The sequence below is a fragment of the Arthrobacter sp. CAU 1506 genome (genome assembly GCF_005047635.1).
Taxonomy (GTDB): Bacteria; Actinomycetota; Actinomycetes; order Actinomycetales; family Micrococcaceae; genus Crystallibacter.
In genome coordinates this window covers 1-51,151 of record NZ_SUKC01000024.1, presented here as the reverse complement: position 1 = coordinate 51,151, position 51,151 = coordinate 1, and the positions used below count along the sequence as shown (strand labels likewise).

Genomic DNA, 51,151 nt, shown 5'->3' with positions numbered 1-51,151 from the left:
CCCGCGCTCGTGCCCGGAATAGCCCACCGGCACCTGGTAGCGCTCCTGCAGCGTGCTGATCATCCGCAGGTTCGCCTCTTCCGGCGGCAGCGGGTAGGTCGAGGTCGCGTGCATCAGGATCAGTTTGTCCGTGCCCAGGGTCTCCACGGCCTTGTCGATCTGCTCGATCGTGGACATCCCGGTGGACAGGATGACCGGCTTGCCGGTCTCGCGCAGCGCGGTGAGCAGGTCCAGGTCGGTCACCGAGGCGGAGGCCACCTTGTGGGTCAGCGCGCCGGCCTCTTCCATGAACGCGACCGAGGGAACATCCCACGGCGAAGCGAAGCAGTGCAGCCCGCGGTCGGCGGCGTGCGAGATCAGCTTCTGGTAGATCGGCATGTCGAACTCCACCCGGTACCGGTAGTCCAGGTAGGTCATCTCGCCCCACGGGGTGGAACGCATCTTGTCGCGCATGTCCGCCGGGGTGGAGATCTCCGGGGTGCGCTTCTGGAACTTCACCGCGTTCGCGCCGGCCTCCGCGGCCACGTCGATCAGCTGCTTGGCGATCTCGATGTCGCCGTTGTGGTTGATCCCGATCTCGCCGATCACGTAGACCGGCTGCCCGGCACCGACCTGCACGTCACCGATCGCGACGGGAGCCGGCGCACCGGCGGGGACAGGGTTCGAAACGGTAGCTTCGGTAGTCATGGGCTGCACTCTTTCTGTTGTTGCTGTGGCTTGTTCGGGGCGGCCGCCTTCGTCGGCGGCACCGCTGCGTGCGGCGAGGATGAGTTCGCAGACCTCGCGGACCGCGCCTTCGCCGCCTTGGCGCTGCAGCACAGTCCGTGCCGCAGCTTTGACCTCGGCGCGGGCATCGCCCACAGCCACCGGCCAACCAACGACGCCCATGGCGGGCAGGTCGTTGACGTCGTTGCCCACGTAGGCAACCCGATCGGGATCCAGCCGGTGGGCGGCCATCCAGGTTTGGACAGCCCCGGCCTTGTCTGCGACGTCCTGGAGGACGTCGACGCCGAGCTTCCGCGCCCGGGCACTGACCACCGCGTTGCGTTCGGTGGACAGAATCAGTTGGGGAATTCCGGTGCGGCGCAGCCGGGAGATTCCCATGCCGTCTTCGCGGCTTACCCGGACGAATTCCTCGCCCTCGGCATTCACGAAGGCGTGGTCGTCGGTGTGGACGCCGTCGAAGTCCATCACCAGGGCATCCACGTCGAGGCTGCCGGTCCGGGGCGCGGTGGCCTGGTCGGCCAGCGCGCGGACCACGGCGAGGTCCTCCAGCGAGTCGATTTCGACGGCGTGCTCGGCGGGCACTTCCTGCAGCTTCAGCCGGCCGAAGAAGCGGTGTTTGCGGGCCAGGAAACCCTCGGTGCTCATTGCGTAGAACGCGCCGGTTTCGCGGTACTGGGGTGTGCGGTCCTGCCGGCGGGGACGCACTTCGGCGCTGTGCCCGACGGCGGTGACGGCACCGCCGTCGTCGTGCATCCAGTGGAACGCGTGGCTCTCGGTGACGGAGAAGGCGACGTCGGCGCGGCCCTCCAGCACATCCAGCACGGCTTCGTTCAGGTGCGCCGGTTCGATGAAAGGAGAGGTGCACTGCAGCAGAACCGTGACCGCGGGCTGCCGGGGCAGCGACGCGAGGACGTGGAGCACGGCAGATTCGCTGCTGGCGGTGTCACCGGAGAGGTCCGACGGGCGCATCACCACGCGGGCGCCGCAGCGTTCGGCTTCGGCGGCGATGTCCGGATGATCGGTGCTGACGACGACGTCGGTCACCGCCGGCGCGGCCAGCGCGCTGTCGACGGCGCGGGCTACCAGGCTGCGCCCCGCCACGGGCTTCAGGTTCTTGAACGGGATCCCTTTGGAGCCGCCGCGGGCCGGGATGACGACCAGGACTTCCTGCGGGTCGGTGTAACTCATTGAAGCCACGGTAGGAAGGGTCGGTAACGGCCGGGGGTGGCCAAGGTTACGGGAAGGCGAGCAGCAGCGGACGTTTAGCCCAACCCGCCCCACGGTTGCCTATCTGTGGCCGATAGTGCCGCCGACAGTACGCTTGGAGCATGCCCGGGCCCCGCTCTTCGCGCCGCAGACCACTGCGGATTGTGGTGCCCAGCCGCAACGACCCGTTCCTCAAGCAGTTCACTGAGCTGGTGGGCGGACCGCTGGGCCGGCACAGCGCGCCGGGCCTGGTCTCGCCCGGTTTCTTCACCGTGGAGCGCGTGCTGATCATCTTGACCACGTTCGCCGCGCTGCTCTCGGTCCTGGTCAAAACGCCGTGCCGGCTGGACGGTTGGGCGCTGCCGGACTACTTCTACATGGGCTGCTATTCGGACTGGCCGGTGTTGTTCGAAACCCGCGGGCTGGCCGACGGCGTCATGCCGTTCGTCAGCGCGGGCAGTTCATTTGAGTACCCGGTGCTGCTGGGGCTGCTGGCCGGGGCGACAGCGTGGCTGGTTCCGGGCGAAGGTGTCTCGCCCGAACGGGCACTGGCCTATTTCGACATCAACGCCACCCTGGCGGCCGTGGCCTGGCTGGTCACGGTGCTTGCCACCGCGCGAATGAGCCACCGGCGGCCCTGGGATGCAGCCATGGTGGCGCTGGCGCCGGCCATCGTGCTGGCCGGGACGATCAACTGGGACCTGTGGGCTGCGATGCTGGCGGCACTGGCGATGCTTGCCTTCGCCAGGCGCCGCCCTGTCCTGGCCGGTGTGTTCATTGGCCTCGGCGCGGCGCTCAAGTTGTACCCCGTGCTGATCCTTGGAGCCATCCTGCTGCTGGCAATCCGGACCGGCCGGTACCGACCGTTGGCCGCGTCCGCTGCTGCCGCGGCTGCGGTGTGGCTGGCCACCAACCTGCCGTTCATGTTGCGCGACTTCGGCGGTTGGTTCCACTTCTTGGACTACAGCCGTCAGCGCGAGGCTGGCTACTCGTCCATTTGGTACGCCTACAACCTGACCGCGCAGCGGCAGCAGTTGCCGGTCCTCAGCCCGGAGTTCATCAACACCGCATCCTTCCTGCTGTTCGCGGCAGCCTGCGCCGGGATCGCCGTGCTGGCCCTGACGGCGCCGCGCCGTCCGCGGATGGCATCGCTGGTTTTCCTGGTGGTGGCCGCGTTTGTGCTCACCAACAAGGTGTACTCACCGCAGTTCGTGGTCTGGCTGGTACCGCTGGTGGCCCTGGCCCATCCACGCTGGCGCGACTTCCTGATCTGGCAGTTCTTCGAAGTCATGCATTGGTGGGCAATCTGGATGCACTTGGGCCAGGTCACCAGCGCCGGCGAGGCGGCGCGCAACCTGGACGCCCCGTACTACGTGCTGGCGGTCTTGGCGCATATAGCTGCAACGGTATACATCATGTGGAAGGTAGTCCGGGCGATCTGGCTGCCTGAGCACGATCCGGTCCGGCGCGTGGATACCGATGATCCCCAAGGAGGCGAGTTCGACGGCGCCGCCGACAGGTTCGTGCTCCCAGTGCCTGGCCGCGTCCCTGCGGGGCCCGGGAGCCTCTCCGCGGGGTCCGGCCGGTTACCCGCTTCGGCGGGCCACTTTGCCACGGGGCGGCACCTTGCCTCGGGGGACGGCCGCTTCCCCGCTTCGGCGGGCCACCTTGCCACGGATCGGGCGGAATCCGGGACCGAAACGGGCGCGACCGCATCTGAATATTCCCTAACCGACATAGACCCACCGCGGCCGTCATCGCGGTGGCCGGGCATTGCCAGCGGGGACACGCAGGGCACAAGGTTGAACGGACAGCCGGAAGGGGAAGATGAGTCGTGACGGACGTAGCGGTAGTCGGCGCCGGGCCGAATGGTTTGGCGGCGGCCGTGATCATGGCGCGGGCCGGCTTGGATGTCACGGTCTTCGAGGCGGCGGCCACACCCGGTGGCGGCGCGCGAACCCTGGAACTGATCAAGCCCGGGTACTGGCACGACGTGTGCTCGGCAGTGCACCCGATGGCAGCAGCCTCGCCCTTCTTCAGGGACTTCGGGCTGGACCAGCGGCTCGAGCTGCTGGTGCCCGAGGTCTCGTACGGTCAGGTGATCGACGGAGCCGCCGCGGCTATCGCCTACCGCGACCTGGACCGGACCGTCGACGGATTGGGCGCCGACGGCGCCGCCTACCGGCAGCTGATGCGGCCGCTGGTCCACCGGGCGGACGCCCTGTTGGAATTCACGATGGATCAGCTGTTGCAGATACCGGCCAACCCGGTCACGGCCTTCCGGTATGGGATCAGGAACTTGGAGCAGGGCTCTCCGGCGTGGAACCTGCGCTTCAAGGAACAGTTCGCCCCGGCTCTCCTCACCGGTGTTGCCGCGCACACGCCCGGCGGGGTCCGGCGCCTCTCCGCGGCGGGAGCGGGGCTGATGCTCGGAGCGCTGGCGCATGCCGTGGGATTTCCCCTGCCCGTCGGAGGGTCTCAGGCCATCATCGACGCCATGGTTCAGGACCTGAGGGCACACGGCGGCCGCCTTGAGACCGATCATCGGGTGACCTCGCTGGCCCAGCTGACCGATGCCAAAGCGGTCATGCTGGATATCGCGCCGACCGATCTGCTGCGGCTGGCTGGCGGCCGACTCCCCGCTGCTTATGCGCACGCTCTGAGGCGGTACCGCTACGGTCCCGGCGCCGCCAAAGTCGATTACATCCTCTCCGGGCCGGTGCCATGGGCGCATCCGGAGCTGCGCCGGGCCGGCACCGTGCACCTGGGCGGCACACGCGATCAGATTGCGGCGTCCGAACGGGCCATCGCCCGCGGCCGGCACTCGGAGGATCCGGTGATCTTGGCGGCTCAGCCAGCTGAGTTTGATCCCTCGCGTGCGCCTGCCGGAGGCCACATCCTCTGGGCCTACTGTCATGTCCCGCGCGGATCCACGCGCGACATGGAGCGCGTTATCACCGCAGCACTGGAACGGGCCGCCCCGGGCTTCACCGACCTGGTGGTGGACTCCAGGAGCATGTCCGCGGCCGACTTCGAGGTGTACAACCCCAACTACGTCGGCGGCGACTTCGGCACCGGCGCGGTCACCATGGCGCAACTCGCCGCGCGCCCGATCCTGAGCCCCAAGCCATGGCAGACCCCGCTGCACGGCGTCTATCTCTGCTCCGCAGGAACACCTCCCGGCCCCGGCGTGCACGGGATGGCCGGCTACCGGGCCGCAGAACTGGTGTTGAAAGAGCAATTCGGATTGGCTGTACCCTCCCTGAGTCCTTAAGGCTGTAAGTCCGAAAGCGTCGAAGCGCTGAAGCCTTGAAGCCCTGGCCATGGACCGCAAGCCCTGAGGCCGTGGACCCAGCAGCCCGTGAGCCGAGAGTCCGCTAACCCATGAACCTGTGAGCCGTGGCCCGCAGGGCAGATCGAAGGCAAGATGGGTCCCATGGATCCAGTAGCGGCCCTGAACGAAATCGCCTTTTGGCTGGAGCGCGAACTGGCGCCCACTTTCAAAGTGCAGGCGTTCCGGAGGGCGGCCGCCGTGGCAGCCGAACTGGAACCTGACGAACTGGCCGAACGGGCCCGCAGCGGGCGACTGAAGAATATGAAGGGGATCGGGGCCAGCACCTTCGAGGTTATTCGGCAGGCGGTCGACGGTGAAGTGCCCGCTTATCTGGTGAAGGTCCGGGAACGCTCGGCGGCACCGCTGGCCGAGGGTGGCCACGAGCTTCATCAGGCGCTTCGCGGCGATCTCCATTGCCACAGCGACTGGTCCGATGGCGGGTCGCCGCCCCAGGCTATGTTCGACGCCGCTCACTGGCTGGGCCGCGACTACCTGGCCCTGACGGATCATTCCCCCAACCTCACGATCGCCAACGGCCTGAGCGAGGAGAGGCTGGCACGGCAGCTTGAGCTGGTGGCAGAGGCCAATGCCGCGTCCGGTGGCTTGCGGGTGTTGACTGGAATCGAAACGGACATCTTGGAGAGCGGCGAGCTGGATCAGACCCCTGAGATGCTTGAACAGCTGGACGTGGTTGTCGCTAGCGTGCATTCCAAGCTCAGGTCCGACCGTGCAACTATGACCCGGAGGATGCTCGGAGCCATCAACAACCCGCGCACCAATGTGCTGGGCCACTGCACAGGACGGCTGGTCACCGGGGGACGGGGAACCCGACCGCAATCGGAGTTCGACGCCGAGCGCGTGTTTGCCGCCTGTGCCGAGAACGCCGTCGCCGTCGAAATCAACTCCCGGCCGGAGCGGCAGGACCCACCGGATGAACTGATCCAGCTGGCGCTCGACGCCGGCTGCCTGTTCAGCATCGACAGCGACGCCCACGCGCCCGGTCAGCTGGATTTCCTCCATTACGGTGCCGAACGTGCTGCCAAAAACGGCGTCCCCGCCGAAAGGATCATCACCACATGGCCGGTCGAGCGCCTCCTGGAGTGGTGCAGCCAAGGGAGGTAAAGCCGTCCTCCGCGGTTCCAGGAGCCGTTCCAAGTAGGACAGGTTCCGCCCATGGTTCCGCTGCCCTCTTGCGGTGATACGCATCGACTCTTGCGGTGATTCGCATCGATTCGGCAGTGTCGTTCGAGGTTGGCAAGAGGGGCGAATTGTCACGCTGCCCAGAGCGCAGGCGAATCCACGTCTCATTGTCGGACTGCGGTTTTGCGGCATTGCAGGGGGCACCATCGGAGGCCGGCTCTATTGGGGTGTGCGGAGTGGTTGGGGTGGGATGTGGGTTTGCCAGTAGGTGTTGCGCAGGGGGTGGCGGTCGGGGTCGATGTAGTCGGGCGGGGTGAACCAGGGGATGCCGTCGCGGACGGTGATGTTCCAGTTGCCTTGCTCGATCAGGTCGTGGTGGAGTCCGCAGAGGCAGACGCCGTTGTTGACCTCGGTGCGGCCGCCGGCCCACCAGGGCACGATGTGGTGCGCTTCGGTCCAGAACACTGGCATGGTGCAGCCCGGGAACGCGCAGCCTTTGTCCCGGATGAGCAGTGCCCGGCGGATCGCCCGGTTGAAGAACCGTTGCGACCGGCCCAGGTCCAGGACTTCGCCTTGGGAGCCGAGGATCGCGGGGATGATCTCGGCGTCGCAGGCCATCCGGCGCACCGTTTTGGCCGAGACCGGGCCGTTGAATACCGCGGTGCCGCCGCCGGTGAGCAACCCGGCGAGTTGTTCGTAGCCGGCGGTGACCATGACCTGGGTGCGGTGCCCGCCGGAGTCGGGGAGCCTGCCGGTGTTCAGCGCGATCCGGCAGGCGCCGACCAGCCCGGCCAGCAGCTTCTGCGCCCTCGTGAAATCGTCCAGTCCTTCCAAGACGGCCGGATCCACCACGCCGCTAGCTGACTCTGCCTCCGCAGGATCGCCATCTTCCTCGCGCAGAGGTGTGGGCGATGCGGAGCCCTTCTCGGTGCGGCGGGCGTCTTCGCTTCCAGCTACCGCAATACCGGTCTCGGTCTCCGTGGGTCCAGCGTGCCCGGCGTTGCCGATAGTGCCGGGGGCCGGGGCGCCGTCCCCGTGCAGGCCTGCGTCGGTGGCCCCGCTCTCGCGCGGGTTGGTGCCGGCCGGGGTGGCGGCGGTTTCGATGGCGTCGGATTGGATGCGGGGGTTCGCGGCGCTGTTCATCACGGTAGCGAGGGCTTCGTATTGGTCGTCGGTGGTGTTGATGACGAACTGGTGCAGTCCGCGCCGGCGTCCGCGGTAGAACATGCCCTGCCGGGACCGCAGTTCCTCCTCCGAGGGCTCGCCACCGTCCTGGTCGACCGCTGTCTCCCAGGTCTTCGCGACCATCGCCAGCGTGTCCGTGTCGGTCTCGGCGGCCTGCCGGACCAGTGACGCTTCCATCGCCTCCAACGTCCCGGCGTCGGGCGCGGCGTGGCGGGCACGGCCGATGGAATCGGTGACCAGGGCCGCGACGCCGCCGCTGATGTCCCCGGCGGCCATCGCCTCGGCCAGCACCGGCAGGGCCGGGGTGCCAGGTTCGCCGTCGAACCGCACCGGCGCGGTCACCGCCTTGCCGACCCGCAGCCTGCGCCGCGCTTCGATGATGCTGATCCCCAGCCTTGAGCGCAGGTACTCGGCGTTGTTCCGGAACTCGGTCTTCCGCCGCCGCCGCTGTTTCCGACCCGCACCGCCCGGCCCCGCGATGCCTGGCCCCGCGGGGTCAAGACCACCCGGCCCGCCACCGGGACCGGGACCACCGCCGGGGTCGTTTCCGGAGCCGGCACTGATCGCCGCGGCCGGGTCCGTCCACCCCGCCTCGCCGGCATCAGGTGTGCCAGCAAGGGTGCTGGTGGTGGTGGCTGCGGTTTCCCCGTTCGCGGCGATGTCCGCCCGCTCCACCGCATAGGCGCCGACGGCCTGCAGGAACTCCACGACCTTAGCAACGTCCTCGACCGCTGCTACCGTGTTAGCCAACTCACGGGTGCTCAGCGCCCCGGACCCGGCGGTGAAACAGTCGGCGATATCCTGCAGCTGAACGCGCACCTCGGAGAGGGATTCTTCCATCTCCCCGGTCCGGTCCAACGGTGCGAGCGCCATACCACAATTTTATTCGTACACACATTCGACCCGCCATCGAAACAGCCCAATGTGTAGGAATAGTGGGCGGTTGGGCATGGTCACTCGAAACGTCGCGCTGAACCTAAAAACCTGTGCCCGGCGGTGACTCAGGGGATGCCGCAGCCAGGGCGCAGCGTTGGCCCAGGGCGCGACGCCAACGCAGGGACGCTGCGCCTAGGCCCAGGCGCGCAGCGCCGAAGAACCACCATTCCGAAGCCTGCGGGAGCCAGGCAACACACCGACCGGCATGACGTCGCTTCGTGAGCACCAACCCGTCCGGCCACAACAATGGAGGCCGACCAACGAACCCACGGACTTACCGGGTCACCCCCGGCACATGCGCGGCTGCCGCCTCGGTGATGCTTCGCGGTGCCGAGAGCCGGCCGTCGCGCATGGTGGCCACAGCATCGGTAAGCGGAATGAATTCGGTGTCGTGGGTAACCATGACCGTCGCGAAGTCGAATTCCCGCGTCACCTGAACGAGCAACCGCACAACCGCCTCGGAGCGCTCATGGTCCAGCGCCGCCGTCGGCTCATCGACCAGCAATACCCGTGGATTGCCCATCAGCGCCCGCGCGATGTTGACCCGCTGACGCTGCCCTCCGGAAAGCTGGTGCGGACGGCGGTGGGCGGCGTCCGCAAGTCCCACGATGTCCAGTAGCTCCAAGCCGCGGGACCGGGAGTCCCGTGGTTTCTCTGCGCGCAGGTGCGCGCCGATCTGGAGTTGTTCCAGTGCCGTGAGCGAGGCCAGCAGGTTGGGCTGCTGGAAGACAATCCCCACCTTCTGCCGGCGCAGTTCGGCAGACTCTTTCCGGCTCAGGGCTGTGGCATCCACGCCGTCCACCAGTACGACGCCGGACGTAGGCCGGATGAGCGTGGCGGCGACCGCCAAGAGGGACGACTTGCCGGAACCGGACGGTCCCGCCAAGGACGTCAGGGTGCCGGCCGGAACCTGCAGGTTGACCTGATCCAGTGCCTTGGTGGTGCCGTCGCCGTCAGGGTAATCAAGGGTGACGTTGAGAAGACTGAGTGCGTGTGCCATGGAAATGTTCCTTCGGGAATCGTTGCGAGGAGGTCAGGAGACTGAAGTGGTCAGCAGACGGGGGTATCGGGGCCGGACCGGAAGCGTCAGCTGCCGCCGAGCGCCGTCAACGGGTCCACCCGCGTCACCCGTCGAACCGCGAGCACGGCACCGGCCATGCCGAGGACCACGATTCCGGCAATGGGCAGCAGGGTGCTGGCCGGGGTCAGCAGAAAGGGTGCGGCCTGGGAAGCGAAGACGCCGCCCAAGATTCCGATGCCTCCGCCGGCCGCCGCGCCGCAGGCCAACACCACCATGGCCTGTGTCAACGCGTCGCGGAGCAGGTAGGCGTCCGAGCTGCCCATGGCTTTGAGCACGGCGATGTCGCGAGTGCGCTGGATGGTCCACACGGTCAGGAAGGCCACGATGACCAGCGCGGAAATGCCGTACAGGAAGCCCTGCATCAGCATCAGCGACCCGTTCTCGCTCTTGTAGGAGCCCAGCGCTTGGAAGGCCCCGCTGACCGAGGTGGCGGTGGTGCCGGCAGCCTCATTGGCGGCAGCCGCTGCCGGTCCGGACAGATCGCCGTCGGACAGTTGAGCGGCAATAGCGGTGGCGATCGGACCATCGGCGGCACCGCCGTCGTTAATGTGGCTGACCTGCTGCCACTTGTCCAGCGACGTCCATACCACCGGCGTGTGGGAGTACCACTGGTCGTCGACGACGTCGGAGACCTCCAGATCCCGACCGGCCAGTTGCACGGTATCGCCCACTTCAGCGCCCAGATCGTCGGCCGCCGTCCGGCTTAGTACCAGGGAAGTGTCGGTCACGGGGGAAGGGGCCAGCGCGCCGCCGGGCTCGACGCCGAACACCGCCACATTCGTGCTGCCGGCCCCACTCAACCGGGTCTGGCCGACCCCGAAGGCTTCCGCACTTTCCACGCCGGAGGCCCGCTGCCAGATGCGCACCTGCTCCCGGCTGATCTGCGACTCGGTGAACGAGGCGGTGGGGCTATTGCCGGTGGCCGAGCCGAACACGACGGCGTTGGTGCCGGCGGAGCCGAGCTGCCGGATGGCGGACACGGATTGGTTTCCCAACCCGGCGGTGAGCCCGGACAGCATCACCAGCAGCAAAGTAATCAGGGCCACCACGGTGCCCATAAGGAGGAATCGGCCCTTTGCGAACCGGATATCCCGAAGTGCCAGGAACACGATGAACCCTACTTTCATTGCTTGGCTGCCCCGATGTGCGGGCTGGTTCCAGCGTCCCGCGGCGGGCATGCGCGCACATCAGGTGGCTGGTTGATCCGCGGCCCGCGATCAGTTGATCTGCCGGTCAACCGATCGGTTGATGCCCGCGCAATTGAACCTCGGTACGCTGAGGACCATGCCTGCCCAGTCCCGTCCGCACGACCGAACCGGAGCAGCGCGGAACGGGAACGCCACGGCCACATCGATGGCGCCGAAGCCGGCGGAGAGTCCCGAGGCAGCGGCACCGGCCGGCCAACTGGTACTCCGCATCCTGCGCGTGGGCCTGCATGTGGGCTTTGCCGGCCTGCTCGCCCTGGCCATCGCGGCGACGTTGGCCGCGGATCCGGCCAGTCCAACCGCTTACCTCGCCGTCGCCCTGGCCGTCCTGCTCGCGGCCGCATACGTGGCCGGGACGGTCTGGGAAAAACGCCGCAGCTCCTCAGGAGCCGACCGGGACCTCAATTCTTCAGGAACCGGCCGGGACCTCAATCGCTATGCACCGTGGTGGCTGGCACTGGTCACCCTGCTGTGGACCTGTCTGGTGTTGTTGAGCGGAAACTTCGTCTGGCTGGCCTTCCCGCTCTTCTTCCTCCATCTGCACATCCTGCGCACGTGGCATGCGGTGATCGCCGTCGCGGTTCTCACCGGCCTGGTGATCGCCTCCCAGTGGTGGCACTCCGGCAAGCTGGAGGCTGCGATGCTGATCGGCCCGATGGTCGGGGCGGTGTTCGCCGTGTTCATGGGCATGGCCTACCGGGCGCTTTATCTGGACGCCCAGAACCAGCGCTTGGCCTTGGCGGAACTGCGCCGGACCCGGGCGGAACTGGCCAGCTCCCAGCATGAAGCCGGTGTGCTGGCAGAGCGCGGCCGGCTGGCCAGCGAAATCCACGACACGTTGGCCCAGGGACTCTCCAGCATTGTGTTGCTGTCCCGTGGCGCCGCAGCCGCGCTCGACGCCGGACAGCCGGACACTGCGGCGGAGCGGATCCGGCTGATGGAGTCCACCGCGTCGGACAATCTGGCAGAGGCCCGGCGGTTTGTCCGCGGCCTGTCCTCGCCGCAGCTCGACCCTCAGCCGGGCCAGCAGCCTGATCCGCACCTCCCGGAGCACGACGCCCAGTCCGACGGCGCGCCCACCACCCAGCCCACCCGCGCGCCTACTGCCCTTGTGCCCAGCCTGCAGCGGCTGTGCGCAGCGACGGAGAGCCAGGCCGCCGGGTCCGGCCGCCCGCTGCGCTGCCGCTTCGTGCTGGACGGCCCACCGGTGCAACTGCCGCCGGCCGTGGAGGTGCTGCTGCTCCGGGCCAGCCAGGCGAGCCTGGCCAACGTGCTGGAGCACGCGCAGGCGAGCACCGCCGTCGTCACGTTGGGTTTTTTGCCGGACGAGGTCACCGTGGACATTTACGACGACGGTGCTGGCTTCGATCCCTCGGCCGCCGGTCCCCGGGAGGACGGCAGGGGGTTCGGGCTGCGGTCGCTCGCGGAGCGGGCCGCTGCGCTGGGCGGCACCATGACGGTTGAATCCGCTCCCGGCGAGGGCACAGTGGTGGCGGTCCGCCTGCCTTTACCCGCCGCCGGAGAGGAACGGCCGTGAACGCGATCAGGGTCCTGCTGGTGGACGACCACCCGGTGGTCCGCGCCGGGCTGCGCGCCATGCTGGCGGACTTCGAGGGCATCGAGGTGGCCGCCGAGGCGTCGGACGGGGCGGCCGCGCTGCGCGAACTGGACCGGCTGGACGCCCTGGACGAACCAGTCGATCTGGTGCTGATGGATCTGCAGATGGGCACGGGGATGGACGGCGTGACCGCCACGGCCAAGATCGCCGGGCGCGCCGCCGAGGGAAAATCGGCGCCGCCGGTGCTGATCCTGACCACCTACGACACCGACGCGGACATCCTGGCGGCGGTGGAGGCCGGCGCCAGCGGCTACATGCTCAAGGATGCCCCGCCGGAGCAGATCCGCGAGGCAGTATTGGCCGCTGCGGCGGGCCGCACCGCGCTGGCGCCGGAGGTCGCCGCCCGGCTGATGGGCCGGATGCGCAGCCCGCAGCCTGCCCTCAGTGCGCGCGAGGTGGAACTGCTGGAGCTGCTGGCCACCGGGATGGGCAACCGTGCCATTGCCCGGCAGCTGTACATCTCCGAGGCCACGGTCAAGACCCATTTGGTGCACATCTACGCGAAGCTGGGCGTGGAGAACCGCACGGCCGCGATTGCGGAGGCGGTCAAACGGCGGATCATCCGAACCCAGTGAGGGCGGCGGCCGCCGGAGACTGAAACGGCAGCCGCCAGGAAGTAAAGCGGGCGGTGCGTCGAAGCGCCAGTCGGAGCGAAACCTTTGACCCAGCGGTGCGGCAGCTCCGGCGCCACCGTATATCGTGCAAAGAGGCGGCTTCCCTTGCTGCCAAGAGCTAACGACGGCGGTGCACGGCTGCCGCGAGGAGGTACAGATGCGTCTGGGAACAGTACGGCGGAACGGCACCACACAGGCGTTCCGGCAGGACGGCGACACCACTGAATACCTGCCGGCCAGGGACGTGGGCGACCTGCTCCAGCGCGATGACTGGCGCACGCTCGCCGGCGAACCAGGACCGGCGCCGGAGCACTCCGAGCTGGAGATGCCGATCCTGCGCCCGGGAAAGATCCTGTGTGCCGGCCTGAACTACTACGCGCACGCCGAAGAAGTGGGCCAGGACGTCCCGAAGTACCCCACCATCTTCACCAAGTACGCCAACGCGCTGGTCGGCCCGACGGACGACGTGGTGCTGCCCGCGGCCAGCAGCAAGATCGATTGGGAAGCCGAACTGACCGTGGTGATCGGCTCCCGGGTGAGGCAGGCCGACGAGGCCGGCGCCCGCGCCGCGATCGCCGGCTACACGGTGATGAACGACGTCTCGGTCCGCGACTGGCAGGGCCGGACCTCGGAGTGGTTCCAAGGCAAGAACTGGGACCGGACCACTCCGGTGGGCCCCGTCGTCGTCACCGCGGATGAGCTGGACCCGGAAGCCGGGCTGGCGGTGGAATGCGAGCTGGACGGCGCCACCAAGCAGTCGGGCAACACCTCAGACCTGATTTTCTCCTGCGCCAAGCTGGTGTCCTACGTCAGCGAATTCATGACCCTGGAGCCCGGCGACCTGTTGGCCACCGGAACGCCCGCCGGCGTGGGATTGGCCCGGAAACCGCGCGAATGGATCCCCGCCGGGGCACAGATGGTCACCCGGATCGAGGGGATCGGGGAACTGCGCAACCACTGCGTGCCAGAAGAACAAAGCTGAAACGTCGCATTTACCGGACCCGCGGCTTAGGATCAATCCGTGGCACAAACCCGGCTGTACGGGCGAGAGGAAGAGGTGGCGCAGTGGCGCGACCTCGCCTCAGCCGTGGAAGCCGGCCACAGCATCGAATTGACAGTCAGCGGCCCCTCCGGGATCGGCAAGACCACGGTGCTGGAAACGCTGTTCGCGGATGCCTCCTCGCGCGGCTGGAAGCTGCTGCGCGCCGCCGGCGCCGCCCGCCGTTCGCTGCCCGGTTCCATGTTCTGGCAGTGGTTCGCGCCGCTGGCGCAACAAATGCCGGACCACGGTCCGCCCTTCGACGGGCAGGGCCGGGTGCTGCATTCGTTCCTGACCTCCGCCGGCGGTCCGCTGCACAAGGACGCACTGACCTATTCCGCGTCCTGGGTGCTGCGCTCGCTGGCCCAGGAGGCCCCGGTCATCGCCATGGTGGACGATGCCCAGTGGCTGGATGAACTCTCGCTGCAGTCGCTCTCGGACATGGGGGTCCTGCTGATCGGGGCCCCGCTGCTAATTGTGCGCGGGGTGCGCACCGGCCAAGGCGCCGAACGCGGTGACGGGATCCGGACGGACGCCCTCCTGTTGGACGGGCACGACGGCGGTGCCCGCACCGGTGCGTCCCGAGACGGCGCCTCCCGAAGGGGCTCCACCCGGAACGGCGGCTCCCGGCACAGCGCCGGCCGGCCGGGAGGGCGGGTGCATTGGCCGCTGGAACCGCTGGACCACCGGGCAGTGGCGGAGTGGGCAGCGCACCGGATACCCACCGTGGATGCCGCGGAGGCAGCGCGCATCCACGCGGCGGCCGGCGGCATGCCGTTCTACGTCGAGGAAATCCTGGAACGCGGCGTCGAGGTCGGGACCGACCGGACCAGCGCCGAAGCCGCAGTGCTGGAAGACCGCCTCGCCGCGCTCTCGGCCCAGGAGCGGACGGTACTGGACGCCGCCGTCGTGCTGGGGGAGGACACCAGCCAGCAGCTGCTGGCACGGATGACCGGGCTGCCGACGGACGCTGTGGCCCCGATGCTCAAACGGCTGGCCGCGGACCGTTTTCTGAGCGCGCTGCGCCCCCGGCCACGGGTCCAGCATGCGCTGGTGGCCGAGGCGGTGCTCGCCACGCTGGCACCGGAACGCCGGACCGAGCTGCACGGCCTTGCTGCCGCCGCCTTGCGGGCACAGGGGAGCGAACCGGCCGTCATCGCGGGCCATCTGCTGGCAACCGAACCCGGCAATGATCCCGCTGCAGCCGAAATCCTGCTTGTCGCAGCCAGCGCTGCGCGCCGCACCGGATCGGGCGAGCTTGCCGTCCGAATGATCGGACGGGCGATGGCCGAAGAACGGTTGCCGGCCGAGCTGCAGCGCCGGATCCTGATTGAAGCCTCGCAGGCATATCAGGTGGCCGGCCGCATTCAGGAGGCGGCGGACCTCGGACGCCGGGCTCTGGAGATGACCGAGGAAACGCGGGCCCGGGTAGAGCTGTTGATGGAATTTGCCGAGGCGCAGTACGCCATCAACCGGGTGGAGGAAGCCTCGCGCTGCTTTAGCCAGGCGCTGAAGGAACTGGAGAACGACGAGCATCCGGACACCGAGCTCAGGCGCCGCGTGATTGCGCAGGCCACCGGGGCGGGCTTCCAGCAGCTGCAGTTTGCATCGCAGTACGGCGAGGAGCTGGCGGACATCCTGGCCCAGGATCCGGCCGAGGACGGTCCCAGCGACCGCATGCTGCTCATTCAGGAGGCCCTGCGGCTGAGCGTGACCGGCACGGATGCCAAGCGCTGCGGTGAATTAGCCCTGCGCGGCTATGCCGGCGGCAAGCTGCTGGCGGAGGTCGGCGCGGAATCCAACATCATCAACTATGCAACGGGCGCGCTCAACGGCTCGGAACAGGATGCCGCCGCCTTGGAGCTGCTGGATGCGGCAATCGCCGAGGCACGGGCCAACTCGTCGCCGATGGCCAACGCCACGCTGAGCTACTGCCGCGGCGCCATCCACCTCAACCGCGGACGGCTGCGGCTGGCGCAGATGGACCTGGAAACCGCCATGCAGGCGGCGGACAGCGGCTGGCGGACCTATCTCGAAGTGGCCTGTGTGGTGCTGGCCGAAATCTACCTTGCCCGGGACGACCTTGCGGCGGCCGACGACCTGTTGAAGCGGGTGCCGCTGGAGGAAGAACGCGTGCCGCTGGTCCAGGCCATGGCCCTGCAGCTGCACGGAGTGGTCGCCGCCGGACACGGTGATCACCGGCAGGCCCTGGAGTACTTTTCCGCGGCCATGGACCTGGACGCCGGCCTGGGCCCCACGTTGAGCCTGTGGAAGCGGAGCACGATCGAATCCGCCGCGCGCGCCGGACAGACGGAATACGCCGCCGCCGTCGCCGCCGAGCTGCTGCAGGAGGTCCGGGCCTTCGGCGCTCCCCGACTGACCGGCACGGTGCTGCGGCTGGCCGCGCTGGCCCAGCCCGGGCCGTCCGCCGTGGTCATGCTGCGAGAAGCGATCGCGCTGCTGGAGGCGCACGAGGGCCGGTACCAGCTGGCGCTGGCCTTGGCGGACCTGGCGGAGACCTGCCTTTCGTCCGCACACTCCGGCGACTTGCAGGTGTTCCGCACCGAGTCGCTGGCGGCCGCGCGGAAGTCCTTGGTGCTGGCCAACCGGATCGGGGCCGCGGCAGTGGCACGCCGGATGACCCGGCTGCTGGCGCAGCAGGACTCCCAGCTGCCGTTGATCGCGGAGAACAAGGCCGACCGGCTGACGCCCGCGGAGTACCGGGTCTGCTCATTGGCGGCCAAAGGACTCACCAACCGCAAGATCGCCGCCGAACTGTTCATCACCATCAAGGCGGTGGAATGGCACCTGTCCCGCTCCTTCGCGAAACTGGAAATCAGCTCGCGCAAGGCCCTTCCCACCGTGATGGACCCGCAGGATTGACGGCAGGAGTGACGACAGTCCGCGCGGGTGCCTCGCCGGACCTCCGCTTACCCGACAACGCCACCCGATAGCCACAGTTAGCCACTAGTTAGCCACCGATCAAGGAGGGCACATGCGAGTTTCCGTCCTGCAGGAGGCGGGCCTGCCCCGTCCGTACAACGAATCCAAGCCGCTGATCATCGAAAATCTCGACACGCCGGAGCCCAGGCGGGGCGAGCTCGGCGTCGACATCAGCTATTCCAGCCTCTGCCATTCCGACCTCTCCGTCGTCGACGGCAGCCGGGTGCGTCCCCTGCCGATGGCCCTGGGCCATGAAGCCGTGGGCCGCATCGCCAGCGTTGGTGACGGCGTGGACGACGTGCGGGTCGGTGATCACGTGGTGTTGGTGTTTGTTCCCAGTTGCGGGCAGTGCCGCACCTGCCTGGCCGGCCGCCCGGCCCTCTGTGATCGGGCGGCCGAGGCGAACGGCAGCGGCGACCTGCTGCACGGCCCGGCGCTGCTGCGTTCTCCCGACGGCGCAAGGATCAACCACCATCTGGGCGTCTCCGGGTTCGCCGACCATGCGGTGGTCGCCCGGGAGTCGGTGGTGGTGATCGACGAGGACGTGCCGGACGAGGTGGCCGCGATGTTCGGCTGTGCCGTCCTGACCGGCATGGGAGCGGTGATCAACACCGCGCAGGTTCAAGCCGGGCAATCGGTGGCTGTCTTCGGCCTGGGCGCCGTCGGCCTGGCGTCGGTGATGGCTGCCCGGATTGCGGGAGCAGCGGACGTGGTCGCGATCGATCCGAATACTGCCAAGCATCCCCTGGCACTGAAAGCCGGTGCAACCGCGGTGGGGACACCGGAAGAAGCCGCTGCACTGGCGGCGAAGACGGCCGACGGCGGGGTCGACGTGGCGATCGAGGCCGCCGGTTCCGCGCGCGTGCTGGCCGGCTGCCTGGAGGTCACCAACCGGGGCGGCGCTGTGGTGGCCGTTGGCCTCCCGCACCCGTCCCAGGAACTCAGCGTGCCGGCCCTGCAATTCGCCGGCATGGGCAAGCGCCTGCTCGGCTCGTACATGGGCGATGCCGTTCCGAAGCGGGACATTCCCCGCTACCTCGAGTACTGGCGGCAGGGCAGGCTTCCCGTCGAACTGCTGCACACGGACACTTACCCGCTGGAGCAGATCAACGAGGGCCTTGAAGCCCTGGCCCAAGGGCAGGTGGTCCGCAGGCTCTTTAAAGCCTGAGAGCGGATCGGAACTGAACGCGTGGCCCCAGCGGGTGCCGCAGTTGCCGGCAGGTAGCCGTCACCGCTCAAGACTGATTATGCGGATGCCTCAGGCGTCTGCGTGCTCCGCTCCAAGGCGCGGTGGTGGGTACGCATTTGGAGCAGCGTAGCGTCCAGCAAAGGTGTTGCGACGTGGAGCTTCCTAGCGCGGGCGGCGAGGCCTCCAAGAATGTGCTCGGCCTCAACCGGATCACCGTGCTGGAGGTCCCGGTAGAGCGAGGAGGTGAAAGACGAGCCCGGTTCGGTGAGCAAACCAACACTTTGGGCGTGGCTCGCGGTGCTGACGGCGTGGCCGGCGCTCCGGGCGACCTCTTCCGTCTCGGCGATGGCCCGGAGGATGTGCTCCTCGCCGCCGGCGGCGAGGATATCCCCGATATTGCCGCGAAAGAGGCAGGTGATGACGCCGGCGGAAGCAATGAATGCCCACTTTTCCCACAGCCGCGTCAGCACATCATTTACAACGGTGAGCTCGATGCCGGGCACGTTGAGCGCGCTTGGAATTTCTGCCTTCAACGTCGAACCGTCAAGGGTGCCGACCGTCATCGTACTTAGCGGAGTCATCTGCAGGACTCCGCCCGCCTCGTCGAGGGTTGCGACGATCTTAACGAGGCCGCCCAGGACCTGGCCGGGGTATGCCGCCTGCAGGGCATCGAGGTGGTCCATGCCGTTGAGCAGCGGCAGGATCATCGTCTCCTGCCCGACCGCGGGAGCCGCATCGTGAATCACCTCGGCGAGGGCGGGGGCCTTCACGGCAACGATGAGTAGGTCGTAGTGGTCACCGGGTTCGATCGCCGTGACGATATTCGCCTGCAGGGTGCGGCGGCCGTCCGGCGCGTCCAAGGTCAGGCCATCGCGTGCGAGCACCTCCGCGCGGCGCGGGCGGACGAGGAAGGTGACGTCGCGCCCCGCCTCGATGAGGCGGGCGCCGAAGCTGCCGCCGGTCGCTCCGGCTCCGGCAATCAAGATTCTCATGGGGCTCCTTGTGCGGTGCGCGCTGACGATGCCGATCAGGGTGTGTGACCATTGTTGCGCACACGCTGCCCGTCCCGCTTCAGCAAAAATCCCCACCCAAGACATCACCTGCTGCCGTCGCGCTCCTGTAAGGACCACAGCACCCTAGGGTTTTCTAACTAGGGTGGATTGATCTGGAATACGCGCAGGTCCTCGACCATGATTGAAGGTGTCAGCAACCGGAACGGGAGACCTACCGGAGGCGGCGGTAATCGGATCCGAGTTGGGGGGCCTGCCTTCGGGCGGGTGGATCCAGATGCCGCACACGAAATGGCTCGAAGTGAGTTGGCTAATGGGGAGGCCTGACTTTGAGCCATTTCGTATGCCCGGGCCATGACAGACTGGTTCCGTGGCCCATCTAGACGTCTCCAACATCGACTATTTCCTCTCCGACGGCCGCCAGTTGCTCAACGGCGTCGGCTTCAAGGTCGGCGACGGCGCCAAAACGGCGTTGATCGGTCCCAACGGCACCGGCAAGACGACCCTGCTGCGGATCATCGCCGGGGATGCGACCCCGGACGAGGGCGCGGTGGCGCGCTCGGGCAGCATGGGCATCATGCGCCAGTTCGTCGGCCAGGTTCGCGACCAGACCACCGTCCGGGACCTGCTGGTCAGTGCCGCGCCGCCGGCCCTGGCCGCCGCCGCCCGCGCCGTGGATCAGGCGGAGCTGGCCATGATGGAGCACGACGACGAGCCCACCCAGATGCGCTATGCCCAGGCGCTCGCGGACTGGGGCGACGCCGGCGGCTACGAGCAGGAGACGGTCTGGGATGAGGTCACCATGGCGTCGTTGGGCGTGCCGTTCGACCGGGCGCAATACCGCAACGCGTCCACGCTGTCCGGCGGCGAGCAGAAGCGCCTGGTGCTGGAAGCGCTGTTCTCCGGGCCGGACGAACTGCTGCTGCTGGACGAACCGGACAACTACCTGGACGTCCCGGGCAAGCGGTGGCTGGAGGAGAAGCTGCGCGAGTCGCGGAAGTCGGTGCTGTTCGTCAGCCACGACCGTGAGCTGCTGGCCAACGCGGCCACTCGGATTGTCACGCTGGAGCCGGGTGCCCTCGGTGCCACCGCCTGGGTCCACGGCGGCGGCTTCGAAAGCTACCTGCAGGCCCGCGATGACCGGAACGCGCGGTTCGAGGAGCTGCGCAAACGTTGGGACGAGGAGCACGCCAAGCTCAAAGAGCTGGTGAACATGTACAAGAACAAGGCCGCCTTCCGCTCGGACATGGCTAACCGCTACCACGCCGCCACCACGCGGCTGCAAAAGTTCCTCGAGGCGGGTCCGCCCGAGGCGGTGCCGATCGAACAGAACGTGCAGATGCGGCTCAAGGGCGGGCGCACCGCCAAGCGCGCGGTGGTGGCCGGCAAGCTGGAGCTCACCGGGCTGATGAAGCCGTTCAGTACCGAGATCTGGTTCGGCGACCGCGTCGGCGTGCTCGGCTCCAACGGCTCCGGCAAGTCCCACTTCCTGCGTTTGCTGGCCAGCGGCGGCACCGATCCGGAGAAGGAACACCTGCCGGTCTCCGAGGTGCAGATCGCCGAGGTGCCGCACACCGGAACGGTCAAGCTCGGCGCCCGGATCCGGCCCGGCTTCTTCGCGCAGACCCATGTGCGGCCGGACCTGCTGGGCAAGTCGCTGGTGGACATCCTGCACCGCGGCGACGACCACCGCTCCGGCCTGGGCCGCGAGGCCGCTGCCGCCGTGCTGGACCGCTACGGCCTGGCCCGGCAGGCGGAGCAACTGTACGACTCGCTCTCCGGCGGCCAGCAGGCGAGGCTGCAGATCCTGCTGCTGGAACTGTCCGGCGCCACGCTGCTGCTGCTCGACGAGCCCACCGACAACCTGGACCTGCACTCCGCCGAGGCACTGGAACGGGCCATCGACGCGTTCGAAGGCACGGTCCTCGCCGTCACGCACGACCGCTGGTTCGCGCGCAGCTTCGACCGGTTCCTGGTCTTCGGGTCCGACGGCAAGGTCTACGAGAGCGACACCCCGGTCTGGGACGAGGAACGTGTTGTCCGGGAACGTTGAGCCTGGAAACGCTGTGTCCCGGAACGCTGTGCCGGGGAACGCTGAGCCGGAAGGCCGCACGGGCAGGACAGCCGCCGGCCGCCCGTCCGGCGGTCCGTCCCGGCAAGCGACGATGGCGAAGTATGCCACCTTCGCCATCTTTGCGCTGAACGGACTGGTCTTTGCCAGCTGGGCAGCCAGGATCCCCGCGGCCGCGGCAGCGTTGGAGATCAGCGCCGGCCAAATCGGGGCCCTGTTGCTGGCTCTCGGGTTGGGCTCGGTCATTTCGCTGCCGCTGGCCGGACCCATCGCGGCCCGAATCGGCACGGCCAACACCGTCCGCGCCGGCGGCCTGATCGCCGCCGTCAGCGCTGCGGGCCTCGCCGCGGCGCTCGCTGCCGGAACCGTCCCCGGGGCTGCCGTCGCACTGTTCTGCTACGGCATCGGCGTGGCGTGGTGGGACGTGGCGCAAAACATTGAAGGCGCCGACGTGGAGCGCAAACTGCTGCGCACCATCATGCCGCAGTTCCATGCCGCCTTCAGCCTCGGCGCGTTCGCCGGCGCCATGCTCGGCGCGTGGCTCTCCGTCCTCGGCGTCTCGCTCTCCGTCCATCTGGCGGTACTGGCCGGGGTCGTCGCGGTCGCCACCTGGCTGGTGCCGCGCGCCTTCCTGCCGCATCTGCCGCGTCATGAGGACGACGACGGCGGTGCTCGCCGTGGGCGGTTTGCCGCCTGGCGCGAGCCGCGGACGGTGCTGATCGGCGTCGTCGTCCTCGGCGCCGCCCTGACCGAAGGAGCCGCCAACGACTGGATCGCGCAGGCCACCGTCGTCGGGCTCGATGCCACCGAAGCCTTGGGCGCGGTGATGTTCGGTGTCTTCGTGGCCGCCATGACGCTGCTGCGCTTTGCCGGCGGCCGGTTCATCGACCGCTGGGGGAGGGTGGCGGTGCTGCGGATCAGCCTGGGCACCGCGCTGGCCGGCCTGTTGGTCTTTGTCTTCGCGCCGAACCTGCCGCTGGCCTTCGCGGGTGCGGTGCTCTGGGGCGCCGGCGCCGCACTGGGCTTCCCGATGGGCATGTCCGCAGCCGCGGATGATCCCGTCCGCGCCGCCGAGCGCGTCTCGGTGGTTTCCACCCTGGGCTACGTGGCGTTCCTGGCCGGGCCGCCGTTCCTCGGCTTCCTCGGCGAACACGTCGGCATCCGCAACGCCCTGCTCGCCGTCGCCGTCCTGATGCTGGCCTCGCTGCTGACCGCCCCGGCCGCCCGCGAGCAGCGGCGCCCCCGAAGTTAACGCGGCGGCCACCGAGATGCCGCTCGCGCAGACGCCCAAGCCGGCTGACACTGGAAATTAATCAGGCTCGCCCCGATCCTTGTAGAACCATCAACGAGGGCCTTCAACAGCAGGAGGCAGGGCCATGAACAAGCCATCGGTAAATTCGGAGATCAAAGCAAAACACCGGGCCATGTGGGCACTCGGTGACTATCCCGCCGTCGCCACGGAGGTGGTCTCCGCGCTGGGGCCCGCCCTGGTCCAGGCAAGCGGCATCAAGCAGGGCGACCGCGTTCTGGATATTGCGGCGGGGTCCGGCAATGCGGCCATTCCGGCAGCGCAGGCTGGGGCGCGGGTCACCGCCGCGGATCTCACGCCAGAACTGTTCGAGCAGGGGCGCAGGTTGGCCGAACGGGCCGGTGTTTCCGTGGACTGGCAGGAGGCCGACGCCGAGGACCTTCCGTTCAGCGACGGTTCCTTCGACGCCGCGATCTCCTGCGTGGGGATCATGTTCGCTCCCAATCACCAGGCCAGTGCCGACGAACTGGTCCGGGTGCTGCGGGCCGGAGGGACGATCGCCCTTTCCAACTGGACCCCGGAGGGCTTTATCGGCCAGATGTTTTCGACCATGAAGCCTTACGCACCCCCGCCGCCCCCGGGTGCGCAGCCGCCACCCCTCTGGGGCAGCCAGCAGCATGTGGAGAGCTTGCTGGGCGAGCGGGCCACCGACGTCGTCGCCCGCCGCGAAAAGCTGACGGTGGACAGGTTCGGCACCGCGGAGGAATTCCGCGATTTCTTCAAGGCCTGCTATGGCCCCACGATCAACACCTACCGGAACATCGCGGAGGATCCGGACCGGGTGCAGGCCCTCGATCAGGACCTTGTTGAACTGGCTCGTCGACACGATCTCGGTGGCGGCACCATGGAATGGGAGTACCTGCTGTTCACAGCCCGCAAGGGATAATCACGCGGGACCAACGGTCGGGAGGCAGGGTCTGCATCGGTTGCCCGACCGTGTCAGTTTCCTATCCGCCGTCATGGGCGTCCTGGTGTCCGGCGGGGCGCGGCTGGGACGAAGTCGCGGTTGCGAAGCAGCGAGCTGACCGGGGCAACCGTGTGGCCGCGGAGGTGGATGCCCGCCGCTACGGCCACCGCTATCGCCCCGAGAAGTCCCCAGATGATGTCCGTCATGGTGTCCGGCAGGCTGGCGTTTTGTGAGTGGGTGCCCAGCAGGAGATCGCTGCTGAACTCGGCGATTTCCCAGGCGGCAGCGACGAAGCCGCCAGCAGTCACCACTCCGGCGACCACTAGAAAAGGCGGAAGATCAAGGCGTTTCCTGCGGCTGACGATGCCGAGGGCGAACACGACGGCGCACCCCACGAGGACACCGGACAACAAGTGGACGGCCTTGTCCCAGTTGGGCCAGAACGCATAGAGCCGCAGCCGGGCCCCGGCAAAGGGTCCCGCCAGCAGGAAACCCAGATAACAGGCGTGCACCCACGCGGGGAACCGGGCCTCGACGGCCAGCTCCAGCCTGGAGGGAACCAGGGCCGCCCCGATCAACAGGGCCGGAATGACTGCCTCGTTCCACGAATTCGTCATGGCTGCCGCTCCCAGGAAAACAAGAAACAGTCCCTCCACCGGGATCAGCATCACCGTTCCGGGGACGGCTAGGAGCGACCGGAGACCCGAGCGGAACGGTCCGGCCACAGTGCCGGTAGCGCCTTCCCTGCCGGCGGGCTGGCCGATCAGGGGCGCGTGGCCCTCCGGACGCGTGAGGTTCCGCTCCGGCAGGTCGGCGGCGCCGGAGGAGTCGGGGGCGGGCGGCAGATTCATGGTGTGGGCACGCTACCGGCCTGAGCTCAGGCGCGCAAGGACTGCGATCCGGGAGGGTGGGACAGGTGGGCTTCACCTGGTTCTTCCACGCCTCGCGTGCCATCAACTACAGTGACCCCATCACCTTCGAATGCTCATCCGCCGCCGCCGCACGCGGACCGTTTAACCTTCTTGCCGTCTGGCGGAATGTGAGGACCGACGGCGAGGACATGGTCATCCGGACCTACGAGGTCATCGCCCACCACCTGCACGCCGCACGGGCGGAGCAATGAAGGTGGATGAACTCGTCGCCCGCGTCAGGCAGTGGAAAGCGACCAAAGAGGCGCCGGTTGTTATCGGCGTGGTCGGCCCGCCCGGCGTCGGCAAGACCACCTTGGTGGACAGGCTCATCAAGGAACTGAACAAGGACTCCCCGGAGCCCGCAGGCCAGCAATACGCCCACGTCCCGATGGACGGCTTCCACCTCTCAGACCAGGAACTGACCCGCCTCGGCATCCTCAACAGAAAGGGCGCACCGGAAACCTTCGATGTGCACGGCTATGCGGCGCTGCTTCAACGGCTGCGGTCGGAGCGGGACGCCGTGGTCTACGCGCCGGGATTCGAGCGGACCCTGGAACAAGCCATCGCCGGCGTCATCCCCGTGTTCCCTTCCGCCACCACCATCCTTACCGAAGGAAACTACCTGCTGCTCGACAGCCCCGGATGGCGCGCAGTGCGGAGCCAGTGCACCGAGGTCTGGTACTGCGAGCAGGACGACAGCACGCGCATCCAGCGCCTCATCCAGCGACACATTGAGTTCGGCAAGAACCCCGCGGCGGCAAAAGCTTGGGTGGCCACCGTGGATGAAAGAAACGCCCAACTGATCCGTGCCACTCGGGAAGATGCAGACCTCATCGTCACCCTGGAAGAAGCCGTCGGCGCTGCCTGGCTCAAAGAGGTACGTGGGCCTGCGCACGGCGCCGAGACTATCTAGTCGATGCGCTCTGGCTCAGGCCAGGTGCGCAGCAGGTGCGGCCCCAGGTCCTCAATGGTCGCTGCGCCAACAAGCTGCATTGTCACCTCGATCTCCTTCGCCAGCAGTTCGATTACGCGATCAACGCCTTCGCGCCCGCCGGCCATGAGCCCATAAAGGTAGGCGCGCCCAATAAGGGTGAAGTCCGCTCCGGCGCATAGCGCCGCGACGATGTCCGCCCCGGACATGATCCCCGAGTCGAGGATGATCTCCACCCCGTCCCCGGCTTCGGCCCGCACCTCGGGCAGCGCGCGGAGCGAGACCGGCGCGCGGTCAAGCTGTCGCCCGCCGTGGTTCGAGACGATGAGGCCGTCTGCTCCGGCGTCGAGCGCGCGGCGTGTGTCCTCGGCCGTCAGCACGCCCTTGACTAACAGCTTCCCGGCCCACATCGAGCGGATCCATTCAAGGTCGGCCATCGAGAGCGACGGATCGAACATTGAGTTGATCAGCGTGGGAAGGTCTTGGCTGGTCCCGGACAGCGACGCGAACGTCAGCGGGTCGGTGGTGAGGAAGTTGAACCACCACTCGGGCCGATAGGAAGCATCGAGCACGGTCTTGATGGTCAGTCTGGGCGGAATCACCATGCCGTTGCGGGCATCCCTCAGCCGCTGACCAGCGACCGGCGTGTCGACGGTGACGAGCAGCGTGTCGAAGCCCGAAGCCTCCGCGCGGCGCAGCAGGTCGAGCGACTTCTGCCGGTCCTTCCACAGATACAGCTGGAACCAGCGCCGGCCCTCGGGAGCGGTTGCGGCTACCTGCTCGATCGAGCGCGTGCCCATGGTGGACAGCGAGAACGGGATGCCTGCCGCGGCGGCAGCGGAGGCGCCGGCATCCTCGCCTTCTGCATGCATGAACCGCGTGAACCCGGTCGGAGCTATTCCGAACGGCAGCGAGGAAATGCCGCCGGCGATCGACGTCGAGAGGTCCACCTTCTCCGTCCCGTGCAAAATGCGGGGGAGGAGTTCGACGGCGTCAAACGCCTCCCGTGTCCGTCTCGCCGTGAGTTCACGCTGGGCGGCGCCATCCACGTAGTCGAAAGCGGGCGTGGGGGTGCGGCGCCTCGCGGTCGTTCGAAGGTCCCACACATCTGCGGCGTGAGCCAGCCGTGCGGCCCTGCGGTCCAGGCTCGGGAGTTCGAACTTCAGCAGCGGGCGAAGTTCGCTCACGCGGGGGAATCTGCGCTTCATGGGGGTACCTCCAAGGGGTGGAATCAGGCCGCGGTGGTGCCGCGGCCGCGGGCCAAGAGTACGGCGATCACAGAAGATGCGCAGCATGCGGCGAGGAACAGCGCGGCCAACCACGTGCTGCCCTGTGCCGCCGCGATCAGCGCGCCCGCGATGAGAGGACTCAGGCCTGCCACGATCGCACCGTTAAGCTCGCGTGCCAGCCCGACGCCGGAGAAGCGCCGATCCGGCGGGAACAGATTGGTCAGGAAAGCGCCTTGAGCGCCGCTCGTCATCGCAATCACGACGCCGTATCCCACGGCAATAGTGGCCGTTGCCACCGCGACCGAGCCACTAGTCAGGGCGGCGAACAGCGGGAACGCGAACAGCGCGCCGGCGGCAGAGCCGATCGCGAGAACGCGGCCGGCTCCCCAGCGGTCGGCAAGCCAGCCGCCCGCGGGCGTTGCCACCACGCCCGCGAGGGAACCGACCGTGACGGCGAGCAGCGCGTCGGGACGGCTCATGCCCACGGCGGGGGAGGCCATCAAGCCGATGGCGAACACCGCCATGATGTAGTTCAGGGCATTGTGGCCGGTGATGGAGAAGAAGCCGATCAGGACGGCAACGGGGTCCTTGCGCAGGAGCTCCATCACTGGCAGCTTGCGCTTGCGCGCCTCGTCGGCGTGCTCGCTCGCCTGGCGGTATTCCGGCGTCTCCTCCAGTTTGGTGCGGATGAACAGGGCCACGAAGAACAGGACGGCGGACGCGAGGAACGGGATGCGCCAGGCCCAATCGAGCAGCGCAGTGTCGCCGGCCGAGGAAGCCCAGAGGAAGGCCACGGTGGCCAGTGCGATGCCCGCGGGTGGCGTTGCCAGCACGACGGCGGTGAAGAAGCCGCGCCGCTTGGCGGGTGCGAACTCCGCGACGAGTGTCATGGCTCCCGCGAGTTCGGCACCCGCGCCGAGTCCCTGAAGGAGGCGGAAAACGATCAGCAGGAGCGGGGCAGCAGCCCCGATGGCGGCCGCTGTCGGCAGGAGTCCGATGCCCACCGTCGCCGCCCCCATGAGCAGAATCGTCAGCAGCATCGCGGGCCGGCGGCCGTGCCGGTCACCGAGGTGGCCAATCAGCACCCCGCCCAACGGCCGGGCCACGAAACCGACGGCAAAGGTCGCGAACGCCGCCAGCGATGCTTCGGACCCGGTTCCGGCAAAGAAGAGAGGCCCGATGACGAGGCCGGCTGCCGCGCCGTACAGCGCGTAGTCGTACCACTCGATCAGTGTTCCGAGGGTCGCCGCGAAGAGCGCGCGTCGGGCGCCCGGGGTGAGCCTCGTAGGACTGGTGGCAACGACGGCGTTGGCCAAGGTTCCTCCTGGAGGAGCGGGAAGATGGTGTGCGGCAGGAATGCGTGAAATATATTTCTAGCATCTTGTGATACGATTCACAAGCCGGGCGAAGGGAGGAACCGTGGCTGACTCGATGACCGACAGGGTCGCCGGCGCGCTGCGCGCTCAGATCCTCGCCGGCGACTTGGCGCCGGGATCCCTCGTGGTTGAGCCCAGGCTTGCCGAGGAGTTTGGCGTCTCCAAAACTCCGGTGCGGGAGGCGCTGCGACTGCTCACCACCGAAGGCCTCCTGACCGTGCTCCCTAAGAAGGGTTACCTCGTCGTGACGATGAGCTCGCACGACGTCGCCGAGGTCCTCGACCTCCGCATGCTCCTTGAGCCGCATGCGTGCGCGAGCGCCGCCGCCTACGCAGATCACGAGCTGCTGACAACGCTGCGGGAACTTCTGGACAAGCAGCGTGAGAAGGCCGTGGTTGAGCCGCTCGCGAGCATGGAGCACGCCTACTCGTTCCATCGCGCCCTGGCGCGGGGTGCGCGGAACCGCAGGCTCGACGATTTTTTGGCCCGATGCCTCGATGAGACCTCCCGCGCCTACCGCGTGCTGCCCGGCCTTCACGCCCACTTGGCTGCGGACCAGGAACTGATTGAACACGAGGCCATCTACACGGCGGTGGCCGCTGCCGATGGCGCAGGCGCCGCCGAGGCAATGCGAACCCATCTGCGCAATGTACGGTCCGCGATGGCCCGTCAATTCGAGCGGCCAAGTGACCTTTGGGCTTAATGGCGGCGTGGTCCACCGTACGGAAGTTGTGATGAACCAGGTTGCGACTGCTCGCGTAGGTGTGCTGCATCGTCCTTGACGAGACAGGGAAAAAGCCCGAAGTGTTGCCCAGGGCGCATTCCGGCCATAGCCTTTGCTCAACGACAGGAGACGGGTATGGGATTCGCCATCATCATTGCCACCCTTTTTGTGGCATGTATTGCCTGGGTGGTTTTAGGTGCAAGGGCTGACCGCCGATCCGTAAAAGGTGCCCGGACTCCGATGCATGCGGAGACAGCCGGCACCGCAGCCTATGGGACCACTGCCTTCGGAGGAGATGCCGGCGGTGCAGGTGGTGGCGACTGCGGCTGAGGGGACTCGACGGAGCCCGGCCCAACGGGCGACGCAGGAAATGCCATCACGATTCCCATTCCGCGAAACCAGGCCCATGAAGGATTAAGCCATGTCGTTTCAGAGCTACCTCGATAACATCGAAGCCAAGACCGGCCTCACCCCTCGCCAGTTCATCGGCCTCGCCCACGAGCGCGGTTTTGACAGGAGCACCAAGGCCACGCCGATCCTCGACTGGCTGAAGCAGGATTACGACCTCGGACGCGGGCACGGCATGGCGCTCGTGCACGTGATCACCAAGGGACCGCAGATCAGCGACAAGCACGTGGGCGGTGCCGGCACCCATGCCGACGCCAGCGACACCCTCTGGCTCGACGGAAAAGATACCAACCCGGCACGGTAGGGCCTGGCCTCCTCAGAGCAAGCCAACCTCAGGGCTGCCCATACTTACGCTGGCGCTCCCAGATGTTCGCGCAGGGTGCGTCCCGAGTACGAGGTCCGAAAACGGCCCCGTGATTGCAGTTCCGGGACGACGCCGTTGACGAAGTCTTCGAGCGAGGATGGGTAGAGCGCGGACATGATCACGAAACCGTCAGCCGCTTCCGAGTCGTAAAGTTCGCACAAGTAGTCGGCGATGTCCGCCGGATCGCCCACGGGTTGCGGGTGCAGCTGGTTCATGGCTTGGGCGTTCGCCAGGTCGCGGACCGTCATGGATTGGCGGCGGGCTGCGGCCAGCAGCATCTGTTCGAACCCTTCGCTGCCGGTTGCGCCGCGGTGCGCCAACAGCAGCTGCTCGGCGCTTCCGTCGGGCTCCAACTCCTCCCGGGACGCGTGCAGGAGGCGGCCCAACTTCGTCAGAACGTCCTGCTCATCCAGCGCCGCTTCCAAGTCCCGGACGGTGGCGAAGGCGGCGTCGCGGGTCGACCCGGTGATCGGTTGTACTGCCGGTAGGACTGCCAGGTGGTCTGGGTTCCGTCCGGCGGCCACCGCACGGCAACGAAGTTCGGTCCGCACGGCACGCATGGCGTCCGGAGTGTCGGCAACGATGAACACGACCTCGGCCCAGCGGGCGGCGAACTCCATCCCGCGCGGCGAGGATCCGGCTTGCATCAGGACCGGCTTTCCTTGCGGGCTGCGCGGCAAGGTGATCGGCCCGCGGCTCAACGGCCGGCCTCCGGCAAGCAGGGGCCGTTCGGGTATCCGCTGCACCTGCTCAGGATCCGCGAACCGGCGCCGCGGTCCGTCCAGGGTCAACGCCCCGGGCTGCCACGTATCCCACAAGTCCACCACCGTCTGCACCACGTCGTCGGCCCGGTCATAACGTTCTGACTTGGGCGGGATGGAGGGCAAGCTGAAGTTGGCAGCCTCGGCATCGGTGGTGGACGTGACAATATTCCAGGCGACCCGACCGCCGGAGAGGTGATCCAGCGAGAGCAACTTGCGGGCGATGGTGTAGGCGGGGGTGAAGGTCGTGGAGATGGTCGCAGCCAACCCCAGGTGCCGCGTCGCGCCAGCTACCAGTGAGAGCGTGACCATGGGGTCGAGATAGATGGCGCCCTTGCCGCCCGTGACCAGAGTGGTGGCGAAGTCGCCCGTGTTGTCCTCCGGGACGGCCAGAGCGTCGGGCAGGAACAGCATGTCGAAGCAGCCTCGCTCCAGCGTTCGGCCCAAGTCGAGATAAAACTCGGCGCTCAGCCAGTCGCGCCTGGAGAGCGGGTGCCGCCAATTATCCGAATACTGGCTGGTGGGAGGGTTGACCATCGCCACCAGGTGCATGCCGTCAGCTGAAGAGCGCATCGTATCCTTCCAAGAAGCCCAGGATGTGGCTGAGGGCCAGGATTCCGCCGAGCACGGCCAAGACCGTTGTTGCCATCAGCCAGTCGGTGCTGTTGAGCGGAATCTTCCGCCACGTGGTCCGGGGGCTGAGGCCGAGGCCGCGGGATTCCAGAGACTGGGCCATCCGCTCGCCCTTGCGGACGGAGACGACCAGCAGGGCAAAGGCCGCACGGCGATAGGCGGACAGGCCACGCGGCAGGGTGCCGTCCGGGCGAAGCCGAGCCCGGACGGCGTGCGCCTGCCGGATGGTTTGCCACTCCCGCGGCATCTCCTGCAGCATGCGGTAGCCGGCCAAGACAGCGTAGGTGACCCGGGAGCCGAGCCGGGCGTGTTGATGCAGGCTCCCCATCAGCGCCACGCCGTCGGTCGAAGCGACGAAGCCGATGGCGAGTATGCCGATCACCAGCGTCCGCAGGGCCAAGGAACCACCCACCGACAGTCCTTCGACGGTGACCCGAACGGGCCCGGCCTCCCACAGGATCTGGCCCGGACGGCTGAGTGCGTTGACCAGGAAGATCCCCAGCCCGAAGGCGACGAAAGGAACGTGCCCTAGTGCCATGGCTTTGACCGGTAGGCGAGTGGACGCCTGGATCGTGGCCAGGGCGACGATGTAGAGGACCGCCGGCGTGACCGGATCAAAAACGAACACCATCGCCAACGAGACGACGAATAACAGTGCGAGCTTGACCGTCGGATTGCGGCGGGCGAGGACGCTGCCGGAAGCAGTGAACGCCGAAGTGGTGGCGGCGGTCATACCCGGCTCCCGGACAACTGCGGTGCCGTGGTGGCGCCGGATACAGCCGCATCCAGCCCGTTGAGCACGCGGCGGATGTCAGGCGCGGAATCGAACTCGGCGAGCAGCCAGTCGAGCAGCGGCGGCAGCCTCAGGCCTGCCCGCATCAGCACGTCTGGGTCGCGCAGCACATCGAAGATGGCTCCGTCGGCAATCACGGTGTGCTCTGCGACGACGACGGCGCGGTCGGCCAGCGTGGCAACGGTGCGTAGGTCGTGGCTGGAGAAGAAAATGGCACGGCCGGCCGCCGCCGCCTGCCTGAACGCGGCGGCGGTGGCAATGGTGTCCCGCCGGTCCAGGCCGAAGGTCGGCTCGTCCGCCAGTAACGAAGGCCGGTCATGCGCCAGCATGGCGGCGACGCTGAGGCGGCGTTTTTCGCCGCCGGACAAGCGAAAGGGGCTCTGGTCGGCCAGATGGATGAGCCGGTGCTGATCCAAAACGGTCTTGACGAGGCGGCCTGCATCGCCGGGAAGCCCGTGCCGGACTTCATCGACGACGCTGTGGGCCACAAACTGGTGTTCGGGATTCTGGAACACCATGCCGGGGCGGGCACCGGCCACACTTCCCTCGGCGGGCGGGAGGAGCCCGGCGAGGGTGAGCAGCAACGACGTCTTGCCCGTGCCGTTGGCGCCCAGCAGGGCGGTGATCTCCCCGCGCCTGAGCTCGAAGTTCACGTGCTTGAGGATGGCCGGCGCCGTTTCGGCCGTGCGCCGGGGCCGCCGGCGCTTTTTCAGTTCGGCGCCGCGCGAGACGCAGACATTCCGGGCGGTGAGGACGGTGTCGCCGATGCGGGGCGCCGGGGAAGCACCGTCGTCGTTCGGCATTCCCAAGCCGCGGGGAGCTTGCAGATCGTCGCCCTCACGGGGCAAGGCCAAAGCGCGGAGAGCTGCGCGTACCTCAGGGGTGGCCAAACCGCCGGGCCGCCCGGTGACCGCCAACAGTTCCGTTTCCAGCGGCAGCCAGCAACCCCGGGCATTGAGCTGTCCGGCGCTGCCTGCCAGTACAGCCGCGGTGTCGCCGTCGGCCAGCACCCGGCCGTCATCGCCGAGCACCACCGCCCGTTCCGGCAGGCCGGCAATTCCTGCGGGGCCGGCATAGTCGTCGAGCCGGTGCTCGACCAGCACGACTGACGGGCCGAAAGCGGCCGTGGCGGCGTCGATAGCCTGCCGCACCGCAGTGAGACCGGCTGGGTCGAGCATGGACGTGGGCTCATCGAGCAGCAGCAGCGCAGGTTCGGCGATCAGGCTGGCGGCCAGTGCCACGCGCTGGCCCTCGCCGCCGGAAAGCCTGTCGGTCTGCCGCTGCCGCAGGCCGGCCGCACCGACCGCCGCGAGTGCGTGGTCGATGCGGGCCGATATCTGTTCCGGGGGCACGGCGCGGTTCTCCAGCGGGAGCGCCAGTTCCTGTTCCACATCCGGCAAACAGACTCCGGAGGACGGGTCCTGGCTGAGGACGCCGATGTGGCGCGAGAGCTCGACGACGGACGCATCGATGGTGGATGTTCCATTGACCGACACGCTGCCCGTGAGCGTGGACAGCACCGTGTGCGGAACCACGCCGGTGATCGCCTGCAGGAGCGTGGACTTGCCGGACCCCGAGGCACCGAAAACGATCAGATGTTCGCCGGGGTCCAGCCGCAGCGTGACGCCGCGCAGCACCGCCGAGTCCCGCCGGGGGAACTCCACGGACACATCGGTGAGCTGAAGGGCAGGTTCAGCGGGCATTGGCCTTGCCCAGACGGGTGCGTCCGATCGCGAAGTTGTCCACGACGCCGGTCTTCGCCAGGTTGTCGACGATCACCTTGGCCAGCAGTCCGCCGAGAACCAGCCCGGAGATCAAGTGGATGACCAAGCGGAGGAAAAACACGTCCTGCCCGTACCAGCCGGACCGGAAGGCGGAGTAGAAGAAGACCAGCCCGGCGCCGAGCAGGCCCGACAACGCGTACGTGGCCCAGCCGTAGGAGCGGTAGCGGGTGGCGGCGAACGGGATCTCGCTGCCGATGCCTTGGATGGCCGCCGCGATGAAAAGCATCGGGCCCACCGCCGAGCCCAGGAACACGACCTCGATGACGGAGGCCAGGACCTCGGCGATGACGCCGGCAAAGGGCCGCTGGACGATGGCGATGGCGATCGGTGCGACCAAGAGCCAGCTGCCGGCGAGGAAATGCTGCGAGAGGTCTCCGGCGGGCCCCATCAGGATCGAGAGGGCGGTCCAGGCTTGGACGAAGACCCAGTAGAGGAAGCCGAAGACAACGCCGAGGACGACCAGCAGGACCAGATCTTTAAGGCTCCAGGAGGACCGTGTGCGGGCAGGGGTAGTTGAGGTAGACATGGGGAATCCTTTAAGTCCGGCGTCAGGACGCGGTGGGGCTGTTGATGGACAGGGTGGCGTGCGTGACGACGTGCTGAACGGACCGGCCGATCAGGACCCACCCCGCCGCGATGGTCTGTAGGACCTGGGCGACGTCCCCGTCCAGCCGGGTGACGTAGTGGTCTTCGGTCACGGTCACCCCGGTGGACTTGGCGTAATCGATGGCGGCGTAGATGTCGCGCATGTGGTCCGCTGTCGCGCTGCCGGGTCCGCCGTCGGCGAGCGGGTAGATTGCCCAGTCGGCCGCCGCTGTGATCCCGGTCGGTTCCAGTTGCGGGATCTCCGAGTACAGCGCCGCGCCGCCCGCGGGTATCTCGCAGCTGACGCCGCCCGGGCAGCCCCGGGACAGGTGGACCGCGGCCGCTACGTGTGCCCCGCTGCGGCCCGCCGCGGCGATTACCTGGCTCAGGTAACGCAGCACGTCCTGTTCGGCGCCGGAGACGTAGGTGCTGACCTTCCCGGTCTGCACCTCGAGCCCGGTGGCGTCGGCGTGTTCCAGCGCTCCCAGGATGACGTCGATGTAGTCATCGGCCATCACCGCCAAGGTCAGTCTGGCCCCGACGCCGAATTCGCGCGGCGTCGCCGTGAAGGATGTCCCGGTGGTGGATAAATGGTTTGCTGCCGTCGCGGCTGCGTCAGGTGTTCGCATTTTCGCGCCCTTCTGTTGAGTGAACAGGGCACGGGTGTGAGGGTTGCTCCCTGCGCTGGCATGATCCAGATCAGGTTCAACGGTCGAAACTTGAGAAGTTTCCTCTCAGCCCGGCTCACCGGACTCCCGTGTACAAGCCAGCAGCCTACCGGCAGGCCCGCCGGGTTGCGAAAGGGGCAGACCCGCATGCGTCACACTCCGGGTGGACCGTTTGTCCGGGGCAGCTCAGGGCTTCCCCCAATAGAGCCGTGAGGTCCGGGGCCCGTAGCGTCATCCTCAAGGACGATCCAGCCGCTGGCCAAGATCATCCCTGCGTGCGGTGTGCCGGCGGCCGGCGATCCGTAACGTAGCTAGTGGCCCCGAGACGGGCGCCATCCCAATCCACGAAGGACGGTTCAGATGATCGAGGCACAGGGCCTGGTCAAGGTCTACGGAAACAAACCGGCAGTGCAGGGTGTCTCCTTCACTGTGCAGCCCGGCCGGGTCACCGGCTTCCTGGGCCCGAACGGCGCAGGCAAGTCCACCACCATGCGGATGATCATGGGACTGGACCGTCCCACCTCCGGCGACGTGCTGGTCAACGGCAAGCACTACGCCAAGCACCGCGCACCGCTGCGCGAAGTCGGCGCCCTGCTGGACGCCAAGGCGGTACACACCTCCCGGTCCGCGTACAACCACCTCCGGGCGATGGCCGCCACGCACAGCATCCCCACCAAGCGGGTGCACGATGTGATTGAGCTGACCGGCCTCGGCGCGGTGGCCAAGAAGCGCGTGGGCGGGTTCTCGCTGGGCATGGGGCAGCGGCTCGGCATCGCCGCCGCGCTGCTGGGCGATCCGCAGACCATCATCCTGGACGAGCCGGTGAACGGCCTGGACCCGGAAGGCGTGCTCTGGGTGCGCAACCTGGTCAAGGCGCTCGCCGCCGAGGGCCGTACCGTGTTCCTGTCCTCCCACTTGATGAGCGAAATGGCGCTGACGGCGGACCACCTGATTGTGATCGGCCGCGGCCGGATCATCGCCGATGCGCCGATTCAGGACATCCTGAACAACCGGGCCCAGCGGGTGCGGGTGCGCACCGACCGGCCGGACGTCCTCACCCGGGCACTGGCCGGCGAAGGCGTCAGCGTGGAGGCACGCGAACCGGAACTGCTGGAGGTCAGCGGCGTCCCGGCCCGCGCCATTGCGGAAACCGCCCTCGCCCAGCAGGTGCTGGTCTATGAGCTGACCCCGCTGCAGGCGTCTCTGGAAGAGGCCTACATGGACCTGACCAAGGACGAAGTCGAATACCATTCCGGCCCGGTGGCCGACGTACATGACCATGCCGGCAACGCAGAGTCCGGACGGCACGCTGCTGTCGCCGCCGGCGCCGGCCAGGAAGGAAACTGACCATGAGCGCTGCAACCCTGACTCCCCAAGCCGGGCGCGTCACCGGCCACGGCGTAAGCTTCCCCCGCACGCTGCACAGCGAGTGGATCAAGTTCACCACGCTGCGCTCCACCTGGGTGCTGCTGGCCACCACCGTCCTGGTGATGGTGGGCATCGGCCTGCTCGGCGGCTGGGGCATCGCCACCGGCCTGGACCAGATGGAATCCGCCGGCCAGGATCCGGCCGCGGCGGGCATGGACAGCTCCCTCCTGTACCTGATGACCAGCGGCGGCCTTGACTTCGGCCAGCTGATCATCGGCTCGCTGGGCGTGCTGCTGATCGCCTCCGAATACTCCACCGGCATGATCCGCTCCACCATGACGGCGGTGCCGTCGCGGTTGTCGCCGCTGTTCGCCAAGGCCTTCGTCGTCGCGGTGGTCGCCGCCGTCGTCGGAATCCTCTCCAGCTTCATCACCTACTTCCTGCTGCAGCCGATCCTGGCCAATTACGGCAGGGAATTCGGGCTGGACGTGGACAACCTGGTGCAGTCCATGCTGCTCTCCGGCGTGTACCTGGCCATCGTGGCGCTCATGGGCCTGGCCCTCGGGTCCCTGCTGCGCAACAGCGCCGGCGGGATCGTCACCCTGGTGGTGCTGCTGCTGGTGCTGCCGATCGTCGCCCAGATCATCCCCTTCGACTGGGTACAGGACGGCGTCATGCCCTACCTGCCCTCCAATGCGGGACGGCAAATGGTGATGCTGGAAACGGCCGACGGCGACCTGACCCAGTGGCAGGGCGGGCTGGTCATGGCGGCCTGGGCCGCGGTGCTGCTGGCCGGCGCGGCGGTGACCACCAAGGCCCGGGACGTCTAGCCGCGGCTAGGCTCATTGCATGACTGAAAAGCCTTCGGTGAGGGAGGCGGCGGAACGAACGGCCGCCGTCTCCTTCACCGAAATATCTTCCAAGCGCCGGGGCCCCATCCGGCGCTATTTCCATACCCACCCGGTGGCGATGGACTGGGTGCTGGTCGGCATCCATGTGCTGTTTGGGCTGCCGAATGCCGTGATGACCGCGGCCAACGGCGAGTGGTCGCCGCTGCTGCTCCTGTTGGCCGGCGGTGCCGCGCTGGTCTGGCGCCGCCGGTACCCGCTGCTGGTGCTGGCGGCCATTGCCATGGTGGACGCGTTAATCGTGCTGGTGACCAGCACCGGCAGCGGCTCCTTTGCCATGTGGTTCGCCGTATACACGGTGGCAACCACCCAGCCCGCGGTGCGCGCCATCGCGGCGGCGGTGATCGCCGTCGTGCCGATGATGGTGGTCATGGCGGTCCGGATGCCGCCGGAGATCGCCAAGCAAATCGCCAGCGGCGAGGTCCCGGCCTTTGTTGGCCTGATCACCGGGCTGGTGCTGGTCTTGGCCAACATCATCGCCGCGGGCATCGGGGTCACCGTGCGTCGGGACCGGCTGCACGATGCCGAGCTGCAGCGCTGGGCGGCGGACAACACCAAGCTGGCGTCGGCGAACGAACGCACCCGCATCGCGCGGGAGATGCATGACGTGGTGGCGCACTCGCTGTCGGTGATGATCGCGCTGTCGGATGGCGCCGCCGTCGTGGTCCGCAAGGACCCGGAACGCGCCGGACAGGTGCTGGACCAGCTCTCCGCGACGGGCCGGACGGCGCTGGCGGACATGCGCCGGGTGCTGGGCGTGCTGCGCACCGAGAACGGTGTGGAAGCGGCCCCGTTGGCGCCGGCCCCGTCCGGCGACCAGCTGAGCGGGCTGCTGGACGGCTTCCGGGCGGCAGGCCTGCCGCTGCGCACCGTGATGGCCGGCCCGGCGCTGCCGGAGGACCAGAATTTCCGGCTCACCGTGTACCGGATCATGCAGGAATCGCTCACCAACGTGCTGCGCTACGCCAAGGGAGTGTCCAGGGTGGACGTGGCGGTGATCCGCGACGGCGACGCCGTGCACATCACCGTGGCCGACGACGGACGGCAGGCCAGTGCCTCCGATTCGCTGGGCACGGGCCAGGGGATCGTCGGCATGCGCGAACGTGCCGCGATCTACGGCGGCCGCGTTGCCAGCGGTCCGCGATCCGGCGGTGGTTGGATGGTGGAGGCAACACTGTACTGGCCCGGAGAGGGAGACAAGAGTGTCTGAGAGCACCGAAAGCGGCCCGGCGGCGCCGGTGAAGGTCCTGCTGGTGGACGACCAGCCGCTGCTGCGGATGGGCTTCAAGCTGATCCTCGAGGGCGAGGACGACGTCGCGGTGGTGGGGGAGGCGTCCGACGGCGCCGAGGCGCTGGAGTTGACGCGGCAGCTGGCGCCGGACGTGGTGCTGATGGACGTGCGGATGCCGGTGCTGGACGGGATCGAGGCCACCCGGCAGATCGTCACCGCGGGGCTGCCGGCCCGGGTGATCATCCTGACCACTTTCGATCTGGACGAGTACGCTTTCGCCGGGCTGCAGGCCGGGGCGAGCGCGTTCCTGCTGAAAGACGTGGCGCCCGCGGAACTGGTCCAGGCCGTGCGCCTGGTGTCCTCCGGCGACGCCGTGGTGGCGCCGCGGGTGACGGCGCGCCTGCTGGAGACGTATGTGCGCGGCCTCGCCCCGGCCGGCAGCCCGGCGGCCCCGCCGCAGCGCGACCCGCTGCTGGACGACCTGACGCCGCGGGAACTGGAAGTGCTCGAAACCATTGCGGAAGGCCTGTCCAACGCCGAAATTGCGCACCGGTTCTTCCTCTCCGAGGCGACCGTGAAGACGCACGTGCGGCGCATCCTGGCCAAGCTGCACCTGCGCGATCGGGTGCAGGCCGTGGTCTACGCGTACGAGACCGGACTGGTGGTGCCCAGCCAAGGGCTGGATTACTGACGATCCGCTGGTGGTCCGCTGGTCCTCCGCGGGACGCTCTTGCTCCGCGGGACGCGGTCAGCGGTCCCCGGCCGGGGTTTCCCGGGTGCGCTCCTCGGCCCGAACGCCGGGCTGTGGAGGACGGGTCGGGCCCGCGGATTTACGCGCCCGGTCCGGCGTCCGGTAGCATTGATGAGTCTGTGCTGTCAGCACTAGCCGATATTCCTTGTGACAATAGCCAAAACACGTCGGGAGATCGCTGTGCGGTGGCAGGCAGGCAAACGCAACAGAACCTCCTGTTACGGAAAGACCGTGACCGCTTAGCCCGAAGGAGGTGGGTTCACAATGCGTGCTTATGAACTGATGGTAATCATCGACCCCGAGGTCGAAGAGCGTACCGTAGAGTCCTCGCTCGACAAGTTCCTCAACGTTGTCCGCAACGATGGTGGAACCATCGACAAGGTGGACATCTGGGGACGCCGCCGGCTCGCCTATGACATCAAGAAGAAGTCCGAAGGCATCTACGCGGTGGTCAACTTCACCGCCACTCCCGCCACCGCTGCTGAGCTTGACCGCCAGCTTGGTCTGAACGAGACCATCCTGCGCACCAAGATCATCCGCCCGGAGGAGCAGAAGATCTCCGCTGAGTAATCAGCTGTGATCGCCGCGTCCCTTTCCGGGACCGGCATTGAACGAAGACAATCCCGCGCACCAGCTTGGCACGCGGGACCAGGACATCAGGAGGCAACATGGCAGGCGAAACCGTTATCACGCTCGTCGGTAATCTCACCAACGATCCCGAACTGCGGTTCACTCCGTCCGGGTCCGCGGTAGCGAACTTCACCGTTGCATCCACGCCGCGGACCTTCGACCGCCAGTCCAACGAGTGGAAGGACGGGGAAACCCTGTTCCTCCGCGCGTCGGTGTGGCGCGAAGCTGCCGAGAACGTCGCCGAAACCCTGACCAAGGGTATGCGCGTGATCGTTCAGGGCCGGCTGAAGTCCCGTTCGTACGAAACCAAAGAGGGCGAAAAGCGTACCGTCATGGAGCTTGAGGTCGACGAGATCGGCCCCTCGCTGCGCTACGCCTCTGCCAAGGTCACCCGTACCCAGCGCTCCGGCGGCGGGCAGGGCGGCTTCGGCGGCGGCCAAGGCGGCTTTGGCGGCGGCGGCTTCGGCGGAAACCAGAACCAGGGCGGTTGGGGCGGACAGCAGTCCGGCCAGCAGCCCGTACCCCAGGATGATCCGTGGGGTGCACCGGCCGGCGGCAACTCCGGTGGCTGGGGCAACGGTCCGGATTCCAACGAACCTCCCTTCTAACCACAAACCCCATCCCGTGGAAAAGATCCACGGGCTCCACAAGATAAAGGAGCTCCACGATGGCTAAGGCTGAAATTCGTAAGCCCAAACCAAAGTCCAACCCCTTGAAGGCCGCTGACGTCACCGTCATCGACTACAAGGACGTAGCTTTGCTGCGCAAGTTCATCTCTGACCGCGGAAAGATCCGCGCCCGCCGCGTGACTGGTGTCACCGTGCAGGAGCAGCGCAAGATCGCACTGGCTATCAAGAACGCCCGCGAAGTTGCTCTGCTGCCCTACTCCGGCGCTGGCCGCGGCTAAGCGAAGCGAAGAGGAGAGAGTACTGACATGGCAAAGCTCATTCTGACCCACGAAGTGACCGGTCTCGGCACTGCTGGCGACGTCGTCGAGGTAAAGAACGGTTACGCCCGTAACTACCTTCTGCCCCGCGGCTTCGCCCTGACCTGGACCAAGGGCGGCGAGAAGCAGGTGCAGTCCATCAAGGCTGCACGTGCCGCTCGCGAGATCGCATCCCTCGAAGATGCACAGCAGCTCGCGGCCAAGCTGTCCGGCAAGCCGGTCACGCTGACCGTCAAGGCCGGCGAGTCGGGCCGTCTGTTCGGCACCGTCAAGCAGGCCGACGTGGCTTCCGCCGTCGAGGCCGCCGGCCTCGGTTCCATCGACAAGCGCAAGGTCGAGCTGACCGAGCACATCAAGTCGGTGGGCGATTACCAGGCCACCGTGCGTCTGCACGAAGAGGTCTCCGCCGTCATCGACCTGAAGGTCGTTGCTGGCTAACAGCCTCGCTGACAGAGCAGGCCGGGTCCGTTACGGGCCCGGCCTGCTCTGTTTAAGCGCCGTTTAGGCGCCCGGTACGCTGTACCCCATGAGCAGACATCAGTTCAGCCAGGTGGACGTCTTCGCCACCGGACCCTGTACGGGCAATCCGCTGGCCGTGGTCGCGGGAGCGGACTCCCTTGACGACCGGCAGATGCAGCGCTTCGCCAACTGGACCAACCTGTCCGAGACCACCTTCCTCCTGCGTCCGGACAGCCCGGAAGCCGACTACCGGGTCAGGATCTTCACGCCCAGCGGCGAGCTGCCCTTCGCCGGGCACCCGACGCTGGGCACCGCGGCGGTCTGGCTTGCCGACGGCGGGCGGCCGCAGGCTGACGGCGCGGTCATCCAGGAATGCGCCGCAGGCCTGGTGAAGGTGAAGAACGACGGCGGACGGCTGGCTTTTGCTGCCCCGCCGCGGCGCCGCTCCGGGCCGCTGCCCGAAGAGAACGTCGCCAAGATCTGCGCGGCCCTGGGACTCGCGCGCAGCGACGTGCTGCGGCATCAGTGGGCGGACAACGGCCCGCAGTGGCAGGCCTTGCAGTTGCGGGACGCCCAGGCCGTGCTGGACGTGGTGCCGGACTATCCGGCAATGTCGCCGTTCGGCGTCGGACTGGTGGGGGCCCATCCCGGGGGTGCCGGGATCGACTTCGAGGTCCGCGGTCTGATGGGCTTCGAGGAGTTGCCGGCGGAAGACCCGGCGACCGGCAGCCTGAACGCTGCACTGGCCCAGTGGCTGATCGGCGAAGAGGCGGCGCCGGCAAGCTACACGGTCCGGCAGGGAACGGCCTTGGGGCGGGATGCCCGGCTGTACGTCGACGCCGACGGCGAGGACATCTGGGTGGGCGGGGACGTGCAGACGCTGATCACCGGAACAGTGGAGCTCTGAGGCCAACCCTGGGCGGCCAGTTGACCGCAAGACCGGCGTCCGCCAGCGGGGCAGCCGGTTGACTGGCCCACCGGCGCCCGTAAGCGGCAAGCCCACGCGTGCTGACCGACGTCCGCCAGCAGCATGCGCTCGTGCCAGGCTAGCTCTGGAAGGCTTCCGGATCCGCCGTCGTGATGGTGCGGTAGCCGAGCGCGATCAGTTCTTTGAGCACGGCAAGGTCGATATCGGCCAGCTTGTTGACGTACAGGCAGGCGACGCTGGTCTTGTGCTTGCCGAGGCGTTGTAGCAGCGGCACCGCCTCCGGCGCGTAGGTCAGCCCGTACAGGGCCAGGTTGCCCTTCCGCGGGGAGAAGCCGACAGCGGCAGCGTCACCTTCGCGTCCGCTTGCGTACTTGTAGTGGTAGCTGCCGAATCCGATGATCGACGGCCCCCACATCACGGGTTCCTCGCCGGTGACGTCGCGCATCAGCTCCAGCACGGTTTCTGCGTCCTGCCGCCGGATGGGGTGTTCCACTGACGCGAGGAATGCCTCGACGGGGACGTCCGTCGGCGCCGTCTTGTTCTCAGCCATGGGTTGAAGTGTTGCAGAAAGCCTGAGGGGTTGCCAGCACGGTCGGGACGCGTCGCCCGGCCACGCCGCTAGGACTCTTCTTCCGGCCCGATCAGGTCAACAAACTCGCGCGCGTCCGCCTCGGTCGCTTCCGAATTCTCCAGGAGCAGCCGGACGGCATCTTCCCGGTCGCCGCCGAGCGCCGCGCTGCGGATCCGGCCAAACACGTCGTCGTTCAGGCGCGTGCTGGCGATTTCCCTGATGGTGTCGCCTTTGGACACGATGGCCCGGTAGCGGTATCCCCTCGGCGCGGCCCGTGGGGCGGGAGCGGGCTCTTGCAGCGGGGCATCCTCTGCCTGGGCAGGTGCGGGGGCCGCCTGCAGCGGCTCCGCCTTCTCCAGCGGCTGTTCCTGGGCTGCCTTCCGCGGCTCTTCCTCCAAGGGCTCTTTGGGCGCTGCCTTGCGCGGCTCCTTATCCTCCAGCCGGGGTGCAGGGGCTTCATCGTGGGACGACTTGTAAGGCTGCGGGTGCGCCGACATTTGTGCGACGGCGCCGGCGGCCTCGCGGAGTCCGGTGCCGGTGGCGTTGCGGTATTCGCGGATCGCGGCGAGGGCCTGCCCTTGTGCGATCAGCGCATAGATCGCGGTGTGCTGCTGCTGGGTCAGCCGGGCGCTGGCTTCGGCAGCAGCTTCCCTGGAGGTTGCCGGAGTGGCATTGTCCATCGAGCTGCGCATGCGGCCGGTGCGGCTGGTCTTGTTGCGCGTTGCGAGGCGCACGATCAATAGTCCGACGGCGATGACCAGTACAACGATCAGCAGCGGCACCACAAATTCCATACTTGAATCCTACGTCCCGCCCGGTCCACCGCCTCCAGACTCCGCCGACAACGGGTATCACACCGGTGTAATTCACACTGTGGATAACCAGTGGATAACTTTCGCCTACGCTGCAAATTCGGATCTGTCAACAGGCAAAAACTGGACGAAATCCACCGCAAAATTCTTTTAATCCACAGTGCTTCCGCGACGTTTCCGCAGGTCAGAGCCATGTTACCGGCAAGTTAACTTTGCTATCCACAGCTGTGCACACAGCCTGTGCACAAGACACGCCTGTGTATCCACACTTTATCCACAGGGGCGGTGGATAAGTCGCTTGGCGGAAGCGAGGAAGGGGACTACCGTTGCGGAGTATCCCACTGAGAAGTCCGCGCACGGGCTGTAGTCCTGCGCGCCCTTCCGGCAGTTCGCATGAATGTCCGAACCGCCTGATAGTTCTGGACCAGAAGGGGATTCGGTACCCGTTCGAGGAGCAAAGAAAGCAGGCAGAGGTGTCGGTAGCGCACGCGGATTCGGCAACAGGTCGGGATTCCGAATTCGGACGCACGCCGCCGCAGGACCTCGTGGCCGAGCAGTCGGTGCTGGGCGGCATGATGCTGTCCAAGGACGCGATCGCGGACTGTGTAGAAGTGCTCCGCGGCGTGGACTTCTACCGGCCCTCCCACGAGAGCATCTACGAAGCCATCATCGACCTCTACGGTCGTGGCGAACCGGCGGACGCTGTCACCGTCTCCGACTTGCTCACCAAGCGCGGCGAGATTTCCCGCATCGGCGGGCCCGCTTACCTGCACACGCTGATCCAGTCCGTTCCCACCGCTGCCAACGCGGGCTTCTATGCGGAGATCGTGCGTGAACGCGCGGTGCTCCGCCGCCTGGTCGACGCCGGCACCAAGATCGTCCAGCTGGGCTATTCCCACGACGGCGAAGTCGACGCGATCGTCAACGAGGCGCAGGCCGAGATCTATAAGGTTGCCGAGCGGCGCACCGCCGAGGACTATGTCCCGCTGAAGGACATCATTGAAGGCACCGTCGACGAGATCGAGTCCGCCGGCCACCGCGGCGAGGGCATGACCGGTGTTCCCACCGGCTTCTATGAACTCGACGAACTCACCCAGGGCCTGCACGGCGGCCAGATGATCGTCATCGCGGCGCGTCCTGCCGTCGGTAAATCCACCTTCGCGCTGGATTTCGCCCGCTCGGCAGCGATCAAGAACAACATGACCACCGTCTTCTTCTCCCTGGAAATGGGCCGGAACGAGATCGCCATGCGCCTTCTCTCCGCAGAGGCCACCATCGGGCTGCAGGATCTCCGCAAGGGGACCATCAAGGACGAGCAGTGGGGCAAGATCGCCACCACCATGGGCCGCATGAACGACGCCCCGCTGTTCATCGACGACAGCCCGAACATGTCCCTGATGGAGATCCGGGCCAAGTGCCGGCGGCTCAAGCAGCGCCACGACCTCAAGCTGGTGGTGCTCGACTACCTCCAGCTGATGTCCTCCGGCAAGCGCGTCGAATCCCGCCAGCAGGAGGTCTCGGAGTTCTCCCGTGCGCTCAAGCTGCTGGCCAAGGAACTGGAAGTTCCGGTCATCGCCCTGTCACAGCTGAACCGTGGCTCCGAACAGCGCACGGACAAAAAGCCGATGGTTTCGGACCTGCGTGAATCCGGTTCGATCGAGCAGGACGCGGACATGGTCATCCTGCTCCACCGCGAGGACATCTACGACAAGGAATCCCCGCGCGCCGGTGAAGCCGACGTGATCGTGGCCAAGCACCGTAACGGCCCCACCAAAACCATCGTGGTGGGCTTCCAAGGCCACTACTCCCGCTTCGCCAACATGGCGGTCGAGCACGGTTAGTTTTGTAGGTTCTCAACCCACATGTCTTTTTCTCAAACTAGTTGTCAGGCGCCATTGCGCCTAAGCTCCTCGCATCTGCTCTTGGGCCGGTACGGCATGGGCGAATGCTGCTCGTACTCCCACAGGACCCGATTCGTGACTGTACAGGTTCAATCAGTGGCGCCCACTGGAGCTTCATAAGTGGCTCTTGGCAAGACCGAAGGGCTGCTGGCAAAGCATTGGCTACCTCGATGCATGACAAAATGAACCTTTCCGTGGGGAGACCTTCCCTGGTTCAGACTTCGCCAAACGAGTAGCGAGGATCGTCACCACCCAGCTCCGTAATGGCCCGTGGCAGCTTCGACGACCCGATCGGTTTTGGGGAGGTGGTCCACGGGTCTGTCTCCATCGAGATATCCAGAGGGGTCGCAGAGCCATTGCGCGAGAGACTTGTGCGGAATCTTGTACTGCCTTGCTACCGAGAGGAGCAGTGGTATGGATTCGTATCTTTTGCCTGTCCTGCCATCGAACTGGAAGCTGGGATAGACAATGTTTTCGCGGTAGGTGAATCCCAACAGTTTGTCGTCGCGCAGCAGATCCTTGGGTTCGCACAGTGTCTCAGCTATGACGATGTCTGTGATGTCGAGTTCGGAGAAGAAGGTAAACTCCTTATTCATGGCTCTGACGGCTTGCTCTGTTGCAGCGATGGCTGCAGCTGTCTCGGGCGAGACCATGGGGTCCAAATACTCGAAGAACCGTCGAAGATCCCGGCAGGACGCCTCGAACTTGGGTGAGGGATGTTGGTCGTACATTACTTCCCTTCCTACGGCAGCAATGCTCTTCCGGGCGTGGCGTTCTCGGTAGACGACGCACTCAGAGGCCATGTTGAACGTCGTCGAGTACGTAAATGAGCCGGCTCTTTAGGAAACCAACATACCTCCCTGGCGTTCAGAAGAAGTCTTTGAGTGGTTGGCTTCGTCCGGTGGACAATCCAAACGACTGGCTTCCAAAGATCGAGTGGCTGGACTAGAACACAAATGCCTTGACTCCAGACCGATTGGCACGCAGTGGTTCGATCTGACGGCCCCGTCCGACGCTTGCGACTTGGCTACGGACACCGAAACGGCTATCAGCGAACGCGGACGGTAACACTCATGACCGCCGGGAAACTGGCCGGGCATGTGTGGAGTCCATGCGGGTGTACAAGCTGCATGTGCCTTTCGCAAGCGAACCTTGATCGCGAGGGGAACCCTCACGCCCCCGTCGATTCGCCGGAAGGAACGCAGCATTAGTCGCTTCAGCTCATGATCGAAAGTCGGCGACGACGCGATCCAACTGCCCAGCTCACCCGTTGAAGAACTTGCCCCCATGCCGGGCGGCGGCTGCCACAGCTTCCTCCCAGTCAGTGCCAGTTGATAATCGTGGACATCGCGGAGGGCCTTCTGCGCCTCGTACGCGACCAAATGAAACCGAGAGCGTGGAACGCACCCCAGGCCGCCAGCGGAGCGGTCAGGACGGCCTCGCAACATGCCTCTTGATCAACGCCGAGATCCTCGGCGGAGCCGACCTGGAAGAGTCCTTCGCCACCCGCGCCTCATCACACATCCCGGCCAGCATGTGCAGGGCGTCCGCAGCGTCTTTCCGCGTCCCCTTCAACGCCACATCCCCATCCAACTTCCACGAGGTCAGCCGGTCGCGATGCTCCTGCGTGATCTCCAAGAGCGAGGAGATGTCACTCAGATCCTTCTCGGCGAAGCGATGCCGCCAGACCAAAGCCTTCAGGACTAAGGCCGCTTCCACATCCGGTACCAGCACCACGAACTCCAGCGTGTCCCCGGACAGCAAACGGACCTTCACCTCCATCACCAGAGGGGCAGCAGCCAAAGCCAGGGACAACCCGGGAGCTGAATCGAAGCCGCGCTCACCAATTTGCTCTGTCACACCAGGGGTCCCGTGCGGCACCAGCAGGTCTACCTGAAGCGTCTTGTCGTCCCCGGCCGGCTTCTCGTAGGAGTTGCCGGCCGTCGCGGTGTAGCCGCGCTCCAGTAGCTGGTCATGCAACCCTTGACCGGCTGCCGTGGCACGGTCAATCCCGGCGTCCGCATCCGAGGTCGTGCGCGGGATCGCCAGGGCGGTCGGATAGGCGTGGATGAGCATTTGCACCATATGGCCGCCCACCAGCCGGTATTCCGTTTCCCCGGCGGCTTCCACTAGGTCGGCCACTGCCTGGTAGCCGAGGTCGGAGGCCCGCGAGGCGGAATCAACAGTGACGGCGATGCGTGCGCCGTTCACAGGCTGCCGCCCAGGATCGCTGCGCGGAGGCGTTGGGAGGCTTCTTCGGCGTCCGGGCCGGGGCTCCGCATGAGGTCCCACAAGGTGATCAGCGGGTCGGCCAGAGGGTGGCCGTCTGGCCGGCCGGCCATGCGAGCGACAGTCCAAAGCGTCGTGTCGGCCGGGATTGTGGCCACCAGGGTGGCCGAGTCCGGGTCGGCAGGAGTGAAACCAGCGTCGGTCAGGTCTACGGACTGCTTTACGTACAGTTGCACCCGGTTCGGCAGCCGCCACGGAGCGTAGGTATCCGCCGCCACGTCACCGGAGATCAGTGGCTCGCCCTCCATGGACTCCGCGTACTCAGCGGCGTCACGGGCCTGCCGCACGGGGGCGTCCAACCCGTACCAGTAGGTGGATGCACCGCCGGGTCCGGGGTATTCATCGAGCCATTTGTCCAGCAGTGCTGCACGGTCCTCCGGCTCCCAGCCGTGCGGGCGGCGCACGATGTGCCCTTGCAGGTGCTGGAACGCATTCGAGACGGCCGGCTGGGAGATGCCAGCCAAGGGTGCGATGTCGGTCTGGCCCATGGGCTGGCGGGAAAGTATCAGGACGCGTTCGACTGCCCAGCGGCCCCAGGCGTTCTTGCGGTGCTTATTGACGCGTTCGTTGCGCCTCTTGTCGGGCTCACGTTTGAGGTATTCACGGCCGATGATGACGGTGGCCGGTTCCAAGGCGACGAGGTCGACCAGGCCTGCTTCGGCGGCTTCGGTGACTGCTGCCCCGGGCTTGTTGGTGAAGTAGATGAGCCGGACTCTCTGGGTGGTGCTGAGGTCGGTCAGGATGCGGCTGGGGGTCGGGGGCTGGATCGTCACCTTGATGGAGGCTTCGAATACGGGCAGGTTGCGGGCGGCCAGGGACATGCGTTCGAGGTTGCCGGCGGAGGTTCGCACGCCCGCGCGCCGGAGGATGTCCAGGCCTCTGGTGATGATGCTGCTGGGTGTCAGTGCATCCAAGTTGGTTCCTCTATCCCCTTGCTGTGGGTGCTGTCAAATAACCTTAGTTGCGTTTTGTTGTTTCTACTTATACCGGGTTGGGATGGCCGGCAGGAACTCCATCCCCGATCCCCGCACGGCAGCGCCCCCCAAAGGGGCGACGCCATGCGGGCAAAAGTCAGGAAGGCTCCCCACCGTGATCGTCAGAGGGGACTTGCTCATGATAATTTCCGCGTAGAGGCGGCCTCTGCTTCGACAAAGCTGACGTGCGTGATGGGACGAACGGCGCGCCTTGGTCGGGCAATTAGCGACGGGGCAGCAGCCTTTGATCTGCACCTGAAATGCTCGGCCAACTGCTGCTCGGTATGGCCAACTCCATCTGCTGGATCCCGGTCCCGCTCCTTTCTCAGCCCCAAGGAACTTGCACACCCTAGTCCGAGTGTTCTCGCACGGCGTGCTGAGCAACACGGATTTCCCTGAACCTGATCAGAACGTTGTGCAGGGCAGCGGTTCAGTTTCATGCAGCAACTATTTCAGGGAGGTCACTTATCGGCCTACAAGGACAGCGGCAGAAGTAGCTCGCGGGAAAGCCACATCGGAGCTTCCCAAATTGTTCCCTCAGCCGTCCCTGGACGGTGAACCTCAGGAATCTGCCAGGCTACTTGCTCCTAACATCGGTCAGTTGGCGCGCGAACGCTAGATATGGCGAAGGGGTCGTGGGTCGCTGCCCGTATTTTGTCGTACGACGAAGCGCTCGTGATAAGAGAAGTACCCGCCGCGCCCGTGTCACAGCGACATAGAATGTCCGCAACTCGCCCGCCTGCTCATTGGGCGACTTTGCCCGAAAATCTGGAATCTGGCCTTCATTCATGCCAACAATGGCGACCGCTCGAAATTCTCGGCCCTGAGATTTGTGCACCGTGAGCAGCTGAACCCCATGCGTCGCTGAACCACGCTGCCGCCGTGAGCAAAAAAGGCGGAAGCCCCCCCACGTCTGCGATTCACGATCCACTGTCGCGTTGTAGTCACGCCACGCCTTCTCAATTTCCTCAACGTCGGCGTTCCAAGAAGCCAGCTCGGATGTGCTCCCTTCGGTATCAGGGACCAACGTTCTCAGGTTCTCAATGAATCCGCGAATGTCCGTCTCGTCAACCAGTTTTGCCAAGGCTGCGATGAGCACGTTGTCATGTGAACGGATCGCAGCTGCGATTTGTTCACGAGATTTGAGCATCTCTGGGTCTACATCGATAAGCCGACCCAGCTGCCACTGAGGCGACACGTGTCTGGCGGCAGCATTGAATGCAATAAGCTCCAGCACAACTTTGCCGACGAGTCCTTCCAACCAGTCAGCTGCGTCGCTGCTCGTCGAATAGATCACGTCTCTTGCTTCGAGCGCCTTAGCAGTTCCGCGCAGCGCCGAAACTGAGCGTCCGATAACGGCAATATCTTCGGCTCGTATTTCGACCGATTCTCCTGGAGCGACTGACTTTTCGGGTAGACCACTTCGAAGGAGTTCTTCTACCCAGTTGCTGATTTTTGCTGCTTCATCGCTCTCATCTGAGCCGGAGACATATTCAATGCATCCAGGAGCTGCGTGAGGTTCGACAGACGGCTGATTCTGTCCAAGCTGACCGGCGATGAGGCCTGCGACTGCACTGATAATGGCGGCGGACCTGAAATTGTCGGTTAACTCGATGACTTCCGCATCGTAAGATCGCGCGAACTGTCTGATCAAGTCTGGGTCGGCTCCGGCGAAGCTTATTATCGATTGCTTATCGTCGCCCACAAGCATCATTGCAGGACCCTCTCCACGCTCGCCCATCAGAGCCGTAAGTAGGAGATACTGTGACGGCGTCAGGTTTTGGGCTTCGTCAACGACGATATGAGTGTAAGTGCGTCCCAGTTGTCGTCGAACGGACTTAAGTTCAAGTAGTTCACGAGCGGCACTAAGAAGGGCAGCGTAATCCAGTGCCGGAAGACTGGCCAGAGCACGTCCCCAGTCTTCGACCGCCGGGGTGTCGATGTTGCGGGCGCGGTTGAGGTCGATGTCTCTCAGCTGCGCGATAGGATCGGTGGCGGGTTGGAGGCCTTGGCTGTTAAGCCACTGGTTCAACAACTCGGCTCGATCTTCATCCCGAGTCAAGATTTCCGGTTCGACTGGCAAGCCGATCTTCGTCGAGTGTTGACGAAGCAGTGAATGAGCGAACCCATGAATTGTTTCAGTAGTCACTCGCTCAGATTCCGAGCCGACACGCGACCGCAGACGTTCGCCCAACTCCTCGGCAGCTTTGTTCGTATAGGAGAGAGCGAGTATACGTCCGACTCCGTCCTGGGTGAGTAGTCGTTGCACACGGCGCGCAACTACTTCGGTCTTGCCGCTCCCGGCGCCGGCCAAGACCACGATGGCTCGAGAGTCAGATTCGATTGCCTTCCGCTGCAGGAAGCTCAGCGACACCTCGGGGTGCCGATCTTCAAATTGCGACATCAATTTTTTGGATCAATTCTCGTAGGGGGGTTGGCCAACTGTGCCAGTCCGCGTGGCGATCGATGAGTGCACGCGCTAAGAACGTGCCGGAACTACCCTTGAGTTTCTTCATCTGTTTTATGGTGTCACCTGCAAGTCCGGGCTGGATCGTCTGACAGGCCGCAAGGCACATTTCCGGCTCATCGGAATCGAGAGTGTAGATAGCGTTGGCGCGTCGGTTCCCGGATAGAGGTCGAGGTCTTCCGATGATGGAAGTTCTCACACTGCCCATCCGAAAGACCTCGACGTGTCCAACGCTA

The 51,151-nt window shown here is 66.6% G+C and carries 45 protein-coding genes, 1 pseudogene and 1 riboswitch; of the genes and pseudogenes, 25 read left to right on the top strand and 21 right to left on the bottom strand.

The window, feature by feature from the left end:
* Together E4J89_RS18620 and E4J89_RS18615 are read right to left on the bottom strand one after the other, a co-directional pair.
* Positions 1–687, bottom strand: a 687-nt coding sequence (locus E4J89_RS18620) for an N-acetylneuraminate synthase family protein (RefSeq protein ID WP_136787708.1), incomplete at its 3' end; no start/stop codon positions are given.
* 132 nt (positions 688–819) lie between these two features.
* Positions 820–1,914 (bottom strand): annotated as a pseudogene (locus E4J89_RS18615) (acylneuraminate cytidylyltransferase); the annotation flags it as partial.
* 140 nt (positions 1,915–2,054) lie between these two features.
* On the opposite strand from E4J89_RS18615, the gene E4J89_RS18610 reads away from it, so the two are divergent.
* From E4J89_RS18610 to E4J89_RS18600, 3 genes are all read left to right on the top strand, one after another.
* Positions 2,055–3,770: a glycosyltransferase 87 family protein gene (locus E4J89_RS18610; protein WP_136787703.1), complete on the top strand. Its 1,716-nt coding sequence runs from the start codon at positions 2,055–2,057 to the stop codon at positions 3,768–3,770.
* The gene (locus tag E4J89_RS18605) at positions 3,767–5,206 is read left to right on the top strand and encodes an NAD(P)/FAD-dependent oxidoreductase (RefSeq protein WP_136787702.1); all 1,440 of its coding nucleotides are present in this window, start codon (positions 3,767–3,769) and stop codon (positions 5,204–5,206) included. Before E4J89_RS18610 ends, E4J89_RS18605 begins: the two co-directional genes overlap by 4 nt.
* Before the next feature lie 162 nt (positions 5,207–5,368).
* A complete protein-coding gene (locus tag E4J89_RS18600; protein WP_136787701.1) occupies positions 5,369–6,388 on the top strand; it encodes a PHP domain-containing protein in 1,020 nt (339 codons plus the stop codon).
* A gap of 237 nt (positions 6,389–6,625) precedes the next feature.
* Here E4J89_RS18600 and E4J89_RS18595 read toward each other — a convergent pair whose 3' ends face one another.
* The 3 genes from E4J89_RS18595 to E4J89_RS18585 form a co-directional block, all read right to left on the bottom strand.
* Positions 6,626–8,464: an HNH endonuclease signature motif containing protein gene (locus tag E4J89_RS18595; RefSeq protein ID WP_136787700.1), complete on the bottom strand. Its 1,839-nt coding sequence runs from the start codon at positions 8,462–8,464 to the stop codon at positions 6,626–6,628.
* A gap of 337 nt (positions 8,465–8,801) precedes the next feature.
* Positions 8,802–9,527 (bottom strand): ABC transporter ATP-binding protein, encoded by a 726-nt coding sequence (locus E4J89_RS18590; RefSeq protein WP_136787699.1) that lies wholly within the window; start codon positions 9,525–9,527, stop codon positions 8,802–8,804.
* Positions 9,528–9,613: 86 nt separating this feature from the next.
* Positions 9,614–10,735, bottom strand: a complete 1,122-nt coding sequence (locus tag E4J89_RS18585; protein WP_240691986.1) for an ABC transporter permease — start codon at positions 10,733–10,735, stop codon at positions 9,614–9,616.
* Between the two features lie 157 nt (positions 10,736–10,892).
* Here E4J89_RS18585 and E4J89_RS18580 point away from each other — a divergent pair, with 157 nt between their 5' ends.
* From E4J89_RS18580 to E4J89_RS18560, 5 genes are all read left to right on the top strand, one after another.
* On the top strand, positions 10,893–12,350 hold the full coding sequence (locus tag E4J89_RS18580; protein WP_346763397.1) for a sensor histidine kinase: 1,458 nt from the start codon (positions 10,893–10,895) through the stop codon (positions 12,348–12,350).
* Positions 12,347–13,006 (top strand): response regulator transcription factor, encoded by a 660-nt coding sequence (locus E4J89_RS18575; protein WP_136787697.1) that lies wholly within the window; start codon positions 12,347–12,349, stop codon positions 13,004–13,006. The genes E4J89_RS18580 and E4J89_RS18575 overlap by 4 nt, the downstream gene beginning before the upstream one ends.
* A 196-nt stretch (positions 13,007–13,202) precedes the next feature.
* On the top strand, positions 13,203–14,027 hold the full coding sequence (locus tag E4J89_RS18570) for a fumarylacetoacetate hydrolase family protein (RefSeq protein WP_136787696.1): 825 nt from the start codon (positions 13,203–13,205) through the stop codon (positions 14,025–14,027).
* A 39-nt stretch (positions 14,028–14,066) separates the two neighbouring features.
* Positions 14,067–16,967, top strand: a complete 2,901-nt coding sequence (locus tag E4J89_RS18565; RefSeq protein ID WP_136787695.1) for a LuxR family transcriptional regulator — start codon at positions 14,067–14,069, stop codon at positions 16,965–16,967.
* Between the two features lie 112 nt (positions 16,968–17,079).
* A complete protein-coding gene (locus E4J89_RS18560) occupies positions 17,080–18,195 on the top strand; it encodes a zinc-dependent alcohol dehydrogenase family protein (RefSeq protein WP_136787694.1) in 1,116 nt (371 codons plus the stop codon).
* A gap of 77 nt (positions 18,196–18,272) precedes the next feature.
* On the opposite strand, the gene E4J89_RS18555 is transcribed toward E4J89_RS18560, so the two are convergent.
* Entirely contained in the window at positions 18,273–19,208 is a 936-nt protein-coding gene (locus E4J89_RS18555) for a ketopantoate reductase family protein (RefSeq protein WP_136787693.1), read from the bottom strand.
* 388 nt (positions 19,209–19,596) lie between these two features.
* On the opposite strand from E4J89_RS18555, the gene E4J89_RS18550 reads away from it, so the two are divergent.
* From E4J89_RS18550 to E4J89_RS18540, 3 genes are all read left to right on the top strand, one after another.
* On the top strand, positions 19,597–21,279 hold the full coding sequence (locus E4J89_RS18550) for an ATP-binding cassette domain-containing protein (protein WP_136787692.1): 1,683 nt from the start codon (positions 19,597–19,599) through the stop codon (positions 21,277–21,279).
* Between the two features lie 112 nt (positions 21,280–21,391).
* Entirely contained in the window at positions 21,392–22,549 is a 1,158-nt protein-coding gene (locus E4J89_RS18545; protein WP_136787706.1) for an MFS transporter, read from the top strand.
* A 124-nt stretch (positions 22,550–22,673) separates the two neighbouring features.
* On the top strand, positions 22,674–23,492 hold the full coding sequence (locus E4J89_RS18540) for a class I SAM-dependent methyltransferase (RefSeq protein ID WP_136787691.1): 819 nt from the start codon (positions 22,674–22,676) through the stop codon (positions 23,490–23,492).
* Between the two features lie 71 nt (positions 23,493–23,563).
* Here E4J89_RS18540 and E4J89_RS18535 read toward each other — a convergent pair whose 3' ends face one another.
* Positions 23,564–24,364, bottom strand: coding sequence for a hypothetical protein (locus E4J89_RS18535; protein WP_136787690.1), 801 nt, complete (start codon positions 24,362–24,364; stop codon positions 23,564–23,566).
* A gap of 65 nt (positions 24,365–24,429) precedes the next feature.
* On the opposite strand from E4J89_RS18535, the gene E4J89_RS18530 reads away from it, so the two are divergent.
* Both E4J89_RS18530 and E4J89_RS18525 read left to right on the top strand, forming a co-directional pair.
* Positions 24,430–24,636, top strand: a complete 207-nt coding sequence (locus E4J89_RS18530) for a hypothetical protein (protein ID WP_136787689.1) — start codon at positions 24,430–24,432, stop codon at positions 24,634–24,636.
* Between the two features lie 2 nt (positions 24,637–24,638).
* A complete protein-coding gene (locus E4J89_RS18525; RefSeq protein ID WP_240691985.1) occupies positions 24,639–25,337 on the top strand; it encodes a nucleoside/nucleotide kinase family protein in 699 nt (232 codons plus the stop codon).
* On the opposite strand, the gene E4J89_RS18520 is transcribed toward E4J89_RS18525, so the two are convergent.
* Both E4J89_RS18520 and E4J89_RS18515 read right to left on the bottom strand, forming a co-directional pair.
* Positions 25,334–26,563, bottom strand: coding sequence for an alpha-hydroxy acid oxidase (locus tag E4J89_RS18520; RefSeq protein WP_136787687.1), 1,230 nt, complete (start codon positions 26,561–26,563; stop codon positions 25,334–25,336). The genes E4J89_RS18525 and E4J89_RS18520 overlap by 4 nt on opposite strands.
* A gap of 23 nt (positions 26,564–26,586) precedes the next feature.
* Entirely contained in the window at positions 26,587–27,900 is a 1,314-nt protein-coding gene (locus tag E4J89_RS18515) for an MFS transporter (RefSeq protein WP_136787686.1), read from the bottom strand.
* 103 nt (positions 27,901–28,003) lie between these two features.
* Here E4J89_RS18515 and E4J89_RS18510 point away from each other — a divergent pair, with 103 nt between their 5' ends.
* Positions 28,004–28,663, top strand: a complete 660-nt coding sequence (locus E4J89_RS18510) for a GntR family transcriptional regulator (RefSeq protein ID WP_136787685.1) — start codon at positions 28,004–28,006, stop codon at positions 28,661–28,663.
* 442 nt (positions 28,664–29,105) lie between these two features.
* Complete coding sequence (locus E4J89_RS18505) at positions 29,106–29,396, top strand: DUF4287 domain-containing protein (RefSeq protein WP_136787684.1); 291 nt, start codon at positions 29,106–29,108, stop codon at positions 29,394–29,396.
* A gap of 44 nt (positions 29,397–29,440) precedes the next feature.
* Here E4J89_RS18505 and E4J89_RS18500 read toward each other — a convergent pair whose 3' ends face one another.
* From E4J89_RS18500 to E4J89_RS18480, 5 genes are read right to left on the bottom strand one after another with little or no spacing between them, the layout of a single operon-like run.
* Positions 29,441–30,790, bottom strand: coding sequence for an NtaA/DmoA family FMN-dependent monooxygenase (locus E4J89_RS18500; protein ID WP_240691984.1), 1,350 nt, complete (start codon positions 30,788–30,790; stop codon positions 29,441–29,443).
* Positions 30,774–31,583 carry an energy-coupling factor transporter transmembrane component T gene (locus E4J89_RS18495; RefSeq protein WP_136787683.1) on the bottom strand — a complete coding sequence of 270 codons (810 nt, stop codon included), beginning with the start codon at positions 31,581–31,583 and terminating at the stop codon, positions 30,774–30,776. Before E4J89_RS18495 ends, E4J89_RS18500 begins: the two co-directional genes overlap by 17 nt.
* Positions 31,580–33,346: an ABC transporter ATP-binding protein gene (locus E4J89_RS18490; RefSeq protein WP_136787682.1), complete on the bottom strand. Its 1,767-nt coding sequence runs from the start codon at positions 33,344–33,346 to the stop codon at positions 31,580–31,582. The genes E4J89_RS18495 and E4J89_RS18490 overlap by 4 nt, the downstream gene beginning before the upstream one ends.
* Entirely contained in the window at positions 33,336–33,953 is a 618-nt protein-coding gene (locus tag E4J89_RS18485) for an ECF transporter S component (protein ID WP_136787681.1), read from the bottom strand. Before E4J89_RS18485 ends, E4J89_RS18490 begins: the two co-directional genes overlap by 11 nt.
* Positions 33,954–33,975: 22 nt before the next feature.
* Entirely contained in the window at positions 33,976–34,641 is a 666-nt protein-coding gene (locus tag E4J89_RS18480) for a YkoF family thiamine/hydroxymethylpyrimidine-binding protein (protein ID WP_136787680.1), read from the bottom strand.
* Between the two features lie 30 nt (positions 34,642–34,671).
* Positions 34,672–34,781: riboswitch (TPP riboswitch) on the bottom strand.
* 259 nt (positions 34,782–35,040) lie between these two features.
* Here E4J89_RS18480 and E4J89_RS18475 point away from each other — a divergent pair.
* The 9 genes from E4J89_RS18475 to E4J89_RS18435 all read left to right on the top strand — a co-directional run bounded on the left by E4J89_RS18475 (position 35,041) and on the right by E4J89_RS18435 (position 41,880).
* Entirely contained in the window at positions 35,041–36,027 is a 987-nt protein-coding gene (locus E4J89_RS18475; RefSeq protein ID WP_136787679.1) for an ABC transporter ATP-binding protein, read from the top strand.
* Between the two features lie 2 nt (positions 36,028–36,029).
* Positions 36,030–36,878 (top strand): ABC transporter permease, encoded by an 849-nt coding sequence (locus E4J89_RS18470; RefSeq protein ID WP_136787678.1) that lies wholly within the window; start codon positions 36,030–36,032, stop codon positions 36,876–36,878.
* A gap of 19 nt (positions 36,879–36,897) precedes the next feature.
* A complete protein-coding gene (locus E4J89_RS18465) occupies positions 36,898–38,166 on the top strand; it encodes a histidine kinase (RefSeq protein WP_136787677.1) in 1,269 nt (422 codons plus the stop codon).
* Entirely contained in the window at positions 38,159–38,878 is a 720-nt protein-coding gene (locus E4J89_RS18460; RefSeq protein ID WP_276606356.1) for a response regulator transcription factor, read from the top strand. The genes E4J89_RS18465 and E4J89_RS18460 overlap by 8 nt, the downstream gene beginning before the upstream one ends.
* A gap of 324 nt (positions 38,879–39,202) precedes the next feature.
* Entirely contained in the window at positions 39,203–39,508 is a 306-nt protein-coding gene (gene rpsF, locus E4J89_RS18455; protein ID WP_136787676.1) for a 30S ribosomal protein S6, read from the top strand.
* Between the two features lie 98 nt (positions 39,509–39,606).
* Complete coding sequence (locus E4J89_RS18450; protein ID WP_136787675.1) at positions 39,607–40,176, top strand: single-stranded DNA-binding protein; 570 nt, start codon at positions 39,607–39,609, stop codon at positions 40,174–40,176.
* A 59-nt stretch (positions 40,177–40,235) separates the two neighbouring features.
* The gene (rpsR, locus tag E4J89_RS18445; RefSeq protein WP_136787674.1) at positions 40,236–40,475 is read left to right on the top strand and encodes a 30S ribosomal protein S18; all 240 of its coding nucleotides are present in this window, start codon (positions 40,236–40,238) and stop codon (positions 40,473–40,475) included.
* A 27-nt stretch (positions 40,476–40,502) separates the two neighbouring features.
* On the top strand, positions 40,503–40,952 hold the full coding sequence (gene rplI, locus E4J89_RS18440; protein WP_136787673.1) for a 50S ribosomal protein L9: 450 nt from the start codon (positions 40,503–40,505) through the stop codon (positions 40,950–40,952).
* Positions 40,953–41,040: 88 nt separating this feature from the next.
* Positions 41,041–41,880: a PhzF family phenazine biosynthesis protein gene (locus tag E4J89_RS18435; protein ID WP_136787672.1), complete on the top strand. Its 840-nt coding sequence runs from the start codon at positions 41,041–41,043 to the stop codon at positions 41,878–41,880.
* A gap of 139 nt (positions 41,881–42,019) precedes the next feature.
* Here E4J89_RS18435 and E4J89_RS18430 read toward each other — a convergent pair whose 3' ends face one another.
* Together E4J89_RS18430 and E4J89_RS18425 are read right to left on the bottom strand one after the other, a co-directional pair.
* Complete coding sequence (locus E4J89_RS18430) at positions 42,020–42,451, bottom strand: DUF1801 domain-containing protein (RefSeq protein ID WP_136787671.1); 432 nt, start codon at positions 42,449–42,451, stop codon at positions 42,020–42,022.
* A gap of 68 nt (positions 42,452–42,519) precedes the next feature.
* Positions 42,520–43,266 carry a hypothetical protein gene (locus E4J89_RS18425; RefSeq protein WP_136787670.1) on the bottom strand — a complete coding sequence of 249 codons (747 nt, stop codon included), beginning with the start codon at positions 43,264–43,266 and terminating at the stop codon, positions 42,520–42,522.
* Between the two features lie 491 nt (positions 43,267–43,757).
* On the opposite strand from E4J89_RS18425, the gene dnaB reads away from it, so the two are divergent.
* Positions 43,758–45,125, top strand: coding sequence for a replicative DNA helicase (dnaB, locus tag E4J89_RS18420; protein ID WP_136787669.1), 1,368 nt, complete (start codon positions 43,758–43,760; stop codon positions 45,123–45,125).
* Positions 45,126–45,430: 305 nt separating this feature from the next.
* Here the strand turns inward: dnaB and E4J89_RS18415 are convergent, their stop codons facing one another.
* The 5 genes from E4J89_RS18415 to E4J89_RS19595 all read right to left on the bottom strand — a co-directional run.
* Positions 45,431–45,916 carry a hypothetical protein gene (locus E4J89_RS18415; RefSeq protein WP_136787668.1) on the bottom strand — a complete coding sequence of 162 codons (486 nt, stop codon included), beginning with the start codon at positions 45,914–45,916 and terminating at the stop codon, positions 45,431–45,433.
* Between the two features lie 697 nt (positions 45,917–46,613).
* Positions 46,614–47,396, bottom strand: a complete 783-nt coding sequence (locus tag E4J89_RS18410; protein ID WP_136787667.1) for a hypothetical protein — start codon at positions 47,394–47,396, stop codon at positions 46,614–46,616.
* Positions 47,393–48,388: a hypothetical protein gene (locus tag E4J89_RS18405; protein WP_136787666.1), complete on the bottom strand. Its 996-nt coding sequence runs from the start codon at positions 48,386–48,388 to the stop codon at positions 47,393–47,395. The genes E4J89_RS18410 and E4J89_RS18405 overlap by 4 nt, the downstream gene beginning before the upstream one ends.
* Before the next feature lie 637 nt (positions 48,389–49,025).
* Complete coding sequence (locus E4J89_RS18400) at positions 49,026–50,852, bottom strand: ATP-dependent helicase (protein ID WP_136787665.1); 1,827 nt, start codon at positions 50,850–50,852, stop codon at positions 49,026–49,028.
* A partial coding sequence (locus E4J89_RS19595; protein ID WP_205754540.1) for a hypothetical protein occupies positions 50,839–51,151 on the bottom strand: 313 nt, incomplete at its 5' end. The genes E4J89_RS19595 and E4J89_RS18400, both read right to left, overlap by 14 nt.

Excerpts from the sequence above, each read along its gene's own strand:
- E4J89_RS18610 (WP_136787703.1), top strand. The coding sequence starts at position 2,055 with ATGCCCGGGCCCCGCTCTTCGCGCCGCAGACCACTGCGGATTGTGGTG.
- E4J89_RS18600 (WP_136787701.1), top strand. The coding sequence starts at position 5,369 with ATGGATCCAGTAGCGGCCCTGAACGAAATCGCCTTTTGGCTGGAGCGC.
- E4J89_RS18595 (WP_136787700.1), bottom strand. The coding sequence starts at position 8,464 with ATGGCGCTCGCACCGTTGGACCGGACCGGGGAGATGGAAGAATCCCTC.
- E4J89_RS18590 (WP_136787699.1), bottom strand. The coding sequence starts at position 9,527 with ATGGCACACGCACTCAGTCTTCTCAACGTCACCCTTGATTACCCTGAC.
- E4J89_RS18585 (WP_240691986.1), bottom strand. The coding sequence starts at position 10,735 with ATGAAAGTAGGGTTCATCGTGTTCCTGGCACTTCGGGATATCCGGTTC.
- E4J89_RS18580 (WP_346763397.1), top strand. The coding sequence starts at position 10,893 with ATGCCTGCCCAGTCCCGTCCGCACGACCGAACCGGAGCAGCGCGGAAC.
- E4J89_RS18570 (WP_136787696.1), top strand. The coding sequence starts at position 13,203 with ATGCGTCTGGGAACAGTACGGCGGAACGGCACCACACAGGCGTTCCGG.
- E4J89_RS18560 (WP_136787694.1), top strand. The coding sequence starts at position 17,080 with ATGCGAGTTTCCGTCCTGCAGGAGGCGGGCCTGCCCCGTCCGTACAAC.
- E4J89_RS18555 (WP_136787693.1), bottom strand. The coding sequence starts at position 19,208 with ATGAGAATCTTGATTGCCGGAGCCGGAGCGACCGGCGGCAGCTTCGGC.
- E4J89_RS18545 (WP_136787706.1), top strand. The coding sequence starts at position 21,392 with ATGGCGAAGTATGCCACCTTCGCCATCTTTGCGCTGAACGGACTGGTC.
- E4J89_RS18540 (WP_136787691.1), top strand. The coding sequence starts at position 22,674 with ATGAACAAGCCATCGGTAAATTCGGAGATCAAAGCAAAACACCGGGCC.
- E4J89_RS18535 (WP_136787690.1), bottom strand. The coding sequence starts at position 24,364 with ATGAATCTGCCGCCCGCCCCCGACTCCTCCGGCGCCGCCGACCTGCCG.
- E4J89_RS18520 (WP_136787687.1), bottom strand. The coding sequence starts at position 26,563 with ATGAAGCGCAGATTCCCCCGCGTGAGCGAACTTCGCCCGCTGCTGAAG.
- E4J89_RS18505 (WP_136787684.1), top strand. The coding sequence starts at position 29,106 with ATGTCGTTTCAGAGCTACCTCGATAACATCGAAGCCAAGACCGGCCTC.
- E4J89_RS18500 (WP_240691984.1), bottom strand. The coding sequence starts at position 30,790 with ATGCGCTCTTCAGCTGACGGCATGCACCTGGTGGCGATGGTCAACCCT.
- E4J89_RS18495 (WP_136787683.1), bottom strand. The coding sequence starts at position 31,583 with ATGACCGCCGCCACCACTTCGGCGTTCACTGCTTCCGGCAGCGTCCTC.
- E4J89_RS18490 (WP_136787682.1), bottom strand. The coding sequence starts at position 33,346 with ATGCCCGCTGAACCTGCCCTTCAGCTCACCGATGTGTCCGTGGAGTTC.
- E4J89_RS18485 (WP_136787681.1), bottom strand. The coding sequence starts at position 33,953 with ATGTCTACCTCAACTACCCCTGCCCGCACACGGTCCTCCTGGAGCCTT.
- E4J89_RS18480 (WP_136787680.1), bottom strand. The coding sequence starts at position 34,641 with ATGCGAACACCTGACGCAGCCGCGACGGCAGCAAACCATTTATCCACC.
- E4J89_RS18475 (WP_136787679.1), top strand. The coding sequence starts at position 35,041 with ATGATCGAGGCACAGGGCCTGGTCAAGGTCTACGGAAACAAACCGGCA.
- E4J89_RS18470 (WP_136787678.1), top strand. The coding sequence starts at position 36,030 with ATGAGCGCTGCAACCCTGACTCCCCAAGCCGGGCGCGTCACCGGCCAC.
- E4J89_RS18465 (WP_136787677.1), top strand. The coding sequence starts at position 36,898 with ATGACTGAAAAGCCTTCGGTGAGGGAGGCGGCGGAACGAACGGCCGCC.
- rpsF (WP_136787676.1), top strand. The coding sequence starts at position 39,203 with ATGCGTGCTTATGAACTGATGGTAATCATCGACCCCGAGGTCGAAGAG.
- E4J89_RS18450 (WP_136787675.1), top strand. The coding sequence starts at position 39,607 with ATGGCAGGCGAAACCGTTATCACGCTCGTCGGTAATCTCACCAACGAT.
- rpsR (WP_136787674.1), top strand. The coding sequence starts at position 40,236 with ATGGCTAAGGCTGAAATTCGTAAGCCCAAACCAAAGTCCAACCCCTTG.
- rplI (WP_136787673.1), top strand. The coding sequence starts at position 40,503 with ATGGCAAAGCTCATTCTGACCCACGAAGTGACCGGTCTCGGCACTGCT.
- E4J89_RS18435 (WP_136787672.1), top strand. The coding sequence starts at position 41,041 with ATGAGCAGACATCAGTTCAGCCAGGTGGACGTCTTCGCCACCGGACCC.
- E4J89_RS18430 (WP_136787671.1), bottom strand. The coding sequence starts at position 42,451 with ATGGCTGAGAACAAGACGGCGCCGACGGACGTCCCCGTCGAGGCATTC.
- E4J89_RS18425 (WP_136787670.1), bottom strand. The coding sequence starts at position 43,266 with ATGGAATTTGTGGTGCCGCTGCTGATCGTTGTACTGGTCATCGCCGTC.
- E4J89_RS18415 (WP_136787668.1), bottom strand. The coding sequence starts at position 45,916 with ATGTACGACCAACATCCCTCACCCAAGTTCGAGGCGTCCTGCCGGGAT.
- E4J89_RS18400 (WP_136787665.1), bottom strand. The coding sequence starts at position 50,852 with ATGTCGCAATTTGAAGATCGGCACCCCGAGGTGTCGCTGAGCTTCCTG.